Origin of the sequence: Salinivibrio sp. MA440, assembly GCF_001996265.1 — a bacterium.
Classification (GTDB): Bacteria; Pseudomonadota; Gammaproteobacteria; order Enterobacterales; family Vibrionaceae; genus Salinivibrio; species Salinivibrio costicola.
Genome location: NZ_MUFI01000002.1, coordinates 57672 through 115342 on the forward strand (window position 1 = coordinate 57672; position 57671 = coordinate 115342).

Annotated in this window: 48 protein-coding genes and 5 tRNA genes (1 of these 53 only partly in view); 30 read left to right on the forward strand and 23 right to left on the reverse strand. The window is 50.3% G+C overall.

The features are described 5' to 3' along the window. Window positions 1-448: the 5' portion of a prepilin-type N-terminal cleavage/methylation domain-containing protein gene (locus BZG80_RS00910; protein WP_077669168.1), read on the reverse strand. Its footprint begins 5 nt before the window's first position; the window shows 448 of its 453 coding nt (coding positions 1-448); the start codon lies at window positions 446-448; its stop codon lies off the left edge, out of view. A 264-nt stretch (window positions 449-712) separates the two neighbouring features. Beyond that, window positions 713-1615 (reverse strand): carboxylating nicotinate-nucleotide diphosphorylase, encoded by a 903-nt coding sequence (gene nadC / locus BZG80_RS00915; RefSeq protein ID WP_077459851.1) that lies wholly within the window; start codon window positions 1613-1615, stop codon window positions 713-715. Between the two features lie 186 nt (window positions 1616-1801). Here nadC and BZG80_RS00920 point away from each other — a divergent pair, with 186 nt between their 5' ends. From BZG80_RS00920 to lpdA, 7 genes are all read left to right on the forward strand, one after another. After that, window positions 1802-2797 (forward strand): ABC transporter substrate-binding protein, encoded by a 996-nt coding sequence (locus BZG80_RS00920; protein ID WP_021022601.1) that lies wholly within the window; start codon window positions 1802-1804, stop codon window positions 2795-2797. Further along, window positions 2794-4098 (forward strand): diguanylate cyclase domain-containing protein, encoded by a 1305-nt coding sequence (locus tag BZG80_RS00925; protein WP_077459850.1) that lies wholly within the window; start codon window positions 2794-2796, stop codon window positions 4096-4098. Before BZG80_RS00920 ends, BZG80_RS00925 begins: the two co-directional genes overlap by 4 nt. Before the next feature lie 26 nt (window positions 4099-4124). After that, window positions 4125-4682: a 1,6-anhydro-N-acetylmuramyl-L-alanine amidase AmpD gene (ampD, locus tag BZG80_RS00930; RefSeq protein ID WP_077678564.1), complete on the forward strand. Its 558-nt coding sequence runs from the start codon at window positions 4125-4127 to the stop codon at window positions 4680-4682. A gap of 229 nt (window positions 4683-4911) precedes the next feature. Further along, entirely contained in the window at window positions 4912-5685 is a 774-nt protein-coding gene (gene pdhR, locus BZG80_RS00935; RefSeq protein ID WP_021022598.1) for a pyruvate dehydrogenase complex transcriptional repressor PdhR, read from the forward strand. A 92-nt stretch (window positions 5686-5777) separates the two neighbouring features. Further along, window positions 5778-8444, forward strand: coding sequence for a pyruvate dehydrogenase (acetyl-transferring), homodimeric type (aceE, locus tag BZG80_RS00940; RefSeq protein ID WP_077660111.1), 2667 nt, complete (start codon window positions 5778-5780; stop codon window positions 8442-8444). 12 nt (window positions 8445-8456) lie between these two features. Continuing rightward, window positions 8457-10337: a pyruvate dehydrogenase complex dihydrolipoyllysine-residue acetyltransferase gene (gene aceF, locus BZG80_RS00945; RefSeq protein ID WP_077678565.1), complete on the forward strand. Its 1881-nt coding sequence runs from the start codon at window positions 8457-8459 to the stop codon at window positions 10335-10337. A 183-nt stretch (window positions 10338-10520) separates the two neighbouring features. Next, window positions 10521-11945, forward strand: coding sequence for a dihydrolipoyl dehydrogenase (lpdA, locus tag BZG80_RS00950; RefSeq protein ID WP_077660109.1), 1425 nt, complete (start codon window positions 10521-10523; stop codon window positions 11943-11945). A gap of 128 nt (window positions 11946-12073) precedes the next feature. Here lpdA and BZG80_RS00955 read toward each other — a convergent pair whose 3' ends face one another. Next, on the reverse strand, window positions 12074-13987 hold the full coding sequence (locus tag BZG80_RS00955) for a methyl-accepting chemotaxis protein (RefSeq protein ID WP_077678566.1): 1914 nt from the start codon (window positions 13985-13987) through the stop codon (window positions 12074-12076). Window positions 13988-14562: 575 nt separating this feature from the next. Here BZG80_RS00955 and acnB point away from each other — a divergent pair. Next, window positions 14563-17160: a bifunctional aconitate hydratase 2/2-methylisocitrate dehydratase gene (gene acnB / locus BZG80_RS00960; protein ID WP_021024174.1), complete on the forward strand. Its 2598-nt coding sequence runs from the start codon at window positions 14563-14565 to the stop codon at window positions 17158-17160. Window positions 17161-17287: 127 nt separating this feature from the next. On the opposite strand, the gene BZG80_RS00965 is transcribed toward acnB, so the two are convergent. Continuing rightward, on the reverse strand, window positions 17288-18424 hold the full coding sequence (locus BZG80_RS00965; protein ID WP_077678567.1) for a glycerate kinase: 1137 nt from the start codon (window positions 18422-18424) through the stop codon (window positions 17288-17290). Window positions 18425-18566: 142 nt separating this feature from the next. Between BZG80_RS00965 and BZG80_RS00970 the strand changes: the two genes are divergently transcribed. The 6 genes from BZG80_RS00970 to BZG80_RS00995 all read left to right on the forward strand — a co-directional run bounded on the left by BZG80_RS00970 (window position 18567) and on the right by BZG80_RS00995 (window position 24692). Then, window positions 18567-18950, forward strand: coding sequence for a YacL family protein (locus BZG80_RS00970; RefSeq protein WP_158011515.1), 384 nt, complete (start codon window positions 18567-18569; stop codon window positions 18948-18950). A 238-nt stretch (window positions 18951-19188) separates the two neighbouring features. Continuing rightward, a complete protein-coding gene (locus BZG80_RS00975; RefSeq protein ID WP_025673127.1) occupies window positions 19189-19527 on the forward strand; it encodes a P-II family nitrogen regulator in 339 nt (112 codons plus the stop codon). Between the two features lie 17 nt (window positions 19528-19544). Next, window positions 19545-20774: an ammonium transporter gene (locus BZG80_RS00980; RefSeq protein WP_077669150.1), complete on the forward strand. Its 1230-nt coding sequence runs from the start codon at window positions 19545-19547 to the stop codon at window positions 20772-20774. Window positions 20775-20937: 163 nt separating this feature from the next. Beyond that, entirely contained in the window at window positions 20938-21954 is a 1017-nt protein-coding gene (locus BZG80_RS00985) for a Fe(3+) ABC transporter substrate-binding protein (RefSeq protein WP_021024179.1), read from the forward strand. 63 nt (window positions 21955-22017) lie between these two features. Further along, window positions 22018-23649 carry an ABC transporter permease gene (locus BZG80_RS00990; protein WP_077459840.1) on the forward strand — a complete coding sequence of 544 codons (1632 nt, stop codon included), beginning with the start codon at window positions 22018-22020 and terminating at the stop codon, window positions 23647-23649. Continuing rightward, on the forward strand, window positions 23646-24692 hold the full coding sequence (locus BZG80_RS00995; protein WP_077676614.1) for an ABC transporter ATP-binding protein: 1047 nt from the start codon (window positions 23646-23648) through the stop codon (window positions 24690-24692). Before BZG80_RS00990 ends, BZG80_RS00995 begins: the two co-directional genes overlap by 4 nt. Before the next feature lie 61 nt (window positions 24693-24753). On the opposite strand, the gene BZG80_RS01000 is transcribed toward BZG80_RS00995, so the two are convergent. After that, a complete protein-coding gene (locus BZG80_RS01000; RefSeq protein WP_077459838.1) occupies window positions 24754-25359 on the reverse strand; it encodes a TetR/AcrR family transcriptional regulator in 606 nt (201 codons plus the stop codon). Between the two features lie 347 nt (window positions 25360-25706). Between BZG80_RS01000 and hpt the strand changes: the two genes are divergently transcribed. Continuing rightward, window positions 25707-26237, forward strand: a complete 531-nt coding sequence (gene hpt / locus BZG80_RS01005; RefSeq protein ID WP_021024183.1) for a hypoxanthine phosphoribosyltransferase — start codon at window positions 25707-25709, stop codon at window positions 26235-26237. 141 nt (window positions 26238-26378) lie between these two features. Here hpt and secF read toward each other — a convergent pair whose 3' ends face one another. The 4 genes from secF to can form a co-directional block, all read right to left on the reverse strand. Continuing rightward, window positions 26379-27269, reverse strand: a complete 891-nt coding sequence (gene secF / locus BZG80_RS01010) for a protein translocase subunit SecF (RefSeq protein WP_021024184.1) — start codon at window positions 27267-27269, stop codon at window positions 26379-26381. 12 nt (window positions 27270-27281) lie between these two features. Further along, window positions 27282-29060, reverse strand: coding sequence for a protein translocase subunit SecD (secD, locus tag BZG80_RS01015; protein ID WP_108744091.1), 1779 nt, complete (start codon window positions 29058-29060; stop codon window positions 27282-27284). Between the two features lie 106 nt (window positions 29061-29166). Then, window positions 29167-29574, reverse strand: coding sequence for a hypothetical protein (locus BZG80_RS01020; RefSeq protein WP_131826061.1), 408 nt, complete (start codon window positions 29572-29574; stop codon window positions 29167-29169). 57 nt (window positions 29575-29631) lie between these two features. Then, window positions 29632-30306, reverse strand: coding sequence for a carbonate dehydratase (can, locus tag BZG80_RS01025; protein WP_077459835.1), 675 nt, complete (start codon window positions 30304-30306; stop codon window positions 29632-29634). 212 nt (window positions 30307-30518) lie between these two features. Between can and BZG80_RS01030 the strand changes: the two genes are divergently transcribed. From BZG80_RS01030 to BZG80_RS01040, 3 genes are all read left to right on the forward strand, one after another. Beyond that, window positions 30519-32177 (forward strand): SulP family inorganic anion transporter, encoded by a 1659-nt coding sequence (locus BZG80_RS01030; RefSeq protein ID WP_077678570.1) that lies wholly within the window; start codon window positions 30519-30521, stop codon window positions 32175-32177. Window positions 32178-32382: 205 nt separating this feature from the next. Beyond that, window positions 32383-33306 carry an ABC transporter ATP-binding protein gene (locus BZG80_RS01035; protein WP_077645810.1) on the forward strand — a complete coding sequence of 308 codons (924 nt, stop codon included), beginning with the start codon at window positions 32383-32385 and terminating at the stop codon, window positions 33304-33306. Beyond that, a complete protein-coding gene (locus BZG80_RS01040; protein ID WP_021024190.1) occupies window positions 33303-34073 on the forward strand; it encodes an ABC transporter permease in 771 nt (256 codons plus the stop codon). Before BZG80_RS01035 ends, BZG80_RS01040 begins: the two co-directional genes overlap by 4 nt. 84 nt (window positions 34074-34157) lie before the next feature. Here BZG80_RS01040 and mrcB read toward each other — a convergent pair whose 3' ends face one another. Further along, complete coding sequence (gene mrcB, locus BZG80_RS01045) at window positions 34158-36500, reverse strand: penicillin-binding protein 1B (protein WP_021024191.1); 2343 nt, start codon at window positions 36498-36500, stop codon at window positions 34158-34160. Window positions 36501-36508: 8 nt separating this feature from the next. Continuing rightward, complete coding sequence (hrpB, locus tag BZG80_RS01050; protein WP_077678571.1) at window positions 36509-38962, reverse strand: ATP-dependent helicase HrpB; 2454 nt, start codon at window positions 38960-38962, stop codon at window positions 36509-36511. 65 nt (window positions 38963-39027) lie between these two features. Here hrpB and thpR point away from each other — a divergent pair, with 65 nt between their 5' ends. From thpR to panC, 8 genes are all read left to right on the forward strand, one after another. Then, the gene (gene thpR, locus BZG80_RS01055) at window positions 39028-39579 is read left to right on the forward strand and encodes an RNA 2',3'-cyclic phosphodiesterase (protein ID WP_077678572.1); all 552 of its coding nucleotides are present in this window, start codon (window positions 39028-39030) and stop codon (window positions 39577-39579) included. Between the two features lie 19 nt (window positions 39580-39598). After that, window positions 39599-40321, forward strand: coding sequence for a DNA/RNA nuclease SfsA (gene sfsA / locus BZG80_RS01060; protein WP_077678573.1), 723 nt, complete (start codon window positions 39599-39601; stop codon window positions 40319-40321). 123 nt (window positions 40322-40444) lie between these two features. Beyond that, window positions 40445-40894, forward strand: a complete 450-nt coding sequence (gene dksA / locus BZG80_RS01065) for an RNA polymerase-binding protein DksA (protein ID WP_021024195.1) — start codon at window positions 40445-40447, stop codon at window positions 40892-40894. 197 nt (window positions 40895-41091) lie between these two features. Continuing rightward, window positions 41092-41976, forward strand: a complete 885-nt coding sequence (gene gluQRS / locus BZG80_RS01070; protein ID WP_077678574.1) for a tRNA glutamyl-Q(34) synthetase GluQRS — start codon at window positions 41092-41094, stop codon at window positions 41974-41976. A 79-nt stretch (window positions 41977-42055) separates the two neighbouring features. After that, entirely contained in the window at window positions 42056-43453 is a 1398-nt protein-coding gene (gene pcnB, locus BZG80_RS01075; protein ID WP_077576185.1) for a polynucleotide adenylyltransferase PcnB, read from the forward strand. Further along, window positions 43450-43941, forward strand: a complete 492-nt coding sequence (folK, locus tag BZG80_RS01080; RefSeq protein WP_077459828.1) for a 2-amino-4-hydroxy-6-hydroxymethyldihydropteridine diphosphokinase — start codon at window positions 43450-43452, stop codon at window positions 43939-43941. The genes pcnB and folK overlap by 4 nt, the downstream gene beginning before the upstream one ends. A 35-nt stretch (window positions 43942-43976) precedes the next feature. Then, on the forward strand, window positions 43977-44771 hold the full coding sequence (gene panB, locus BZG80_RS01085; RefSeq protein ID WP_021024199.1) for a 3-methyl-2-oxobutanoate hydroxymethyltransferase: 795 nt from the start codon (window positions 43977-43979) through the stop codon (window positions 44769-44771). 11 nt (window positions 44772-44782) lie between these two features. Beyond that, a complete protein-coding gene (gene panC, locus BZG80_RS01090; protein WP_077678575.1) occupies window positions 44783-45676 on the forward strand; it encodes a pantoate--beta-alanine ligase in 894 nt (297 codons plus the stop codon). Here panC and BZG80_RS01095 read toward each other — a convergent pair. The 9 genes from BZG80_RS01095 to mutY all read right to left on the reverse strand — a co-directional run bounded on the left by BZG80_RS01095 (window position 45673) and on the right by mutY (window position 50277). Beyond that, window positions 45673-46932 carry an HD-GYP domain-containing protein gene (locus BZG80_RS01095; protein ID WP_077678576.1) on the reverse strand — a complete coding sequence of 420 codons (1260 nt, stop codon included), beginning with the start codon at window positions 46930-46932 and terminating at the stop codon, window positions 45673-45675. The genes panC and BZG80_RS01095 overlap by 4 nt on opposite strands. 108 nt (window positions 46933-47040) lie before the next feature. Further along, window positions 47041-47116 (reverse strand) — tRNA-Phe (locus BZG80_RS01100). Between the two features lie 68 nt (window positions 47117-47184). Then, a tRNA-Asn gene (locus BZG80_RS01105) sits at window positions 47185-47260 on the reverse strand. A gap of 4 nt (window positions 47261-47264) precedes the next feature. Then, window positions 47265-47340: transfer RNA gene (locus BZG80_RS01110), tRNA-Phe, on the reverse strand. A 2-nt stretch (window positions 47341-47342) separates the two neighbouring features. Further along, window positions 47343-47418, reverse strand: a tRNA-Thr gene (locus tag BZG80_RS01115). A 45-nt stretch (window positions 47419-47463) separates the two neighbouring features. Then, a tRNA-Phe gene (locus tag BZG80_RS01120) sits at window positions 47464-47539 on the reverse strand. Window positions 47540-47675: 136 nt separating this feature from the next. Further along, entirely contained in the window at window positions 47676-48818 is a 1143-nt protein-coding gene (mltC, locus tag BZG80_RS01125; RefSeq protein WP_028569759.1) for a membrane-bound lytic murein transglycosylase MltC, read from the reverse strand. A 101-nt stretch (window positions 48819-48919) separates the two neighbouring features. Beyond that, window positions 48920-49192, reverse strand: a complete 273-nt coding sequence (locus tag BZG80_RS01130) for an oxidative damage protection protein (protein ID WP_021024203.1) — start codon at window positions 49190-49192, stop codon at window positions 48920-48922. Next, window positions 49189-50277, reverse strand: a complete 1089-nt coding sequence (gene mutY / locus BZG80_RS01135) for an A/G-specific adenine glycosylase (RefSeq protein WP_077678577.1) — start codon at window positions 50275-50277, stop codon at window positions 49189-49191. The genes BZG80_RS01130 and mutY overlap by 4 nt, the downstream gene beginning before the upstream one ends. 201 nt (window positions 50278-50478) lie before the next feature. On the opposite strand from mutY, the gene trmB reads away from it, so the two are divergent. Both trmB and glsB read left to right on the forward strand, forming a co-directional pair. Next, window positions 50479-51195: a tRNA (guanosine(46)-N7)-methyltransferase TrmB gene (gene trmB / locus BZG80_RS01140; protein WP_021024205.1), complete on the forward strand. Its 717-nt coding sequence runs from the start codon at window positions 50479-50481 to the stop codon at window positions 51193-51195. A 90-nt stretch (window positions 51196-51285) separates the two neighbouring features. Then, window positions 51286-52206 carry a glutaminase B gene (gene glsB / locus BZG80_RS01145; protein WP_077669344.1) on the forward strand — a complete coding sequence of 307 codons (921 nt, stop codon included), beginning with the start codon at window positions 51286-51288 and terminating at the stop codon, window positions 52204-52206. A gap of 101 nt (window positions 52207-52307) precedes the next feature. On the opposite strand, the gene hemL is transcribed toward glsB, so the two are convergent. Continuing rightward, window positions 52308-53600 carry a glutamate-1-semialdehyde 2,1-aminomutase gene (gene hemL, locus BZG80_RS01150; protein WP_021022146.1) on the reverse strand — a complete coding sequence of 431 codons (1293 nt, stop codon included), beginning with the start codon at window positions 53598-53600 and terminating at the stop codon, window positions 52308-52310. 213 nt (window positions 53601-53813) lie between these two features. Between hemL and erpA the strand changes: the two genes are divergently transcribed. After that, the gene (gene erpA, locus BZG80_RS01155; protein ID WP_021022145.1) at window positions 53814-54155 is read left to right on the forward strand and encodes an iron-sulfur cluster insertion protein ErpA; all 342 of its coding nucleotides are present in this window, start codon (window positions 53814-53816) and stop codon (window positions 54153-54155) included. A gap of 86 nt (window positions 54156-54241) precedes the next feature. Here erpA and BZG80_RS01160 read toward each other — a convergent pair whose 3' ends face one another. Continuing rightward, on the reverse strand, window positions 54242-55564 hold the full coding sequence (locus BZG80_RS01160) for a peptidoglycan DD-metalloendopeptidase family protein (RefSeq protein WP_021022144.1): 1323 nt from the start codon (window positions 55562-55564) through the stop codon (window positions 54242-54244). 244 nt (window positions 55565-55808) lie between these two features. On the opposite strand from BZG80_RS01160, the gene tyrS reads away from it, so the two are divergent. Beyond that, window positions 55809-56996 (forward strand): tyrosine--tRNA ligase, encoded by a 1188-nt coding sequence (tyrS, locus tag BZG80_RS01165; RefSeq protein WP_077678578.1) that lies wholly within the window; start codon window positions 55809-55811, stop codon window positions 56994-56996. A 102-nt stretch (window positions 56997-57098) separates the two neighbouring features. On the opposite strand, the gene BZG80_RS01170 is transcribed toward tyrS, so the two are convergent. Beyond that, entirely contained in the window at window positions 57099-57662 is a 564-nt protein-coding gene (locus BZG80_RS01170) for a flavodoxin family protein (protein WP_021022142.1), read from the reverse strand. Window positions 57663-57671 lie beyond the last annotated feature (9 nt).

Genomic DNA, 57671 nt, shown 5'->3' on the forward strand with positions numbered 1-57671 from the left:
CGTTTCCGCCGCTGCCTTCTTCTTTTTCGCAACCATTGACATCGAGTTTAGCGGGGTGCGTGCAAGACCATCCACCGAACTCATTACGTTTTAGAACAACTTTATCGCTGCCATCGTCACCCGGGAGCCCCTCAACGCTGATGGATAGTTTGCCCTCGACTTCACTATCTCTTTCGAGTTTGACATTGTCGGGGATGCCTAGGGCCTCTTCGATCGTTTTTGATTCGCCATTTATCTCGATCGTGTCTGAGTTCTCAGGGAACTTGCCTTCTTCCATTATCGACGCTTCGATGACCGAGCGCATATTGGTTAATGTGGCAATTGCGGCAGTAACTTTGGCTTTATCTTGATACTTTTGGTATTGCGGAATGGCGATGGCAGTCAGGGCGCCAATAATGCCAATGACCACGAGTAACTCAATCAAACTAAACCCTTGTTGCTTTTGCATCCTATGTCTCTCCTCTCAATGATGGTCGGCCGCCAACTCGGTGGCCGCGAGTGCAGCGACTTTACGCTTGTGAGCGTGGCACAAAAAAGAGGGGCAACATGAGTTTGAGAGTGAAGGGTAAAAGCTGGATGTAAGATTTTGTTTTTTCTGTTGTAGTGTTCGACTCACCACAAATTTTTTGTCACGAAAGCGCGATAAAAAGGCCGCCCATCGTGGGCGGCCTGGTCGACTCTGGGTGAGCGTACGTGTTATTGAAAGTACGTGTTATTGAAAACGCATGGATAAATCGAGCGCGGTCACGTGCTTGGTAAGCGCGCCCACGGAAATATAATCTACGCCTGTGGACGCGTATTCAGACAGAGTATCCAAGGTGACATTGCCCGAGACTTCAAGCGCCACACGGCCTTGGTTGAGTGCAACCGCTTCGCGCATCATCGGCACGCTAAAATTATCTAACATCACAATGTCGGCGCCGGCCTCAATGGCTTGTTTTAGCTCATCCAGATTTTCTGTCTCTACTTCCACCGGTTTATCTGGATTCAGACGACGAGCCTCTTGCACCGCATTGGCAATCCCGTCGCAGGCAAGAATGTGGTTTTCTTTAATGAGATACGCATCGAACACACCAATACGGTGATTGTGTCCGCCGCCACAAGCGACTGCATATTTGAGTGCACTACGCAGGCCTGGCACGGTTTTGCGGGTGTCCAATAGCTTGGTCTCCGTCCCTTGTAACTGTGCCACATAAGTTGCCGTTTTACTGGCGCAGCCTGACAAGGTCTGGATAAAGTTCATCGCATTGCGCTCACCCGTTAATAACACGCGTGACGGTCCTTTTAAGGTGCACAAGGTTTGATTGGCAGTGATCGCGTCGCCATCGGTCACATGCCAGGTTAAGGAGACCTCGCCACCCAGTTGTTTGAATACTTCGTTAGCATAATCTTGGCCACAAAATACGCCATCTTCACGCGTAATCAGTACCGCGGTCGACACCGAATCGGCCGGAATCAGGCTGGCGGTAATATCTTTACGCGCGTCAAGATCGCCCCCTAAATCTTCACGCAATGCGTCGCTGACGGCACGGGGCACATCCGTTTTTAGATGAGAGGTGAGATAGGCAAGACGGCTTTTGCTGTCATGAACAGCATGAAAAGGAGTCGATGTCATTATGGCTTACCGCGGTGATGAAAAAACGTGGCGAAATGATAACGCTGGTTGGGGGGAAATGCAGCTTTTCTCTCCGGTTTCCGCGTCGGCGTCCATTTTATTATCGACACCCTGACTAGAAAATTACCCATGCATTGCCTGCTCATTTGTCTACACTTTGATCAGTTCTAGTAAAGAGGTAGCGTCATGAAACGCGGATTGGCACTGATGACGATGATATTCGCTGCACTGGCAGGTTTTAGTGTCTGGCAGCACCTACGTTTACCCGCGTCTACCTCATTGTCACCATTGACGATTGCGGTTTCATTAACGCCGTTGTCAGCGCCTATCATCGTTGCCAAAGAACAAGGTTTATTTAAAAAACATGGCATAGACATGACGCTAAAACCGGTTCATGGCGGAGTGAAAAGTTTTCAAGCACTGGTTGCGGGAGAGGCGGACTTAGCCACGACGTCAGAAACAGTGGCGATGTTTAATAGCTTTGAAAGAGAGGATTTTAACATTCTGACTAGCTTTGTTGAGTCAGACAATGATGTGAAACTGTGGTCTATCCATCGTGCAATTGGTCACTCGCTCCCTGATGCGCTTCGGAGCGCACGTGTTGGAGTGGTCGCGTCAAGCGCGAGTGAGTACTTCTTCGACTCATTGCTCCAGCTGTATGATATGCCAACTGAGACAATAGAGAAGGTTTATTACTCGCCTGAGGCGTTGCCGTCGGCACTGCTCGACAATGAAGTTGATGCGATTGCTATTTGGGAACCTTACGGCTATCAACTAGTAAAACGAGCCCATGAGTCAGTACAAGCACTCGATAGTAAAGGCTTACATAGCTTATCTTTTTTATTGGTAAGTGATCGTTTAGTTGCGAAAAAGCAGCACCAAGATATGCGTCGCGTCATTCGAGCCTTGGATGAAGCGGTAGATGTTATTCATCAACGGCCTGAGCAAGCGAAAGCCCAGGTCGCTGCGTATCTTTCAATGTCCGACGACAAGCTCGGCTGGCTTTGGCAGGACTATTTATTTCGCCTGTCGTTAAACGACTCTTTACTGTTGCGTTTAAAAAACCAAGCTCGGTGGGCGCAACGCGCGGGATTGGTTACGGGACCAACACCATCGTATCGTCATTTACTTAACCCTGGCCCCTTGGTTGAAGCAACTCAAAAAGTGAGTCTATTAGAATGAAAATCGGTCAGCAGTTAAACATCGTTGTTTACGCATGTGCGGCATTGACGCTGGTAACACTATTGATCACGGTAGAGCTTTTTCAGAAACAAAGTCAGACGCAAGTACGCTTAGATAGAATTGTTGCGGTGCATTCTCAAATTGACAGTTTACGCGGTCGTTTGTGGCTATATCGTCAATACCCCAGTGCGCAAACCCGCCAAGATGTATATCAATCAACCAATGCGTTGCGGGCTCAGCTATCCAGTGACCAGCATGCGATTCCTCCCCAGTCAGTGCAGTCTATGACGCAAGCGGCGGACAGTATTGACCGTTTGCTGGATACCACAACAGGCCAATTTGGTCGGGAGCAGAGCGTTGATGAAGGGCGGCTGATGCTTTTTTCACGATTTAATATTTTACTACAAGCCATGAGCGAGGCGGCATTTTCTGTGCGTCAGCAAGCGATGCATGATGCATCTAAACAGCAGAAAATGTTGCTTGTTGTCCATGGTGGTATTTTGGTGCTGTTGGCCTTATTAGTAACGATTTTTGCGACCCGTTTACGACGACGTTTAAGACAACGCTTAAAAACATTACACAGCACGGTTACTCAGATTAAAAAAGGTGATTTAACCACTGAATTAATCATGACCGATAAAGATGAACTGACCGAACTGGCGGATCATGTCAATGAAATGAAGCATGCGCTTAGCCATACCATGGTGGATAAAAACCAACTGAGTGAAGAAGTCGCACGGCAAACACAACAGCTTCGCGAGCAACAACACCAGCTTAAATTTTTAGCGGAGCATGATGAATTAACAGGTTTATTTAACCGACGTGCGTTTGAATCGCATGTCGATGTGGCTTTGATGCGGGCCAACCGAGCACAAACGAATGCTGCGTTACTGTTTATCGACTTGAATAACTTTAAACAAGTCAATGATACCTACGGCCACGGGGTCGGGGATGAGTTGCTCAGGGTTGTGAGCCAACGTCTAAAGCACGCCGTCCGTCGTTCTGATTTAGTCGGGCGTTTAGGCGGTGACGAATTTATCGTGTGGTTGGATCTTTTGACAGATAAAGATGCATTGAATGAAGTTATTCGCCGTATTCAAGATGATGTCCATGCACCTATATTAACCGAGAAAGCAGAGTTATCACTGGTGAGTAGTATTGGCGTCAGTTGCTTTCCTACCGACGGATTGGAGTTGCAACAAATGATGAATCAAGCCGATGCGGCCATGTATTACGCGAAAACACATGCTAACGAGCGGCACTGCTTATATTCCAATCTGCCTGCCGAGCGGATACAGTAACGAATTTTGCGACACGAGTAGCTTGCATGTCTTTTTCCCGCATCGACGATCATTGGCTAGCGGGCGCGCGCGCCTGTCCTTCTCCCCATTATAACTCACGCCCGGATAGCGAGGATATTTCCTTGCTGGTGGTTCACAATATCAGCCTGCCCCCCGGCCAGTTCGACGGTCCCTATATTGAGCAATTTTTTCAGGGCAACCTCGACGCTGACGCGCACCCTTATTTTGCCCAGATCCGTGATCTTCGCGTGTCCGCTCACCTACTGATCCGACGAGATGGAAGTGTGATCCAGTTTGTACCATTCAACGAACGCGCATGGCATGCTGGCATCTCGTGTTTTGACGGTCGGCAGCAATGTAACGATTTTTCTATCGGTATTGAGCTTGAGGGCACGGACACACTTCCATACACCGACCAGCAGTATCAATCGTTAGCGGCGATCACGCAGACGCTGATGCAGTACTATCCAGCCATCACTCGTGATCGGATCACAGGACATCAACATATTGCGCCCGGACGGAAGACCGATCCTGGCCATGTGTTTGACTGGGAAAGATTACACCTACTGCTCAATGCTGCCTAACAAAGTAGTTATACTTTTTTGGTCTGACCAATTTTAGAGCGCCGTGAAAAAACAACTGTCAGGTGACGAATACAGGGGTTTCCATGATGTCAATCAAAGTTCAGGTGGACAGAATATCCGCTGTCTGGTAACTTTAGAGAATAATAAAGTAATTGGTCTTACCAATTTACAATCAGTCAGTTTCTGCAGCTAAGCGCCAAGCTTGAGGGGCAGATGGTCAATAAATACAATGGCATATCAGCGAATTCGTCAACCCAAACTCTCAGATGTTATCGAGAAAGAGCTCGAAGGTTTAATTCTGGAAGGGACCTTGTCTCCAGGCCAGAAGCTACCGCCTGAGCGAGAGTTAGCGGTCCAGTTTGATGTGTCTCGTCCATCAGTCCGTGAGGCGATTCAGCGACTTGAAGTAAAAAAGCTGCTCACTCGCAAACAAGGTGGCGGCACCTTTGTCAGTCAACGACTGTGGCAGCGATTTTCTGAACCCCTGCTAGAGTTATTGGCGGACCATCCGGAAACCCAGCTTGATTTGTTGGAATCACGGCATGCGCTCGAAGGTATTTCTTCTTATTTCGCCGCTTTACGGGGCACGGAAGAGGATTTTTCTCGGATTGAAGATTGCCATGATGCGATTCGACAAGCGCAGAAAGATGGGGACTTAAAGGCAGAAGCTTCCGCCGTCATGCAATATCTCGTTGCCGTAACGGAAGCGGCGCACAATGTGGTACTACTGCATATCATGCGTAGCCTCGCACCGTTACTGGAACAGAATATTTATCAAAACTTTGAGCTACTTTATCGCCGTCAAGAGACGGTGGAAAATGTCAGCCGACACCGAGCTGAGATCGTGGATGCAATCACCGCTGGCGAGCCAGAAAAAGCGAGACAGGCGTCGCATGCACACTTAGCTTACATTGAGGAAACTCTGTTGGATCTTGGCCGAGAAGAAAGCCGTCGAGAACGGTCTCTACGTCGAATTCAACAACGCAAGGACGAGCTGGAGTAATCCCTATTCGCCGCCAAAATAAAGGCGAGGGGCCACTGCAGCTGCGACAACGTTTGTTTTGTACGAGTCAATCAACGAAAGGATAGATCGCCATGTCTGAAGTCATGAAAAATGACGTGGACGCACTTGAGACCCAAGAGTGGTTGCAAGCTCTTGAGTCAGTCGTTCGTGAAGAAGGTGTAGAACGTGCCCAGTTCCTTCTGGAGCAAGTCTTAGGGCAAGCACGTTTAGACGGTGTTGACATGCCAACTGGCGTGACCACCAACTATGTAAATACCATCCCTGCAGATCAAGAACCTGCTTATCCAGGTGATGTGAACTTGGAGCGTCGTATCCGTTCTATCATTCGTTGGAACGCAATCATGATCGTGTTGCGCGCGTCCAAGAAAGATTTAGAGCTGGGTGGCCACATGGCTTCATTCCAGTCATCGGCTGCGTTCTATGAAACTTGCTTTAACCACTTCTTCCGTGCGCCAAACGAGAAAGATGGTGGCGATCTGGTTTATTATCAAGGTCATATCTCTCCAGGCATCTACGCGCGTGCGTTTGTGGAAGGTCGTCTCACTGCTGAGCAGCTCGACAACTTCCGCCAAGAAGTTGACGGTAACGGTATTTCCTCTTACCCGCACCCAAAACTGATGCCTGAGTTCTGGCAGTTCCCAACCGTTTCTATGGGTCTGGGGCCTATTGCGTCTATCTACCAAGCGCGTTTCCTTAAGTATCTGAACGGTCGTGGCTTGAAAGACACCTCAGAGCAACGTGTTTACGCGTTCTTAGGCGACGGTGAGATGGATGAGCCAGAATCACGTGGTGCGCTGTCGTTTGCCGCCCGTGAAAAACTGGATAACCTGTGCTTTTTGATCAACTGTAACCTGCAGCGCCTTGATGGTCCTGTAATGGGTAACGGTAAAATCGTTCAAGAGCTAGAAGGCCTATTTAAAGGCGCTGGCTGGAACGTGATCAAAGTGGTTTGGGGCTCTGGCTGGGATAAACTGCTGGCCAAAGACACCTCCGGTAAACTGCTGCAGTTGATGAACGAAACCATCGACGGCGATTACCAAACCTTCAAATCAAAAGACGGCGCCTACGTGCGTGAACACTTCTTCGGTAAATATCCTGAAACTGCAGCCCTGGTTGCCGATATGACCGACGAAGAAATCTTTGCGCTCAAACGTGGTGGTCATGAACCATCAAAACTGTTTGCTGCGTTCAAAGCGGCACAAGAGTGCAACGACCGTCCAACCGTGATCCTGGCGAAAACCGTTAAAGGTTACGGCATGGGTGAAGCGGCTGAAGGTAAAAACATCGCGCACCAAGTGAAGAAAATGGACATGACCCATGTTCACGCTATGCGTGATCGTCTTGGCCTACAAGACTTGCTGTCTGACGATGATGTGCAAAACCTGACTTACCTAAAACTGGAAGAAGGATCTGCGGAACACGAATACCTGCATGCGCGCCGTAAAGCCCTGCACGGTTACACTCCGCAGCGCTTACCTAAGTTCACTGAAGAACTGACGCTACCAAAACTGGATGATTTCTCTGCTCTGCTGTCTGAGCAGAAGCGTGATATCTCTACCACCATGGCGTTTGTACGCTCATTGAACGTATTGCTGAAAGACAAGAGCATTGGCAAGAACGTAGTGCCAATCATTGCTGACGAAGCCCGTACTTTCGGTATGGAAGGTCTGTTCCGTCAGGTGGGTATCTATAACCCGCAAGGACAAACCTATACCCCAGAAGATCGTGGCGTGGTGTCTTACTACAAAGAAGACCAAGGCGGCCAAGTACTGCAAGAAGGGATCAACGAGCTAGGCGCGATGTCATCGTGGGTAGCGGCGGCGACCTCTTACAGCACCAATGATCTGCCAATGATCCCATTCTACATCTACTACTCCATGTTCGGCTTCCAACGTGTTGGCGACATGGCGTGGATGGCGGGTGACCAACAAGCACGTGGTTTCCTATTGGGTGCCACCGCAGGTCGTACTACCCTGAACGGTGAAGGTCTGCAACACGAAGACGGTCACAGCCATATTCTGGCAAGCACTGTACCTAACTGTGTGTCTTACGACCCAACCTTCGCGTACGAAGTGGCGGTGATCATGCAAGACGGTATCCGTCGTATGTACGGTCCTGACCAAGAAAACATCTACTACTACCTGACGCTGATGAACGAAAACTATCATCAGCCAGCCATGCCTGAGGGCGCGGAAGACGGTATCCGTAAAGGTATCTATAAACTAGAAACCTACACGGGCGACAAAGCGAAAGTTCAGTTAATGGGCTCGGGCACTATCATGACCGAAGTGCGCAAGGCAGCGAAACTGCTCAGCGATGAATTCGGCGTGGCGTCTGACGTTTACAGCGTGACCTCGTTCAACGAACTGGCACGTGACGGTCAGGATGTGGATCGTTTCAACATGCTGAACCCAGATGCAGAAAGCAAAGTGCCTTATATCCAAACAGTCATGGGATCTGAGCCTGCGATTGCTGCGACTGATTACATGAAAAACTACGCTGACCAAGTTCGTGCGTTTATCCCAGCTGAGTCTTATAAAGTGCTGGGTACAGACGGCTTTGGTCGTTCTGACAGCCGCGAAAACCTACGTCGTCACTTTGAAGTGAACGCAGGCTATGTGGTGGTTGCGGCACTGAACGAGCTGGCTAAGCGTGGTGATGTTGATAAGAAAGTCGTGTCAGAAGCGATTAAGAAATTCGACATCGATACCAACAAAGTAAACCCGCTGTTCGCGTAAGAGGCTGAAACAATGTCAATCGAGATTAATGTACCTGACATCGGTGCGGATGAAGTAGAAGTGACTGAGATCCTTGTTAGCGTTGGCGACAAGGTAGAAGAAGAACAGTCGTTAATCACCGTTGAAGGTGATAAAGCATCCATGGAAGTCCCTGCGTCACAAGCGGGTGTGGTCAAGGAAATCAAAATTGCCGAGGGTGATAAAGTCACCACTGGCTCTTTGATTATGATCTTCGAAGCCGATGCGCCAGCGCAAAGCGCCCCAGCTCAAGAGGCGGCGCCAGCCGCCCCTGCTGCAGCACCAGCGGCCGCATCAGAAACCAAAGAAGTGCACGTCCCTGATATCGGTGGGGATGAAGTTGAAGTCACCGAGATCATGGTTGCGGTTGGCGATACCATTGAAGAAGAGCAGTCACTGATCACTGTTGAAGGCGATAAAGCCTCAATGGAAGTGCCTGCACCGTTTGCGGGTACCGTTAAAGAAATCAAGATCGCGGCGGGTGACAAAGTGTCAACTGGCTCACTGATCATGATGTTCGAAGTGGGTGGCAGTGCTCCTGCTGCAGACGCCCCAGCAGCAGCCGAAGCACCAGCAGCAGCAGCACAAGCCAAAGACGTTCACGTCCCTGATATTGGTGGCGATGAAGTTGAAGTGACTGACATTATGGTTGCCGTTGGCGATACCATTGAAGAAGAGCAGTCACTGCTCACCGTTGAAGGCGACAAAGCGTCAATGGAAGTACCGGCACCGTTTGCGGGTACGGTCAAAGAGATCAAAATTGCGGCGGGCGATAAAGTGTCCACCGGCTCGCACATCATGGTGTTCGAGGTTGCTGGTAGCGCACCAGCAGCGCCTGCACCAGCAGCGGCACCTGCTGCTGAAAAGGCGGCACCCGCTCCTGCGGCTAAGGCAGACGCCCCAGCGGCTAAAGCTGACGCCGGCAAAGACGAGTTTGTAGAGAACAAAGAATACGCGCATGCGTCGCCTGTTGTTCGTCGTCTTGCCCGCGAATTTGGCGTGAACCTTGCGAAGGTGAAAGGTAGCGGTCGTAAAGGACGTGTACTGAAAGAAGACGTTCAGAGCTTTGTCAAAGACGCGCTAAAACGCCTTGAATCGGGTGCAGCATCTGGCTCAGGCGACGGCAGTGCACTTGGCTTGCTCCCTTGGCCTAAAGTGGACTTCAGCAAATTCGGTGAAACCGAAGTCAAACCCCTGTCACGCATTAAGAAGATCTCGGGTGCGAACCTGGCACGTAACTGGGTGATGATCCCGCACGTGACGCAGTGGGATAACGCTGATATCACTGAAGTGGAAGCGTTCCGTAAAGAGCAAAACGCGATTGAGAAGAAGAAAGAGTCTGGCATGAAGATCACCCCATTGGTGTTCATCATGAAAGCCGCTGCTAAAGCGCTGGAAGCTTTCCCTTCATTCAACGCATCACTGTCGGAAGACGGTGAAAGCCTGATCATGAAAAAATATGTCAACATCGGCATTGCGGTTGATACGCCAAATGGTCTGGTTGTGCCTGTCTTTAAGGACGTGAACAAAAAAGGCATCTACGAGTTATCTGAAGAGCTGATGGCAGTCTCGAAGAAAGCGCGTGCGGGCAAGCTCACTGCTTCTGATATGCAGGGCGGTTGCTTTACCATCTCAAGCCTCGGTGGTTTGGGCGGTACCGCGTTTACGCCAATCGTTAATGCACCAGAAGTCTCAATCTTGGGTGTCTCTAAGTCAGAAATGAAGCCAGTATGGAACGGTAAGGACTTTGAACCTCGCCTGATGCTGCCACTGTCTCTGTCTTATGACCACCGTGTGATTGACGGTGCTGAGGGTGCGCGCTTTATCAGCTACCTCAACGGTCTAATGTCCGATATCCGCCGTTTGGTACTGTAATCGCAACATCGACAACCCAACCGGCCCGTGAAGGGTCGGTTGGGAATTGTTGTGCAGCTCACAGGCTATGGGTTTTTATTTTTCAGCCCATTAACATGGCTGTAAACTGTGGCACCAAACACCCACAACAATAAAAACTACCGCTCTTAGCCTGTCAGGGAATAAGACTACAACGAGGTCAGAATGAGTAAAGAAATCAAAGCGCAAGTCGTCGTTCTTGGCGCTGGTCCTGCTGGATACTCCGCCGCTTTCCGCTGTGCCGACCTAGGTTTGGAAACAGTGCTGGTTGAACGTTACAACACCCTAGGGGGTGTGTGTCTAAACGTTGGCTGTATCCCTTCTAAAGCCCTACTACACGTTGCCAAAGTGATCGAAGAAGCCAAAGCGATGGCTGATCATGGCGTGGTTTTCGGCGAGCCACAAACCGATATCGACAAAATCCGCTCTTGGAAAGACAAGGTGATCGGTCAGTTGACCGGTGGCTTAGGTGGCATGGCCAAGCAGCGTAAAGTGACAGTGGTTAACGGTACCGGCCGTTTCACTGGCGCCAACACCCTGTTGGTCGAGGGTGAAGAAAGCACCACCATTAATTTTGATAACGCGATCATCGCAGCCGGCTCTCGTCCTATCGAGCTGCCATTTATCCCGCATGATGATCCACGTATCTGGGACTCTACTGACGCGCTCGAGCTCAAAGAAGTACCAGAGAAAATGCTGCTGATGGGCGGTGGTATCATTGGTCTAGAAATGGGTACTGTCTATCACGCATTAGGCTCACAGGTCGATGTGGTCGAAATGTGTGATCAGGTGATCCCGGCGGCCGATAAAGACGTGATTAAAGTCTTTACCAAGCGTATCAGCAAGAAAATGAACCTGATGCTGGAAACCAAAGTCACCGCAGTAGAAGCCAAAGAAGATGGTATTTACGTGACGATGGAAGGCAAAAAAGCGCCAGCAGAGCCAGTACGTTATGATGCTGTATTGGTTGCGATTGGCCGTAGCCCGAATGGCAAACTGCTTGACGCCGGCCAAGCCGGGGTTGAAGTTGACGATCGCGGCTTCATCAATGTTGATAAGCAAATGCGCACTAACGTGCCACACATCTATGCGATCGGCGATATTGTTGGTCAGCCAATGCTTGCGCATAAAGGTGTGCATGAAGGCCATGTGGCTGCGGAAGTCATTTCTGGTAAGAAACATTACTTTGATCCGAAAGTGATCCCATCGATTGCTTATACTGAGCCAGAAGTAGCATGGGTCGGTAAAACCGAGAAAGAATGTAAGGAAGAGGGCATCAACTACGAAGCCTCTACCTTCCCATGGGCGGCTTCTGGTCGTGCGATTGCGTCTGACTGCGCTGACGGTATGACCAAGCTTATCTTCGATAAAGATACGCACCGTGTCATCGGGGGTGCCGTTGTCGGTACCAACGGTGGTGAGCTGTTGGGCGAAATCGGTCTTGCGATTGAAATGGGCTGTGATGCCGAAGACATCGCGTTGACTGTTCACGCTCACCCAACACTCCATGAGTCTGTTGGCTTGGCCGCTGAAGTGTTTGAAGGCTCAATCACGGATATGCCGAATCCAAAAGCGAAGAAAAAGAAATAAACTGCGCGTTTATATGTTTCTTCTTAAGCCCTGCATTGCGGGGCTTTTTTATATCGGTGATATATCGATTGAGAAGAAAAAAGCGGGCCTCGGCCCGCTTAGTCAGTATGATGGTCAAGCGTTAACGCTTAAAGCTTAAAGCTGCCCACCAAGGTATCGAGACGTTTAGACAGATCACGCAGTGACTCGCTGGCTTCAGCCATGGTATTGGCGGTATCCGCGGTCTGTTGCGAGCTGTGATTAATCTCTTCAATATTCTGATTGATGTCATTGACCACCGTTGATTGCTCTTCTGTCGCGGTCGCTACTTGTGTATTCATGTCTGAGATTTGGATAATCTGCTCATTAATCGCGTTCAGTGACAGCGACGCCTCATCCGATGCGTTGACCCCTTCGGCTGTCATGGTGCGGCTTTGCTCCATTGCGTTGACAGCATTATGGGCCTCTTGCTGCAGGCGGTTGATCATGGTCTGGATTTCATCGGTTGAATCGGAGGTACGGCTAGCCAGGTTACGCACCTCGTCGGCAACGACCGCAAAGCCTCGTCCTTGTTCGCCCGCACGTGCCGCTTCAATGGCGGCGTTCAATGCGAGCAGGTTGGTTTGCTCTGAAATACCACGAATTACATCCAAAATGCCGCCAATTGCGTCGGTGTTTTCAGCCAGCGCACTGATCACTTTCGACATATTCTCCATATCGTCGGCAAGGCTGGCGATGGTGTCTCGCGCTTGGGTGACCACACCTTGGCCATTGGCTGCATCATCGGACGCTTGGTTAGCGGCACTGGCGGCATTAGCGGCATTGCCGGCAATTTCATTCACCGTCGCGCCCATTTCATTAATCGCCGTCACCACTTGTACGGTGCGATCACGCTGATACTCACTCTGAGATTGCGTGGCGCTAGCTTGTGACGAGACTTGCTCTGCAGCATGACGAAGCTCACCACCGGTACTGGCAACGTCTGAGACTAAGCGATGAATCTTCTCGACAAAGCTATTAAACCCAGACGCTAACTGACCAATTTCGTCTTGGCTATCGATATCGACTCGTTGGCGTAAATCGCCTTCACCCTCGCCGATCTCACGGAACACATTCGCCACGTATTGAATCGGTTTGGTAATGGTCGTCGCAAGCCAAACGGCCACCACAATAAACACTAACCCAACGACCACAGACACCATTAGGATCTGATTGCGGGTTTGATTGAGTGGTGCAAAGACTTCTTCTGCTGGAACATCTGCGATGACATACCAGTCCATGGAGGGAACATAACTTGAGGCGAGCAGGACTTCCTTGCCATTAATGTGTGTATCGAGGAGGTTAAAGTCACCTTTTTGGAGCAAGCTCCGTGCCTGTGCTCCATACACATCACTCAATGTTTTTTCGCCCATGAGATCGGTGTCACGGTGCAATTGGACCATGCCATCGGCATTGACTAAGAAAACAAAGCCCGACTGTTCGATTTTGAATTGATTCAAAAAGCGGGTCATGTCTTCGAGTGAACGCGAAAACCCAGCCAAGCCTTTGCCGTTAAGCTGTTGAAAGTTGACGAACAGTTTGAGCTCGCCATTATCCTCTTGGAATACCTGCGCCATGGTGGCATTGCCACTGTCGAGAAAGTTATAAAACCAACTGTCTTTTTCACGCGTTAACACCCGTAAAAATCCGTTTTGATTCCAATATTGGCCGGTCTCTCGGTTAGCGATAGAGGCATCATTGAGATCGTATTGGTCACGTAACACGTTAAGCTGCTTGACCACGCGGGCTTCTTCGCTCGGGGTGATCCCTTGGTTGAGAATATCGAGTGTCACCGGGTTTGACGCGAGCTGACGCGCAGCAGATTGCAGCTGGTTAACTTCACTATCAATGGTATCTCTAAACTGGGTGAGGGTGGTCGGAAGCTCATTCTCTAACAGGCGCTTTTCCATAATATCGCGCGCTTGGCTTAGGCTCATATAGCTGACGATCGCGGTCGATGCGATCACGGCTGAGACAAATGCCAACACGAGCTTTTGTTTAATCGTGAGTTGTTTTAGCTTCATGCCTTTCTCTCTATGTGGTCTATCACGCGCTATTTTGTAATCATCGATAAGTTGACAAGTTAGCGTGACAAAAAAGTGACGATGTGTATGGCACCAACGTCTAAGTTAGCAGAATTACATTTACCGTTTCTAATGTATCGGCGATGAAATGATAAAATTGAAGCCCTTGCCCATAATTATTGATGAAAATGACACTTATCTCGCGCTTTCAACACAAACCGATAAAAAGGGGCGGAGAGCGCACCGCCTGATCGATATCGCGTTATCTTTTGTGGCTAACTGTATCGTGATAAAAAACAGTATAGAATCAAACAGAACGCGACAATCACGGTTAATTGGATCGTGAGAATGAGGAAATAGAGGGCTGCGTCACTAAGACCTTGGTCGTATGTTTCATAAAACGGGTAGATTTTAATTTTAAGTTAAAAATGCTATCCTCACGCAGCGGTTACGTGCTCGAACCCTCGTCTTGCTGGAAAATTTTAATAAACTTCGCCGGATAAGCGTGATACGAGTACTAACACTTTCCAAGGATGTTGGGCCACAGGGCCTGACCGAGATAAGAGGAAATAGTCGTGCTTGAAGCCTACCGTAAACACGTCGAAGAACGTGCCGCTCAGGGTATTGTGCCTAAACCGCTGAACGCTGAGCAAACCGCCAGTCTGATAGAACTGTTGAAAAACCCGCCCGCTGGCGAAGAAGAAACCCTTGTTTATTTGCTGGAAAACCGAATTCCACCCGGCGTGGATGAAGCCGCCTATGTAAAAGCAGGCTTTTTAGCTGCGTTGGCAAATGGTGAGGCGCAATCGCCGTTAATCAGCCCTGAGCGCGCCACAGAGCTACTCGGTACCATGCAAGGCGGTTATAACATCCAGCCTCTGATCGCGTTGTTAGAGGATGAAAAACTGGCGCCAATTGCAGCCAAAGCCCTGTCACATACCCTGCTCATGTTTGATGCTTTCTATGACGTGGAAGACAAAATGAAAGCAGGGAATGCTTACGCTAAACAAGTGATGGAATCGTGGGCCAACGCAGATTGGTACCTGGAAAAACCGCAGATTCCTGAAAAAGTGACACTGACAGTGTTCAAAGTATCGGGTGAAACCAACACCGATGACTTGTCTCCCGCCCCTGATGCATGGTCACGTCCAGATATTCCCTTACATGCCCTTGCGATGCTTAAAAACGAGCGCGAAGGTATTCAACCGGATAAACCCGGTGACATTGGCCCCATTGAGCAAATGAAGGCGCTGGAAGAAAAAGGCCACCCACTGGTTTATGTCGGTGATGTGGTTGGCACTGGCTCGTCACGTAAATCAGCGACCAACTCGGTGTTGTGGTTTATGGGCCAAGACATTCCGAATGTGCCGAACAAGCGCTTCGGCGGTTTCTGTTTAGGCGGGAAAATTGCCCCTATTTTCTTTAATACCATGGAAGACGCGGGCGCATTGCCGATTGAGCTCGATGTGACTTCGCTCAATATGGGCGATGTGATTGACCTGTACCCCGCTGACGGTAAAGTGTGCAAGCATGGCACCGATGACGTGCTGTCGACCTTCCAGCTCAAAACCGACATTTTGTATGATGAAGTACGTGCCGGTGGCCGCATCCCATTGATTATCGGTCGCGGCTTGACCGATCGAGCCCGTGAATGTCTCGGCCTTGAGCCATCTGACGTCTTCCGCCGTCCCCGTCCAGTGGCTGAATCCACCAAAGGCTTTACGCTGGCACAAAAAATGGTCGGTAAAGCCTGTGGCGTCGAAGGTGTGCGTCCGAATACCTATTGTGAGCCTAAGATGACCACGGTAGGGTCACAAGACACCACCGGACCCATGACCCGTGATGAGCTTAAAGACTTGGCGTGTCTTGGTTTTACCGCCGATTTGACCATGCAGTCTTTCTGTCATACGTCAGCATATCCAAAGCCGGTTGACGTGGAAACACACCATACCTTGCCCGATTTCATCATGAATCGTGGTGGCGTGGCACTGCGTCCAGGCGATGGGGTAATTCACTCTTGGCTCAATCGTATGCTGCTGCCTGATACCGTGGGTACCGGTGGCGACTCACATACGCGTTTCCCGCTGGGGATTTCTTTCCCTGCCGGCTCGGGTCTGGTGGCCTTTGCTGCAGCAACCGGGGTGATGCCGCTGGATATGCCTGAGTCGGTCTTGGTGCGCTTTAAAGGCGAAATGCAGCCCGGTGTTACCTTGCGTGACTTAGTCCATGCCATTCCGTATTTCGGCATCAAACAAGGTCTGTTAACGGTTGAGAAATCAGGAAAAATCAACGAATTTTCCGGTCGTGTTCTCGAAATCGAAGGGGTTGAACACCTCACGGTTGAACAGGCGTTTGAGTTATCAGATGCATCCGCAGAGCGCTCTGCGGCTGGTTGTACCGTGAAGCTGTCACAAGACTCAGTGGCCGAATACCTTGAGTCCAACATTGTGATGCTCAAGTGGATGATTGCCGAAGGTTATGGCGACCGCCGTACCATTGAGCGCCGTATTCAAGCGATGCAGCAATGGCTAGACAGCCCAAGTTTGATGGAAGCGGACAAAGATGCCGAGTATGCCCACGTACTTGAAATCGATCTGGCCGAGATCAAAGAGCCTATCTTGTGTGCACCGAACGATCCGGATGATGCGCGTACCTTGTCGGACGTGGCAGGCGACAGTGTCGATGAAGTCTTTATCGGAAGCTGTATGACCAACATTGGTCACTTCCGAGCAGCCGGTAAATTGCTGGATAAATTCGGTGGCAGCTTATCGACTCGGATGTGGGTGGCACCACCGACGAAGATGGATAGAGATCAGCTGACCGCTGAAGGTTATTACGGTATCTACGGTCGTGCTGGGGTGCGGATCGAAACGCCGGGATGTTCCTTGTGCATGGGTAACCAAGCGCGTGTGGCGGAAAAATCGACTGTGTTGTCGACCTCGACACGTAATTTCCCAAACCGTCTCGGTACGGGCGCGAATGTGTATCTGGCGTCGGCTGAGCTGTCGGCAGTCGGTGCGATTCTCGGCCGGATCCCGACTCAAAAGGAATATCTAGAGTACGCTGAGCAAATCAATGCGACGGCAAGTGATACTTATCGTTATCTTAACTTCCATCAAATGGATGCCTACACCAACATCGCCAATGATGTGATTGTTAAAACCGCAGTGTAGGACGCGCTGATGGCCGATAGCGTTCGGCATGGCGCCAAGAAAAGCGCCTTCCATCTTTATGGGAGGCGCTTTTTTTCGTGTGCGTGACCGAGTGAGAGAGCGCCAACTGGCTTCGTGTTATGGTTGATTAATTAATCGGGTTATCCATTAATCGCGCAATATTCTCAGCCGTGCGCGTGACGTTGCTTGCCGTGTTGACCAGCGCCTCAGACAATGAGCAGGGCCCTGGCTGAATAGGGAAAATCGCTTTGACGCCGTGTTGATAAAGCGTATCACAGTTGTCACCGACACTGCCGGCGATCACCACCACGGGAATGTGATGTGATTGGCCAATCCGGGCGAGCGCCATGGGGACTTTTCCGTGCTGAGTTTGACCATCGACCCGTCCCTCACCGGTAATAATCCAATCTGCTTGTGCCAGGGTCGAATACGCGTGGGTCCGTGTTAGTAGCAACTCCACCCCGGGGACGAGCTGGGCATTGAGTAAACCGCCTAAAGCGGCACCGATTCCACCTGCTGCGCCTGCGCCTGGAAAGTGCGCAATGGCATGGCCAAGTTGATAGTGACAAATACGGGCAAAACGGTGAAGGTGTTGCTCTAAACTGCGAATGTGGCTGACCGTAGCGCCTTTTTGCGGACCAAATACGGTAGCAGCGCCATCGGGTCCACATAGCGGGTTATCGACATCACAGGCCGCGGTGAGTGTGACAGCACGCAGGCGTGAATCGAGCGTGCTGAGATCCAGTGTCATCAATGCACCTAATCCGTGTCCAGTCGGAATAATTGGTTTGCCTGCACCGTCAAGCAGGCGCGCGCCTAAGGCGGTCAGGATCCCGGCGCCCGCGTCATTGGTGGCACTGCCACCTAAACCAATAATGATTTCATCGATGTCATGATCAAGAGCTGCACGGATCAGCTCACCGGTGCCTAAGCTGGTGGTATGAAGCGGATTTCTTGCGGTGCTTGGCATTAATGGCAAACCTGAGGCACTGGCGACATCCAACACGGCCAGTCGTTGTTCACGATTAATCACAAAACTGGCCGTCACCGGGCGAAAATCTGGCCCCGTGACGTCACAGTGAAAACGTTCTCCACCCAGTCGTTCGAGCATACTTTGTGCAAATCCCTCACCACCATCTGCCATGGGCAACAGTGAAAACGTGGCATTAGGCAGTGCGGCTGCCATGCCTGTTTGAATAGCGTTAGCGACTTGTGGGGCGCTGAGGCTTTCTTTGAATGAGTCCGGTGCGATCACAATATGCATGGCTTGTCCTTGGCAATATGACGGTCGTCCATTAAGTCGAACTGAAGTAAACAGTATGAGCGAAGTGCTACCTTGATAACAGCTTGTGCTTGGCAATTCGTGGCAAAAGCCGGACAATGCCGCGCGAAGATTGGAGGTGGATGTGGATTACGAATTTTCTCGCAATAGTTTTGATGACAGTTATCGCATTGTGTTCTCAATGGGCCATGAAGCGATTGGTCGCTGGTTGTTCGATGAAGTAGGCACTGAGCTTAGCCACGTTGAGCAATATGTCGAGGCCCTCGCTCAGCTGGAAAACGAACAGCAATGGCGCGGGCATACTTTTACCTTAACAGCCAATAAAGATGAAGTGGTGGTGATGGCGAATGCCATGCTACAAACACCATCGGATGAGGCGCAAGCAACCCTCAGTGCGCAGGCATTGACGTTTTATGATCAAGAAAGCTGTGCCGTGTGTGGCTATGATGACTTTATGGAAATGTTATCGGCCTATCGCGACTTTATTATCCGTTATGGTCGACGATAACTCGAGATAAACGCGGAGCGGGAATCGGCCCGCGTTTTTTCGATGATCGCTGATGGTGCAGTTGAGCAATAACACATTGCCGATGCGCTGTCTTGGTGAATACCTCGCACTTTTATAGTGCAAACTCCTCGAATTACCCCTCCTTGTTTTCTAACTACATGATTTTAAAGCCATCAAATATTGGCACGGCTCTTGATACCTACAGTGTGAAGCAAACACAAGGACTCAGGAGAAGGATATGAAACTGATTAGCGCCATTATCAAGCCATTTAAGCTTGATGACGTTCGTGAAGCGTTGGCGGATGCCGGTATTGATGGCATGACGGTCTCGGAAGTCAAAGGCTTTGGCCGCCAAAAAGGGCACACAGAATTATATCGTGGCGCCGAATACCAAGTCGATTTTTTACCCAAAGTGAAACTTGAAATCGCGGTACAGAGCGAGAATGTGGATTCTGTCGTTGAAGCGATTTCTAATGCTGCACAGACCGGAAAAATCGGCGATGGCAAAATCTTTGTCTTCGATCTTCAGCAGGCGGTGCGTATTCGTACCGGTGAAATGGATTTGGAAGCAATTTAATACAGGGAGTATAGACAATGGAACTGGTTAATACGGTGACAGAATTGCGCTACGCGCTCGACACCTTTTTCTTTCTTTTATCCGGCGCGTTGGTGATGTGGATGGCCGCGGGCTTTGCGATGTTAGAAGCCGGCTTGGTGCGATCTAAAAATACCACGGAGATCCTGACCAAAAATATCTGCTTATATGCCATTGCGTGCACCATGTATTTACTGGTCGGTTACAACATCATGTATGTCGACAATGCGGGTGGGGGGTTTATACCTTCATTTGGCACCTTGATTGGCACACAGGGCGCAGAGGCTGATCATTCATTGGAATCAGACTTCTTCTTCCAAGTCGTGTTTGTTGCTACCGCTATGTCAGTGGTGTCTGGTGCCGTCGCGGAACGAATGAAGCTGTGGGCGTTCCTGGTTTTCTCTGTCATCTTGACGGCGGTGATCTATCCAGTTGAAGGATATTGGACTTGGGGCGGCGGCTTCCTATCTGAGGCCGGTTTCAGTGACTTTGCCGGCTCAGGAATTGTTCACATGGCCGGTGCTTCCGCGGCATTAGCCGGTGTGCTCTTGTTAGGTGCGCGTAAAGGCAAGTACAGCAAAAACGGTAAAATCAACCCGATTCCTGGCTCTAACTTGCCGTTAGCGACCTTGGGGACGTTTATCCTTTGGTTCGGCTGGTTTGGTTTCAATGGCGGCTCGCAGTTGATGGTCTCAGATTTTGAGAATGCGACAGCGGTGGGACAAATCTTCCTCAACACGAATGCGGCGGCGGCGGCCGGTGCCATTGCAGCCTTACTGGTATGCAAAACCCTATGGGGGAAAGCGGATTTGACCATGGTCTTAAATGGCGCGTTGGCTGGCTTGGTGGCAATTACCGCCGATCCGCTGTCACCCTCACCAGTGGCGGCACTGATCATTGGTGTGGTATCTGGGGCCATCGTCGTGTTCAGTATTATCGGTCTCGACAAGATAAAAATTGACGATCCTGTCGGTGCGATTTCCGTCCACGGTGTGTGTGGTTTCTTTGGCCTCATGGTTGTGCCTTTAAGTAACACAGCAGCGACCTTTGGTGCCCAGCTTCTGGGAGCGGCCGTTATTTTTGCCTGGGTATTCGGTGCAAGCTGCGTGGTTTGGTGGATATTGAAGAAAACCATGGGTATTCGCGTGACCGAAGAAGAAGAGATGTCGGGTATGGACCTACACGATTGCGGTATTGATGCGTATCCCGAATTTGTCAGCGTAAAATAGCCACGCGTATAAGACATCGTTAAACTCTGAAACGAAACCTTACATTTTTACAGTAGGGTTTCGTTTTTTTTGATCCTATCGATATTGAGCATTCAGTCATTCTCTGTATACTAACGAAAGTGAGATTCGTTATCATTTATCATCATATTTAAGGACTGTTACGATGAAAAAACTGCTGATTGCCTCGGCTGTGACGGCTAGCCTGCTAGGAACAAGTACTGCGTTCGCGGCTGAAGAAGTGAATGTCTACTCGTATCGCCAACCGTTTTTGATTGAACCCATGTTTGATGCGTTTACTGAAGAGACTGGCATCAAGGTAAACGTTAAGTTTGCTAAAAAAGGCATGGCAGAAAAGGTCAAGCAGGAAGGCGAATATAGCCCAGCAGATGTCCTTCTTACGGTTGATATTTCACGCCTTAAAGAGCTGTTAAACCAAGATGTGGTGCAAGCGGTTCAAAGCGATGTGATTGATAGCAATGTGCCTGAACAGTTTCGTGATAGTGAAGATAAGTGGGTAGCGCTGACAACGCGTGCACGTGCGGTATACTCTTCTCGGGAGCGAGTTGGCGAGTTAGGTGACGATTTTGACTATCTTGACTTGGCAAAACCCGAATGGAAAGGCAAGATTTGTACCCGTTCAGGCAAACACCCTTATAATGTCTCTCTTGTGTCCGCTATCATTGAAAACCATGGTGAAGCGAAAGCCAAAGAATGGCTAGAAGGGGTTAAAGACAACCTCGCGCGTAAACCACAAGGTAACGATCGCGCGCAAGTAAAAGCGATTAAAGAAGGGCTCTGTGATGTGTCGCTAGGGAATAGCTATTACCTAGGTAAGATGCTAAACGATGAAGAGCAAACAGCGTGGGCGGAAGCGGTTTATCTAAATTATCCGGGCCAGAATACTCATGGGACACATGTCAATGTGAGTGGTATGGCGATGGCGAAGTACGCACCGAACCAAGAAAACGCGCTTAAACTTATGGAATTTTTAACGTCAGACAAAGCGCAGCACATGTATGCTGAGGTTAACTTCGAAGAGCCGGTGAAAGCGGGTGTCGAGAAGTCTGAGCTAGTGGCATCTTGGGGGGATTATAAGCACGACCCAATGCCGTTAGAGGCGATTGCTGATAACTATGCCCAATCAGTGAAGCTGTTGGATGAAGTTCAGTTCGACCTGTAAACCATCGCATAGGGGCGACGACCGCCCCTGTTGTCTTTCTCTGACGCCTTAATGTAGTAGGCCATGCGAGATAGATTACCCATTATAAAAACCAGCAGCTGGGGCCTAGCCCTGTTGCTGGTTTTGCCGATCTTAGCGATCTTTTACACCGCGGTTGGTGATACAGGTGATATTTTTCCTCACCTGTTCCAGACCGTGCTCCCTACCTATACCCTAAATACCAGTCTGTTAGTGGTTGGTGTGGTCGCGATTGCGATGATACTGGGTGTCCCGACAGCGTGGATGCTGGCGATGTATCAGGTACCTGGCAGCCGACAATTGCAATGGGCGATGGTCCTACCGCTGGCGATGCCCGGGTATATTATCGGTTATATCTATACGGACTGGTTTGATTATGCTGGGCCGTTGCAGCGCGCTTTACGGTATGCCTTTGAATGGCAAAGCGTGACCGATTATTGGTTCCCCGATATGCGCACGCTAACGGGGGCTTGCTTTGTCTTAGCGCTGGTGCTGTACCCTTATATTTACTTATTAACACGCGCTGCTTTTATGGAGCAAAGTGTGACCTTGACCCATTCTGCCCGCCTGTTGGGTTGCTCGCCACTTCAGAGTTTTCGCCGAATTTCTTTGCCGCTAGCCCGGCCCGCTATTGCCGTTGGCGCGTCGCTGGTGGCGATGGAGGCGTTGGGCGACTTTGGTACGGTCAATTATTTTGCCGTTAGCACACTGACCACGGCGGTCTATGATACTTGGTTGAGTTATTCAAGCTTAACGGCAGCAGCTAAAATATCCGCGATAATGCTGGTGGCGATTTTTCTTTTAATCAGTGCCGAGCGTTATGGACGACGTAAACAAGCCCAATTTAGTCCAAGCTCAAGCAGTGACGCAATCGAGAAAACGCCTTTGCGAGGCTGGCGTAAAGTAGGCGTAGTAGTCTGGTGCTGGAGCCTATTATCATTGGCTTTTATCTTACCGCTTTTACAGTTGGTGATGTACGCATGGCACTACTATGAAAAAAATGCCATCAGTGATTTCGCCGCGTTTAGCTATAACAGCTTTTATACCTCGACGTTGGCAGCTGTTATTGCGGTGGCTATTGCGTGGACGGTGAATGTCTATCGTCGCTTACGTGGTGATGGTATTAGTGTTGCGCCAATGCGTCTGGCATCTATGGGCTATGCGGTACCCGGCACCGTGCTCGCTATCGGGGTAATGCTGGTGCTTACGCGCGGTGATCATGTCATTAATGATGTTGCCACCGCCTATGGATGGGGCCGGCCAGGGCTGGTACTGTCAGGGACCATGGTCGCTTTGCTGGCAGCATTTGTAGTGCGCTTTAGTGCCGTTGCCATTGGTAGTATCGAATCAAGCATGGCCAAAATCCCCCCTTCGCTCGATATGGCGGCGCGAACCATGGGCTGCACAACCACAGGGGTCATTCGCCGCGTGCACCTGCCTTTAATTCGTCGTGGTACGCTTATTGCGATGTTGCTGGTGTTTATTGAGTCGATGAAAGAGCTTAATGCGGCTATTTTACTGCGTCCATTTAACTTTGAAACACTGGCCACCTATGTGTACAACTTTACCTCTGATGAACACTTAGAGTACGCCGCATTACCGGCAATTTTACTGGTAGTGGTTGGCTTAATTCCGCTTATCTTGATTAACCGGTCATTGGAGCAGAAATATCAATGAAGTGCGCCTTGTCGATTAAAAACCTGACCTGCAGCTATAACGGCACGCCTGTCTTAAAAGATTTATCGCTGCAAGTGGCACCTGGAGAGATTGTTTGCCTACTCGGTGCCAGTGGCTGCGGAAAAACCACCTTGTTAAAAGCAATGGCAGGTTTAATGCCGCTATCGGCAGGGACGCTATCGATTGGCTGTAAAGTCATGGATAATGAGCATCACTCTGTGCCACCTGAGCAGCGTAATATCGGTATGATCTTTCAAGATTATGCGCTTTTTCCGCACCTAACCGTTGCAGAGAATATCGGGTTTGGACTTTCACAGTTGGCCGCTCAAGCGCGAGCGGGCAAAGTGGCTGACATGCTTAAATTGGTCCATTTAACTGACCTTGGGGATCGTTATCCGCATCAATTATCCGGTGGTCAACAGCAACGGGTAGCGATTGCCCGTGCGCTTGCCTATGAACCCGATCTGTTATTACTGGATGAGCCTTTTTCTAACATTGACACCCAGGTACGCCACGACTTGATTGAAGAGATCCGGCGTATTTTTAAATCACAGGGTGTGACAGCGATTTTGGTGACCCACAGTCGCGAAGAAGCCTTTGCCTTTGCCGATAAATTGGCCGTAATGAATCAAGGTCTTATTGAACAGTTCGGTGATACCACAGAGGTCTATTATCAGCCTGCAAGCCGCTTTGTGGCAGATTTTCTTGGTCAAGGGTCTTATGTTCCTGTAACCGTGTCTGAGCAAGAGCAAATGCAGACGCCACTTGGCCCTTGGCCGCGTCCTGTACATTGTCATCCCGGCCCGCATTGGTGGTTACTCCGGCCACAATTTTTAAGTATTCGGGCAGACGATCAGGGCGAGGGACAGGTCTTGTCACAGCAGTTTATGGGAGATAGCAGCCGCTACACCATTGATATTCATGGGCAGAAGTTGTCGGTTCACGCTCGAGAGCCGCTGTCGGTCGGAGAAAAAGTGCGTTTAAATATTCGTTCTCATGAGCCCGTTTTGTTCAATGATGGACCGAGCTTTATCGATCCCTAACGCGCATGGATGACGCATTAAAAAGCCAACGTGACGTTGGCTTTCTATCGTGCCATGGCGTTTAGCCATGCTGGCATAATACATCAATGTAATGCTGGGCCATGGCGTTAAGCGCCGCTTTATCGGGCTGTTGGTGGGCTTGTAAAAATAGCACATAGCAGACCCCTGCTAGCATGCTGGCGAGCTCTCTGGGTTGATGACGATCTGTCATTTCGCCTTTTTCGATGCCACGTTTAAATACGTTCTCGAACTGATCAACCGCATCTCGACTGCCTTTGACAAAACGTGGCCAAATATCCTCGCGAATCGACGTACTCCACTCAAACCAGACTTTCATCCACGCTTTATCCGCGAGTGCGGTATCAATTATCTGTGATGTGATACAGTTTAATGCGCCGCGCATCGATTGATCTTGCTCGGTACACTCATTAATCAACGCAATAAAGTGCTTTTCGGTTTGTGCAAGGATTTCTTCCACAAGGTCTTCGCGCGTGGGAAAGTAGTTAAAGACGGTCGCGACGGAAACGTCCGCCATGTCTGCGATATCCGCGTGCCCAGCGCGGCCAATACCGCGTTTCGCAAAAACATCTAAACCACAAGTTAATAACTGCTCTTTACGTCTTTCCGGCGACAGTCGCGTCCTTGTTCTTTCATTTGATTGAGCCATCCTAAAACCTGCCAACTTATTTTTGGTTTGTACAAATTAATTATTGTTTGTGCTAACAATTTTCTTATTAGCGATATTGAGTTTATACCAGCTATTTATCGTCTGACAACGGGCGTAAAGCTGATCTGGGCCGTAAAACGGTAATTTTGTCTGCAAAAAAAGTCATTCATTATTAAAAAGACAGGCATGGATTATTTTTTCTTATCAATCAGTGTGATAGTTAACTAGTGTGCGGGTGCAAATGGCTGACAACCGGCGTGACTGGGATCCGCAATCGATTTAGTGCTAGACTATGCCACCTTTGTTAGTGACCCCCGCGATCGTGGGGACAAACCATCGGGGCAGATATGAAACACACCGTTGAAGTGATGATTTCAGAACAGGACGTACAGGCGCGAGTAAAAGCCCTGGGCGCCGAGATCAATGAGCATTATAAAGACTCAAACGACCTTGTTTTGGTCGGGTTGCTGCGTGGCTCGTTCGTCTTTATGGCTGATTTATGTCGCGCGATTGACTTGCCACATTCGGTCGACTTTATGACCGCATCAAGCTATGGCAATAGCATGGAAAGCACGCGTGACGTGCGCATTCTTAAAGATTTGGATGATGACATCAAAGGAAAAGACATTCTTTTGGTTGAAGATATCATTGATACTGGCAACACGCTCAGTAAAGTCTGCGAAATCTTATCGCTGCGTGAGCCAAACTCGGTACGTATTTGTACCCTGCTCGATAAACCCGAGCGCCGCGAAGTGAATGTGACAGTCGATTGGCTTGGCTTTACCATCCCGGATGAATTTGTTGTCGGGGTTGGGATTGATTACGCTCAGAAATATCGCCATTTGCCGTATATCGGTAAAGTGATCCCATTGGATTAATCTCCGCAGCGACGCGTAACGCCTGTCATCACAGAGTGGCCGGTGGTTATTACGATAAATGAAAAAACCGAGCGCTTGCTCGGTTTTTTTGTAGGCACTTTTTGTAGCGACTTTTGTAGGAAACATAGCGGGTTCGGTGGGTTAGCACGTCCCCTCATGCTCTGGCGCACGCTGATAATGCGAAGCCGATAGCCCCAGTATTTCTTGTAGGCAAGATGCGACGGCGACCGATGACCAAGTTCCAGTGAGCACCCCCACAAACAGCGTTAGGGCAAAGCCATATAGCGCATCGCCACCCAGTATCAACAAGCATCCGATGGTAAACAGCGTCGTCCCGGCAGTGATCAAGGTACGCGAGAAGGTCTCGCAGACCGCAATATTGGTGCTGATATAAACACATTGGTTCGGTTTGGCCCTTAGGACATCGCGCAGCCGGTCACCGATCACAATCGAGTCATTGAGCGAGTAACCGATTACCGCTAGCAACCCGGCAATCACATTGAGATCCATGGGCACGGCGAGAATGGCGAGTAGCCCCAAGGTGAGGGTGACATCGTGTACCAGCGCGCCTATGGCTGCGAGGGCGAGTCGCCACTCAAAGCGAATCGCCAAATAAAGCATGATCGCCAACGAGGCAACTAGCAGGGCTAAGCCACCTTGTTCAAACAGGACCTGACCGACCTGAGGGCCGACTACGTCAGCTTGAATCAAACTCACTGGCATCGATAACGCAGTACTGATTTGTACCATCACCTGCTGAGGATCTTGCCATTGAGAGGTGTGGGGCAACACTAACTGCCACTGTCCCTGCGTGGTACTTGCCTTGAGCGTGGCCAGATCGCCAAACTGACTATGCAGGGCTGGGATCAGCGTATCACTGCCAGCCAAGCTTGGTAGCGCGAAGTCAATCACGATACCGCCGGTAAAGTCGATGCCTAGGTTCAGGCCATAATAAGTAATCGCCCAGATGCTCATGGTCATTAGCAGCGCGGAGAGAGCGAAGCTGGTATAGCGGGCTTGGGTTAAGTTCATGGTATTCATTCCTTAAATGGTCACCGCGCGGCGGCGATCACGCCCCCAAATCGGATTGATGATGGCTCGGGTGCCAATAATGCCGGTTATCATGCTGGCGCACAGCCCCAGAATCAGAGTGGTGGCAAACCCTTGTAAGGGGCCAGAGCCGACGGCGTACAAACAGGCCGCAGAAATCAAGGTGGTGATATTGGCGTCAAAAATTGTGCTAAACGCCGCGCGATAGCCGGTATCAATGGCATTGGCTAGGCTTGCGCCCGCTCGCAAGCGATCGCGAATACGCTCAAAGATAAGCACATTGGTATCGACCGCCATGCCTACCGTGAGTACAAGGCCCGCGATGCCTGGCAACGTCAGCACAGCACCGGGCAGTAGCGCGAGAAGACCGACTTGCATCATGAGGTTGGCAGTAAGCGACACAATCGCCACCCAGCCAAAACGGCGATACCAAAGCACCATAAAGATAGCCATGCCGATCATGCCGACAGCCAGTGCGGAAAAGCCTGCTTTAATATTCTCAGCACCTAAGGTGGGACCAATCGCGCGCTCTTCGACGATTTTAATGGGGGCGGTTAATGCGCCGGCACGCAATAGCATCGAGAGGTTACGCGCTTCTTCTGGGCTCGATAGCCCCGTGATCCGAAAGCGATCACTGAGCGCACTTTGGATGGTCGCTACGTTGATCACGCGCTCGTGAGCCACCAGATCGCCCTGCGCATTGGTTTGGTACTCGCGATAAACGGTCGCCATTGGATCGCCCAAGTGCCGACGAGTAAACGCAAGCATGGTCTCGCCACCTTGTTTATCCAGGCGAATGTCGACTTGAGGACGCCGCATCTCATCGACACTGGTGCGCGCATCAATAATATGTTCACCGCCTAAAATGGCGTGGCGCGCGAGCGGGACGGCATTGTGCTGCGCATCGTATAGTGGTTTAGGGCTGGTAGGATCGAGGGCATAGAATGCGAGTGAGGCGGTGGCACCAATCACGCTTTTGGCTTGCTTAGGATCATGCACGCCAGGTAGTTCGATACGAATATAGTCTTTGCCTTGACGCTGCACACTGGCTTCTGCCACGCCTAACGCGTCGATACGCTTGCGCAGAATATCGATATTCTGACGTACGGCTTGATGACGCATGGCCTCACGCTCGGTATCTGTCATTTGCCAGCGATGGGTGGCACTGGTAAAGCGCCATTGAGGATAATGCTCAGTAAACCAACCGCTCACTTTGGTACGATCAGCGGCATTTAACATCGGCAATTGCACCGTGGTTTTATCCTGCTGGTTGAGGCTCGCGGTCGGCGGCAAGCGCTGACTGCCTAACCAAAGATTGAGGCTTTGGAGCAAGGCGTCTGCTTGATGGGTCAGTGCTTGGTCGGTGTCGACCCACAGTAATAATTGGACGCCACCGCGCAGATCTAGCCCTAGCTTAACCGGCTCGGCGCCTAGGCGTGATAGCCACGCGGGCGCTGCGGATAAATAATCGAGAGTGATCTCCGCATCGGCACCTAGGGCGCCTTTTAATTGCTGTTGTACGTTCTGTTGCTGGCTAATATCGGGCGTGATTAAGGTGACATTCCCTTGCGAGTCATAACGTACCTCACTGACGGCCTCTGGATGGGCGTTTAGCCAGCCTTGCAGCGCGTGGTGAGAGTGATGAGACACGCTCACTACAGGATGATCGCCAAAAAAGCTCGGTAATGCCTGCATGGTGAGTACGATTAGCATCAGCACCAATACAGCATAGTGCCACAACGCATACCGATTAACGGGAGTTGCTTTATTCATTTTTTCTCCTTGGCTGTGCATCGTGCACAGCAAACCTCACATCGAGTGTGAACTCGATGTCGCTACTGGGGGATTAAGGCGCACAGGCCTTCAGGAAAGCGAACGATTAACGCGAATGAATAAAGCGATATTGCAGATTGTGTTCTCGCCAGCCTCCGAGGCGGGGGAACGAAAATGCAAGATATTGGCGGGAGAGATACACCCCAAGCACGCACAAAAAGGCGATGAGGTGCCAAGCAAGGCTAACGTGCGTGGGAGGAAAAAGGGTGGCTAAATGTGGCGGTTGGGGATCGTCATCCAATAAAGGGGCTGGCAGTGCAACGCTGGCTCTTGCGGTCGACAGTAGGGCCGGTGTGTGTTGTAGCGTATGAATTTGCTGATTTGGCTGCCACGGTGAAACATGAGATTTCGCCACGGCATTAGCGATCACCGCAAACAGCATCAGGCTCGCCATCAGCCACAAGAGTAGCGGAGAGCGATGCGTAGCGTGGGATGAAGGTGTGATCGGAGTCATGGTCGTGTTGTACGACGATTCATCACCGCGCACAAGCATTATAGCGTCAGCATTGTGTTAATTTTCATAGAGAGGATGTGTGGCGGCGCCGGGGACCAAATGGCTCATCGCCGCTTGATAGTGTATCTCTAACGATTCACGGCTGTTCGCTGTCATACCGAGATCGCGTAAGATCCCGTCAGTAGTGTCGTAAAACCAGCCATGGATATTGACATCTTGGCCTCGTTCCCAGGCGGCGCGTAAAATGGTGGAGTTGCCTAAATGATAAACCTGCTCAGCGACATTGATTTCACATAAACGATTACCACGCGCTTGGGGCGGCAATTGGCTCAGATAGCTTTTATGCTTAAGGTAAAGGTCGCGAATATGTAATAGCCAATTATTGATAAGACCCAGCTCGGGATTTTCAATCGCGGCATGCACCCCGCCACATCCGTAATGACCACAGACAATAATATGCTTGATTTGCAGCACATCAACGGCATATTGCACTACCGACAAGCAGTTTAAATCCGTGTGGATCACTTGGTTGGCGACATTGCGATGCACAAACAGCTCGCCAGAGTCTAATCCTGTTAGTCGCTCAGCAGGCACACGGCTATCGGCACAACCAATCCACAAATATTCCGGATGCTGCTCTTTCGCTAGGTCGGCAAAAAACTGGGGATCCGTATCACGAATGTCTTTTGACCAGGCTTTATTGTTGGCAAATAACGCTTTTATCTGGGCCATGCTCACTCAGTCTGTTGGCAAAGTTATCAATCGTCACTATACCGCACTCTTGAGGTGTGAAATATACTGAGATCAATATTCACATTTTTTTACATCGGTCGCGTCCAGCGGATCACGCTGTGACGCTTTCAACCACTGCTCGGATAGGTTAATACGAGAAAATTCGTATACTGTTCGCTCTATCATAATCTTAACGGCAGTCGAGGTAGTGCGTGTTTGATAAAGGACGATTTGCGCAGTTGTCATTAAAGGGGGATTTATTCGGCGGGGTGACCACCGCGATTATCTCATTACCACTGGCGCTCGCCTTTGGTGTTGCCTCCGGTGCTGGCGCTGAGGCCGGGTTATGGGGAGCGATTTTGGTGGGGCTGTTCGCGTCGCTATTTGGTGGCTCTTCGACGCTGATATCAGAGCCCACGGGGCCGATGACAGTCATTATGACCGCGGTACTCACCGCCATGATGTCGCGTTACCCCGAAGGTGGCCTTGCCATGGGCTTTACTGTGGTGATGATGGCGGGCGCGTTTCAAGTGCTGATTGGCAGTTTGCGGCTGGGCAAATACGTAACCTTGATGCCGTATAGCGTGGTATCCGGTTTTATGTCGGGGATTGGCGTGATCTTGATTTTGCTCCAACTCGCGCCATTATTAGGGCAAGCGGCACCGTCCGGCGGCGTCTTAGGCACCCTGACAGCGATACCGGATTTAGTGATCAATGCCGATATTAAAGAAGTTTTTCTTGGTGCGCTCACCTTGGGTATTTTGTTTTACTTTCCTGCCAAATATCGTCGTTTTATCCCGGCTCAACTTGTCGCCTTAGTCAGTATTACCTTGGTGTCGGTACTGCTTTTTGATGCCGAGAGCATCCGCCGTATTGGTGAGATCCCGACCGGTTTACCCTCGCTGGTAGTGCCTCATATCACCGCCGAGCATTTTACCACCATGGTCATTGATGCTTTGGTGCTGGGGACGTTAGGATGCATAGACACCTTACTGACCGCAGTGATTGCCGACTCGCTGACTCGCCAAGAACATAATTCTGACCGTGAATTGCGCGGCCAGGGCGTCGCCAATATGATTGCAGGCCTGTTTGGCGCACTGCCGGGGGCCGGTGCTACCATGGGCACTGTGGTCAATGTACAAGTCGGGGCGCGTTCACCGTTATCGGGGATATTCCGTGCCGCTATTTTAGCCGCAGTCGTGTTAGTGGCGGGGGCATTAACGGCGCCGATCCCAATGGCTGTGCTAGCCGGTATTGCGCTTTATGTCGGTTTTAATATTCTCGATTGGAGCTTTCTACATCGCGCGCACAAAATCAGCTTGCAGCAAACCGGTATCATGTACGGTGTGATGGCGTTGACTGTATTTGTTGATCTGATTGTCGCGGTGGGCCTGGGTGTCTTTATTGCTAACTTACTGGTGATCGAGCGATTAAGTCGCGAGCAGGCAAAACAGGTACGGGCCATCAGTGATGCGGAAGACGATGAAGTGCCGTTAAATGATGAAGAGCGTGCGCTTTTAGATGCCAGTAATGGCCACGTACTCTTTTTCTACTTGTCTGGCCCGATGATTTTCAGTGTCTCAAAGGCCATTGCCCGTCAGCACGCTCATATCAATGAGTTTCGGGTGATGATCCTCGACTTAAGTGATGTGCCTATGCTGGACATGACGGTAGGGCTGGCATTGGAAAACGCAATCAAAGATGCGCGTGAAGCGAATTGCACGGTATTTTTACTTTGCCCGCATGATGAAACGCGAGAGCAACTTCAGCGCCTGCATATTGGCGATTGGGTGCGTGACGCGCACATYTTCACTTCGCGTAAGCCTGCACTCGAAGCGGCCAATCGATTAGTCGAAGTCATGCCTGCGTAAGCGTATTGACTGTCAAAGCGTATTTATTCTCAATGCGCATTTATTTCCAAAAGGCAAAGTCGCGATAGCATGGATCGTGGTTAATCGCCGCCCTCGGTGCGATTAACCCTTTTTTTGTGGCGGTGTTTCTCAGACCAATACCGGTTACCATAGCAACATTGATGCGTCAGACAGCATGATGCTGATTTTATCTTAACGGGAGCTTATGAAAGCAATTGAAATCAAGGATCTCGTCAAAACGTACGGGTCCAATGTGAAGGCATTGAAAGGCGTATCGCTCTCGGTCGAGGAGGGCGATTTTTATGCGCTACTCGGGCCAAATGGCGCGGGGAAATCCACGACTATTGGCATACTGAGTTCGCTGGTCAATAAAACCCAAGGGCAGGTCAGTATTTTTGGCTATGACTTAGACACCCAAAAGGTGGAGGCGAAAAAGCAAATTGGTCTGGTGCCACAAGAGTTCAACTTTAATCAGTTTGAGAAAGTGCAGCAGATTGTGGTGAACCAAGCTGGCTACTATGGGGTGCCGCGAGCGCAAGCCAAAGCGCGTGCAAAGAAATATCTCTCACAACTGGATTTGTGGGACAAGCGCCATGAGCCCGCGCGTAATTTATCGGGTGGAATGAAACGGCGGTTGATGATAGCCCGTGCCTTGATGCACGAGCCGCGTTTGCTGATTCTGGACGAGCCAACCGCAGGCGTCGATATTGAGCTGCGCCGTTCTATGTGGGACTTTTTAAGCCAGATTAATCGTCAAGGGATCACCATTATTCTCACCACCCATTATCTGGAAGAAGCCGAAACCCTGTGCCGTAATATTGGCATTATCAATCGGGGGCAGCTGGTCGAAGATACCTCGATGAAGGCGTTGTTATCGAAGTTAGATGCTGAGACCTTTATTCTCGACCTCCAACCAGGGCATCAGCTCAATGCGCTTGAGGGCGTGAACTGGCAGACCACTGACACCAATACCTTGGAGGTGGAAGTCAGCAAGTCAATGGGATTAACCCCGGTCTTTGAGCAGTTGTCACAACAGGGAGTGCAAGTATTATCCATGCGTAATAAGGCCAACCGTTTAGAGGAGTTGTTTGTCACCTTAATTCAGAAAAATGGGGAGGAGCACGCATGAATGCCTTGTATTGGATTGCATTTCGTACCCTCATTCACAAAGAAGTGGCGCGTTTTACTCGGATCTGGGTGCAAACCTTGGTCCCGCCCGCGATTACCATGAGCTTGTACTTTGTCATTTTCGGTAATTTGATTGGGTCGCGTATCGGCCAGATGGAAGGCTTCAGTTACATGGAGTATATCGTTCCTGGCTTAATCATGATGTCAGTGATCACTAACTCCTACTCCAATGTGGCGTCTTCTTTTTTTAGTGCCAAGTTTCAGCATAATATCGAGGAGCTGTTAGTCGCGCCTATCCCTAACTATGTGATTATTGCCGGTTATATTGGCGGAGGCATGTGTCGTGGCTTAGCGGTGGGGGCTTTAGTGACGATGACGTCCTTGTTCTTCGTGGATTTGCAAATCGCGCATCCATTTATCGTGGTCACCACGGTGACGCTGACCTCTGCCGTGTTTGCGTTAGGAGGCCTGATTAACGCCATCTTTGCTAAAACGTTTGACGATATCAGCCTGATCCCGACCTTTATACTGACCCCGCTAACGTATCTCGGTGGCGTGTTTTATTCGCTGTCGCTGTTGCCTGAGTTTTGGCAAGGGGTGTCTAAGCTGAACCCTATCGTGTATATGGTTAACGCGTTTCGCTATGGCTTTTTAGGGGTATCCGATGTGGGGATCATGACATCATTTGGGGTGCTGTTACTGTTTATTATCGGCTTATACGCGCTGGCTTGGCGCTTGATTTCTAAAGGCACCGGCTTGCGTAGCTAAATACCACACCGCCCCAGTCAGTATGGCTGGGGCGTTTTTTTGCTCGCTGTTTGGTATACAAACGCGTATCGAGTGGACAAGGTGTCAATTAAATAAACCTTTAAGCCAACCGACGGGATCCGGCTGGCGACATCGCTTGGCAAACTGGCCATTTATGTCCCATACGGGGAGCGACGTCTCACCGCGACAATTTAGCGCGTATTGGCTACCTTGTTGGCTGACCGCCACGGTGGTGATGTCGGCAGGCCAAGGGAGTGCCAAGGGTGTCGCGCCTCGACGGTTTAAATAATCATCATAAACACGTAAAGCACCAGAGGCCCCGGTGAGCCCTGTCGATTGATTATCATCGCGGCCCAACCACACCGTGGTAACTTCTTTGTCGTCGATACCGACGAACCAGCTATCACGGTTATCATCTGTTGTTCCCGTTTTGCCTGCGAGTGCTGCATGGCGATGACGTTGCTGCAAGAAACGCCCTGTTCCCTGTTTCACCACTTGCTTCATCGCATACAAGGTCAGCCAACCGGCTTGCTCAGGCACAACACGTTCCGCTTTGGGCCAGTTTTGATACAAACCTTGACCTTCTTTGGTAGTAACGGCCCTCAGAGCCGTTAATGGGGCCCTTTGCCCTGCATTGCCCAGTGTTTGGTAGACTTGAGTGACCTCAAATGGACTCATGCTAAATGCCCCCAGAAGCAGAGAGGGAACGCGTGGAATGGTGTCAGTTTTTGCCCCCAATTGACCAAAGGTGTTAACCACACTTTCTAACCCCAGTTGCATGCCGAGGTTGACCGTTGGCACGTTATAGGATTTTGCCAAGGCGGTCAGTAACGACACGGTGCCGCGGTATTGGCGATCATAGTTGCGAGGTTGCCAACTACTCCCTTGACTGCCTTCTAAACGAATGGGCTTATCGTCAATATTACTGGTGAGCTGAAAGCGTTCAGGCTGATTTAATGCAGTCAAATAAACCGCAGGTTTGGCGAGTGAACCGATAGCACGTTTCGCATTTAAGGCACGGTTAAAGCCTGCAAAGCCCGGGCGAGCGCCACCCACCATGGCACGGACCTCGCCACTTCGTCTGTCTGCGATCACGGCGGCGGCTTCTAGTTGATTTCCTGCGCGATGTTTAAGCGCCTTCACCTTTTCGGTCACCGCACGCTCAATCGCTTGCTGTGACACAGGATCAAGGGTGGTGAAAATACGTAACCCAGCGCCAGCGGCATATTTATCACCGACTTTGTGACGGATTTCTTCTTTGAGTTGATCAAAGTAAGCCGGTTGAGGACGCGATAGGGTAGGCGTTTTTTGAATATCAAGCGGACGGCTGGCTGCCGCTTGGTAATCGGTGCTTGACAGTCGATTTTGCTCTAGCATCAGTCGTAGCACCAGATCGCGACGACTTTTCGCGCGTTCAGGGTGGCGGAACGGGTTGTAGTAGGAAGGCCCTTTTACCATCCCCACGAGCAGCGCCAGTTGGTCTACCCGTAACTCGCTAATCGGACGTCCAAAATAGAGTCGCGCGCCTAACGGAAAACCATGTACGGGTTCGCCGCGATTTTGTCCCAGATAGACTTCGTTAAAGTAGGCTTCTAACAGTTTATCCTTGCTGTAGCGAAAATCGAGGATCAATGCCATGTAGGCTTCTTGCGCTTTTCGCCACAAGGTGCGATCGCGGGTGAGAAAGAGGTTTTTAGCCAGCTGTTGCGTTAAGGTAGAGCCGCCTTGTACGGTACGACCGGCGCGAATGTTAGCCACGAGTGCGCGTAAGATCCCCGTGGGTGAAACGCCTTCATGGTGATAAAAATCTCGATCTTCTGTGGTGAGTAACGCCTCGACTAAAAACTCTGGGAAACGCTCTCGGGGTAAAAATAGGCGTTGCTCATTGATGCCAGACTCCATCATGCCCAGTAATTTCGGCTCGATGCGTAAAAGCCCTAGCGATTGGTTAGCGTTAACGTCAGTAATCTGGTTGACTTGATTATCGCCAAAGCTCAGCATCGCATGTCGTGCGGGCGCCGGGCCATCTTCAAAATCAAACGGACGACGAATGATTTCAAGCCGTGTTTGTGAGGCCGAATACTCACCAGGGCGCTTCGGCGTGCGTACTTTTTGGTAATTCAGCGCATCCAATTGCTGACGCAGTTGAAGGAGTGATACATCGCTACCTGGTGAGAGGTTAATCACTCGGCCATATACCACGCCCGGAAGCTGCCAAATTTGGCCGCTACTAAAACGGTCTTGTATCTTACCATCCAGATAAATACCGAGCATGACAACGGCAGCGATCCCCACCAGGCTGCACTTCAATCCGAAGCTTAACAAGCGTTTGCTCCAGCTCGGTTTAGCGGCGGCTTTGTTCGGCTGACGCTTCGGTGATGAACGTTTTTTATTGCTCGCGTGTGAACGTGTTTTTTTATCGGCCATACAATCGATTAACTCTGGTTAAAACGGCGTTTGGTTTGACGAGTTGGCGCATGGTTAGCCGGATCATCTGGCCAAAGGTGCTTAGGGTAGCGCCCTTTCATTTCCTTTTGCACCTCTTTATAACTCCCTTGCCAAAAGCCGGCGAGATCTTGGGTAATTTGTAATGGACGTCCGGCGGGTGAGAGCAGCTCAACTTGCACGGCAACGTGGCCGTTGGCGAGCATTGGAGTTTGTGCCTGTCCATACATTTCTTGCATTTTCACGGCCAGTACCGGTGCACTGTCCGGGGTATAACGCAGTGGATAACGCGACCCGGTTGGCACTGTTATATGTGTGGGCAGTGCCGCATTTAATTGCTTGGTCACCGCAAAGCCGAACCAGGCTTCCAACACGGGTTTGAGATCCAATTGCTGGAGCGCTTGCCAGCGTGACATGTCATGAATAAAAGGGGCCAGCCAGGTATCGAGCGAAGCGAGTAAGTCTGCATCGCTGAGTGACGGCAGCGCAATATCCAATCCCCATGCTTGGGCGCAGCGTGCACGCGTCAGCAAGGACTGGCTGGCGCTTTGCCAATTCAATGCATCAATGCCTTTTTGGCGAACGGCATCCAATAGCCCTTGCGTTTGCTGCTCGGCACTCAGCGTGTCGAGCGGTTCGCAAGCGAGGACTAATTCGCCCAAACATTGCTGCTTTTCTGCTTTCAGCGTGCCACGTTTATCATCCCATGCGACCACATCGCGATGGCTAAATAAATCGGGACGCGCATCTTGAAGCGCAGTCAGTGAGATAGCAATCGCACTATAGGCCCGACTGTCCCCCTGATCACCGGCCATTACATCACAGATGACGATGGCGTCGGCGCGGCTGAGTGGGTCTTGGCTGTCCAAGATGACGCCGTGGCCATTGGCCATCATAAAGCGGCCCGATTTTCCGCGTGCCAGTGCGATTCTATCTGGCCAAATGTTAGCGGCCAGTAGCGGCAGCAGGGTATCATCGAACTGAGGTTGCAAGGCAATGCCAACACTACGGGCTAGTGACTGTGCGCGGTGCTGATAGTCTTTGTAGGACATCGCTACGCGCAATTGGTCGATAAGTGCCAGTGAGGCCCGCGAGGTCATGGGTTTTTCGGCCCACGCCGCCAGCCAGCACGCGGTGGATAGCGTCGAGGTATCGGCTTTTTCAACGCGTGCCAACATGGCGGCAGTACGAGGGCTGGCTGCCAAGTGGCTTGCGCGTTGCCCCAAGGTGGTTAATCCGTGGCGTGCATCAATCAGCCCTAATTGTGTCAGTCTTAGACAGGCGGCTTGCCAATGTTTGGTGGGCGGTACGTCAAGCCAATGTAAATCTTTGACGTCGCAGCCCCACTGGATCACATTGAGGGCAAGATCGGTTAAATCTTCACGCAAAATAGGTGCAGTCGGTGCAACTGGTAAGCGCTGAAATTGCTCTTCACTATAAAGCCGTAAGCAGTGTCCATGTGCGAGGCGACCTGCGCGGCCCGCTCGTTGGATCGCAGCACTGCGCGTGACTTGTCTTGTCACCAGCTTATCAAGACCTGTTTGCGCTTGATGCATGATCATGCGCTCAAGCCCCGCATCAATCACCAGCTGGATCCCTTCAATGGTTAAGCTGGTCTCAGCAATGTTGGTGGTGAGTACTAACTTGCGCATGCCAGCCGGTGCGGGATAAATAGCCGCTTGCTGGGCTGAAATATCAAGGCTGCCGTGGAGTAAGTGGAGATCCATGTCATTAGCAAGGCGCCCTTTAATGGCCTCATGAACCTGTCGAATTGCGCTCATACCGGGAAGAAAAAGCAGTGCCGAGCCGCTGTGCTGAGCCATAAAATCCAAGCTCGCACTGGCAACAGCACTTGCCCACGATGTGTGCCGTGAAAGCGGGTGATATTGATAATGAATCGGGAAACTGCGCCCCTCAGTGGCGAGTGTGAGTGCGTTGGGCAAATACTGACATAAGGCTTGATTATCTAAGGTGGCGGACATGACGACCAAGCGCAGATCGTCACGTAATCCTGCTTGGCAATCTAAGCTTAATGCGAGGGCAAGATCAGCATGTAAACTGCGTTCGTGAAACTCGTCGAATAAAATCAGGTTCACACCGTCGAGCATGGGGTCAGTTTGCAGTAAGCGGGTCATCACCCCCTCGGTCACGACTTCTAATCGTGTGTTAGCACTGACTTTTGTCTCGCCACGCATTCTTAACCCGACCGTTTGGCCGATAGGCTCATTCAAATGATGGGCGAGGAAGCGGGCAATATTGCGCGCCGCAAGCCGACGCGGCTCCAGCAACACGATTTTTCCCTCTCGCGTTGTCTGCTCAAGCAGCGCGAGTGGCAAGCGTGTTGACTTCCCGGCCCCCGGTGGCGCGGAGACGATGATCTGTGGATGCGTTGATAGCCCGGCGATAAGGTCAGGAATCACGGTATCAATCGGAAGCTGAGACAAGAATTTGCCCTTTGTGTCAGAATCAAAGCCGCTATTTTAACGGACTGAGTGTAAAAGGAGAGCCCATGCGACTATTTTTCGCATTAGGTTTGGACGAGAAAACCAATCAAGCCGCTCGGGAGCAACTTGTTCGCTACAACCATCATCTTTGTGGTGAGGCGCGCGCGGTGCCCGATCAGAACTTACATCTCACCTTGGCGTTTTTGGGTGAGGTCCCTGATACTAAGCTCCCTGCGCTCCAAACCGCGGCAAGTAACCTGGCTCTGCCTGCGTTTTCTCTCACTACCTCAGATGTTGAAGTATGGGAGCAGCCGAAAATTGCGTGTGTGACGTTCAACCAACCCCCGCCGGAATTGTTTGATCTAGCCCATCACTTACAAACCTTGCCTGTTTGGCACGCTAAAGCGGACAGTCATGCGTTTACTCCGCATATTACCTTGCGTCGTGGCGTTAAGCATCAACAAGCCTTACACCTGCCACCTTTGCCAACACAGATATTTGCCTGTCAACGCTTTGGCTTATATGCTTCGTCTTCCTCCGCGTCGGATGAATCGATACCGCGAGACAATGAGGGGCGGGCGTTATACCAATGCCTGCATCAATTCAGCCTTTGTTAATCATCAGCAGGAACGGCAGATGCAGTTTTCCCCACCACTAGCGTCGGCAACCTTAGTACGTCGTTATAAACGGTTTTTGACCGATGTGACCTTAGACAATGGCGAGCGCCTGACCATCCATTGTGCCAATACTGGCGCAATGACCGGGTGTGCAACGCCCGGAGATACTGTGTGGTACTCGACGTCAAATAATCCGAAGCGTAAGTATCCACACAGTTGGGAGCTCAATCATACTCAGCAGGGAGATTGGATTTGCGTGAACACCACGCGTGCCAATACCTTGGCCGTTGAAGCGGTGCAAGCTGACCGTATTCCTGAACTAGCCGGTTATGCACAATTACAGACAGAAGTACGCTATGGCAGCGAAAATAGCCGTATTGATTTGCTGTTACGTGACGATGACAAATCCGACTGCTATATAGAAGTGAAGAGTGTCACTTTATTAGAGGGTGATGGTTGGGGCGCATTCCCTGATGCTGTATCGACGCGAGGACAAAAACACCTCCGTGAGCTTATTGCGATGGTCGAACAAGGACACCGCGCGGTTTTATTGTTTGTTGTTTTGCACTCGGGGATTGAAAAAGTCACAGGAGCCCCCCATATCGACCCGGATTATAACCAGCTGCTCAATCATGCGCTGGCCTCGGGGGTTGAAGTCATTTGCTATCAAGCTCAGGTGTCAGCGAGTGAGCTAAATCTGGTTAATTCCGTACCTTTTGTTGCTCACACAACAAAAGTGTAAGCATGTTCACATTGGGCGTTGCGGGGCGTAAATCAAAGATTGCCACCCTAAAGGCTTTCTGCTATAGATAGCGCCCTCATTTGACAGACACGTGTCATGTCAAGGTTTTTTAGGAGAAGCTGAATGCCAGAAAGCAAAGAAAAGAAATCGCTGGGCATCCTGGCCTTAGCTGGATTAGAGCCATACCAGGAGAAACCTGGAGAGGAATATATGGGCGAGCCACAGCTCGAGCATTTCCGTAAAATCCTCAATGCATGGCGTAATCAGCTCAGGGAAGAAGTCGACCGCACCATGAATCATATGAAAGATGAGGCGGCAAATTTCCCCGATCCTGTCGATCGTGCAGCGCAGGAAGAGGAATTTAACCTAGAGTTACGTAACCGAGATCGTGAGCGTAAGCTGATCAAGAAAATTGATAAGACACTCCAGCGTATCGAAGACGATGATTTTGGCTTTTGCGACTCATGTGGCATCGAGATTGGCGTTCGTCGCTTAGAAGCGCGTCCAACCGCCGAGCTATGTATTGATTGTAAAACACTCGCTGAGCTGAAAGAAAAGCAAATGGCGGGATAATCATCACTGAGGGAGTCGCGCGCAAAAATATCGCGGGCGGCTATCATCCCACAAAATAGTAATCACCCCATAAAACAAAAGGGAGCTTCGGCTCCCTTTTTGTGTTTGTAGACGCTTGTGTTCATGCAAGATCCCCGTACAATTTGCGCTATTCATTATCCGCCCATGGCGCTGAGACCCGAGTTCATTCGTTTATCATGACATCGCACGCTGCTTATATCGGTCGTTTTGCGCCGTCGCCATCAGGACCTTTACACTTTGGCTCATTGGTGGCTGCGCTGGGCTCTTATTTAGATGCTCGTGCCCATCATGGCCGATGGCTGGTACGGATTGAAGATATCGATCCGCCACGAGAAAAGCCGGGCGCGGCCAGTGAGATTCTGCGCACGCTTGAGGCGTACGGCCTATATTGGGATGGTGCGGTTCGTTATCAAAGCCAGCATCTAGGTGACTATCAGGCGCAAATTGATGCTTGGCTCGCGTCAGGGCGCGCGTATTATTGCACGTGTACACGGCGTCAAATTAAACAGGCAGGTGGCGTCTATCCAGGTTGGTGCCGAGATAAAAACAAAGCGGCTGAACACGCTGCGGTGAGGCTAAAAAGTCCGGTTGAAGTGTTAGCGTTTAACGATCGACTGCATGGTTCGTTGCCTCTTGATCAGCAATTGGCTAACGAAGACTTTATCATTAAGCGCCGAGATGGGCTCTATGCGTATAATCTTGCCGTCGTGTTAGACGATATTGACCAAGGGGTCACAGACATTGTCCGAGGGGCGGATTTAATTGTTCCAACGGGACGCCATATTGGATTATATCGTCTGTTAGGCGCGCGACTGCCGTACTACCTGCACCTCCCGTTGGCATTAAATGCGGAGGGGCAAAAACTATCGAAACAAAATCGTGCGCCAGCTATTGATAATCAAGCCCCGCTGCCTGCGTTACGTGCAGCGATGCGGTTTCTTGGTTTACACGCAGTCGCAGAGGAAAAGGTGGCAACGCCTACTGAATTACTAAATCTTGCGGTCAATACGTGGTCGTTGACGCACTTACCCAAACAAACGGAAGTGACGACAGCATTCTAAAATGGCCCACCCTGATATATTATATGCCGCTGTTTCATGGCCCGAACAATCAAATATGAGGTGAGCTATCTTTAATCGAGTGACCAGCTTTTGCCGTAAGGTTCTGAATCGTGATGGTAAAACACGAGCAATTGAGGATCTTAAGTTGGAAGTTATCCCCCGCAAAGCACACGGCATTTCGCGCAAAGGTATCAGCGAAAATGCGCTGAAAGTGCTCTATCGCCTGCATAAAGCGGGCTATGAAGCGTACCTCGTTGGCGGAGGGGTGCGCGATCTGCTATTGGATCGCGAACCCAAAGACTTTGATATCGCCACCAATGCCACACCGGATGAGGTGCGAAAGTTATTCCGTAATTGTCGTCTGATTGGCCGCCGTTTTCGCCTTGCCCATATTTTGTTTGGACGAGATGTGATTGAAGTGGCAACCTTTCGAGGTCATCACGGTAAAAGCGAGCCAGACAAAAAAGACAAGCAAACAGCACGTTCTGAAGACGGTATGCTGCTGCGCGATAATGTCTACGGCACCATTGATGAAGATGCGCAGCGCCGCGACTTCACCATTAATGGACTGTATTACAACATTGCTGACTTCTCTATTCGTGATTATGCCGGTGGACTGGACGATCTAAACAATCGCATTGTTCGCCTGATCGGGGACCCAGAAACGCGCTATCGAGAAGATCCGGTACGTATGCTTCGAGCCGTGCGTTTTGCGGTGAAGCTGGACATGACCATTAATGATGCAACCGCGGCACCGATGGTTGAGTTGGCGCCCTTATTACAAGACATTCCCGCGGCACGTATGTTTGAAGAAAGCTTAAAGCTGCTGCAAGCGGGGCAGGGGCTTGCAACCTACCAAATGCTGCGTGAGTACAACTTATTTCAGCAGCTTTTCCCTGCGGTCGCGGCCCACTTTACTGAAGCGCAAACCAGTCAAACTGAACAAATGCTTGAGCAGGTGTTACGTTCAACGGATAAACGCGTTGCTAACGATCAGCGCATCAATCCCGCTTTCTTATTTGCGGCGATGCTTTGGTATCCCTTGGTGACACGTGCTGAAGAAATGGCGTTTGAAAGTGGTTTAAGTTACTACGATGCTTTTATGGTAGCGGCGAGTGATATTGTTGACGAACAAGTAAAAACCGTTGCCATCCCTCGCCGTTTTACCGCGATGGTGCGAGAAGTCTGGCAATTACAAATGCGCATGACCCGTCGTACGGGAGCGCGCGCATTCAAAACGTTGGAAGAGAAAAAATTCCGCGCGGCGTTTGATTTGCTAGAAATGCGCGGTGCGGTAGAAGGTGATGACACGGAAGCATTGTGTGCGTGGTGGCGAGACTTTCAACGCGCCGATCAGGGTGGGCGTCAAAAAATGGTGCGTGCGATCAATAAGGTTAGCAACACGCGCTCTCCTAAATCACGCCGTCGTAAAGGGCCGCCGCGTCGGCGCAAACCGCAGTCGAACTCAGACGCATGAACCGAGTGTATATAGCGATTGGCAGCAACCTAGGTGAGCCGATAAAAAAAGCACAACAGGCGATTGCGGCACTAAAAACACTGCCGCAAAGTTCTTGGGTGGCCGTGTCTTCTCTTTATACCAGTCGGCCAATGGGGCCAGCGGATCAGCCTGATTATGTCAATGCAGTGGCTGCGCTGGACACCTACCTTGACCCTCTGACACTATTGGATGCCACGCAAGCGATTGAGCTTGATTATGGCAGGGAACGCAAAGCAGAACGTTGGGGCCCAAGAACCTTAGATCTCGACATTTTGCTTTATGGTGACCGTGTTATCGAGCATCCACGACTGACGGTGCCACATTACGGCATGAAAGTACGTGAGTTCGTGCTTTATCCACTTGCCGACATCGCCCCCGACTTGTGCTTGCCGGATGGCAGTACGCTCGCCGCGTGCCTGACGCGCGTGGATCGTAACGGTTTAACCCGTATCTGCGATCACGCTTAATCGGTGGGCCCCAGTTTCAGGCTTTGGGAGACACAATGAAAAAAATCACAATTACTGATCTGATCACATGGAAGCAACAAGGACAAAAGTTTGCATCCCTTACCGCCTATGATGCGAGCTTTGCTCAGCTGTTCGAGCAACAGGATGTCCCTGTTTTGCTGGTGGGCGACTCCTTAGGTATGGTGCTACAAGGGAAAAGCGATACCTTATCCGTATCCGTTGCCGATTTGGCCTATCATACGCGTTGCGTGCGTGCAGGCAGCCCGAATAGCTTGTTAATGGCCGATATGCCATTTATGAGCTGTACAACCCCCGAGCAGGCGTGTACGAATGCCGCTGAATTGATGAAAGCGGGCGCCAACATGGTCAAAATTGAGGGCGGTGCCTGGTTAGCACCAACCGTAAAAATGTTGACTGAACGTGCGGTGCCGGTTTGCGCGCACCTGGGCCTGACACCGCAATCGGTGAATATCTTCGGCGGCTTTCGCGTGCAAGGGCGTGACGATGAAAAAGCCGAACAGATGGTGGCCGACGCCGTTGCACTAGAGCAGGCAGGTGCACAAATCATCCTACTTGAGTGCGTACCAGCGTCACTCGCCAAGCGGATTACCGACACCGTCTCGGTACCTGTCATCGGTATTGGAGCCGGCAGTGACACCGATGGTCAGATTTTGGTCATGCACGATATGCTTGGCGTATCGGCTAACTATATGCCCAAATTCTCGAAAAACTATTTGGCAGAAACAGGTGATGCCCGCGAAGCGGTGGCCAAGTACGTGCAAGAAGTGGCGAGCGGCGAATTTCCCGGTCCCGCCCACACGTTTAAATAGAGAGACCGAGTATGCAGATAATTTCTGAGGTTGCGCCACTGCGCGATCACGTCGGCCAGTGGCAAAAAGCGGCCAAGCGTATTGCGTTTGTGCCCACCATGGGAAACTTACATCAAGGCCACTTAACCTTAGTCCGCAAAGCCCGAGAGCAGGGAGATGTGGTGGTGGTTAGTATATTTGTTAATCCCATGCAATTTGATCGCGCTGACGATCTGGCTAACTACCCGCGCACCTTGGATGATGACTTAACCAAGTTGCGTGAAGAAGGCGTCGATCTTGTCTTTACGCCAAGCGCGGATACCCTCTATCCTCACGGCCTTGAGGCACATACAGCGGTTGAGGTACCAAAACTCTCATCCATGCTAGAGGGCGCGTCTCGTCCGGGCCATTTTCGTGGTGTCGCGACCGTGGTGACTAAGTTATTCAACCTCGTGCAGCCTAATGTAGCGTGTTTTGGGGAAAAAGATTTCCAGCAGCTTGCTGTCATCCGCAAAATGGTTACAGATATGGCGATGCCGATTGATATTATTGGTGTGCCAACCGTGCGTGAAAGCGATGGCTTAGCCATGAGCTCTCGCAATAACAATTTAACCGTGGATGAGCGCCAGCGTGCCCCTGTGCTCGCAAAAACGATGCGTTGGATGAGTGCGCAAATGCGTAATGGACGGCGTGATCTGGATGATCTGATTGAGGATGCGCACGATCAGCTGCGTGCTGCGGGTCTTCAGCCCGACGAGTTCTACATCCGCGATGCTGACTCGCTAGGGACGATCACTGATAATAGCCGCCAAGCGGTTATTTTGGTGGCGGCCTACCTCGGTACCACACGCTTGATTGATAACTTCATGGTCGATTTACAGCGTGCGACGGAAAAAGCGGACAAGACAGAGACCGCGAATCACTAACTGTCTGCATCCATAAAGTACGAAATACGTGTCCTTGGTTTTAAGTACGCTTTCACCTCCTCAGGGAGTTTAGAGATAGGCACGGCCGTGTCTATCTCTAGTTCACTATCACGCATGTCAATAATGGTCGCTTGATCCGACGGAATGTCGGGATCATAAATCATCACATTTGGTTTGAGCAGTGCGGTGCTGTTAACCGAAATAATAATACCGACTTCCTCATTAGAGAGTTTAACCACTGTACCGGGTGGGTAGACGCCCATCATCTTGACGAATAACGCTAGCAGACGCGGGTTAAACTTCGCTTTATTCTCTTTAAACAAGTGAGACAAAGCCGCAAAGGGCATACGAGCTGGCGCACCAAACTGTGGGCGGCATAAGCGATCGAAAAAGTTAACCATGCCAACAATCTGCGCAGGCTCCTCAATCTCATCACCATTCAGACCTTTTGGAAACCCACTACCATCGGCAAATTCATGATGTTGAGCAATGATAGCCTCGACTTCGGGCGTGCATTCGTCCATGTCTGCTACTAATTCCGCGCCATAGTTCACGTGCTGACGGTAGTAGTTCATTTCAGGGTCGGTTAAACGCTCTTTTTTACGGACAATCGCAGAGGGGACTTTTTTGGTCCTAATGTCATGCAATATCGCGCCTGTCATAAGGGAGCGAATCTGATCGTTGTTATAGCCATGACTGCGTGCCACCATTAAAGCTAAGACGGCAACGTTTAGCGAGTGCGCATACATATCTTCCGCCAATGTCGGATCATCCATCAGATGCAAGGTGACATTCGATTCACTGCCAAATAGCATCATACTATCAACCAGCATACGAACATCCTCGTTGGCTGCCTGAGGGCGGTTTGAGGCTTTCATATTGATAGCACGTAGTTGTGCCATTGAACGCTGATAGTGTTTCTGCACTTTTTGGATCCGAGCATGAAAGCGACGCTGTTCTTCTATGCGCTGTTGTTTTTCTCGCTCCATTGCCTCTTTGTCTCGGCTGACCGCGTTTGGGTCGATTTCATCTGGATTTTCTTTTTTTTCTACCAGCGCAGGCAAGGGCACGGCGGTACTTTTATCTGGATAGTAATAAACAAAGCTCGTGGGTAGAGAGCGTATCAGCTTAGCTTGGGCGTCACTCTCGATTTGAAAGCGGTTGAGCATAAAAGGGTGCTCACGCCATTTTAAGGGGAGTTTGATATAAAGACCGGCTTGAAGTCTGTCTGTAGACAGTTTGATGCTAGCTGACATGTGGATACGGCACTCGTTCCATGAGATGAGAAATCATGAGAAGAAAGAATTAGCACATAGATTAGCATAAAAAAAGCCCCACTCGAGAGAGTAGGGCTATTTCTAATATGGTGCCCGGAGGCGGAATCGAACCACCGACACGGGGATTTTCAATCCCCTGCTCTACCGACTGAGCTATCCGGGCGTTTTACATGTTATAACATGTAAACTTCAAAAAAGCGCTAGCCTTCGGACTAGCGCTTTCTTTAAAAGTGGCTCCCCCAACTGGACTCGAACCAGTGACATACGGATTAACAGTCCGCCGTTCTACCAACTGAACTATGGGGGAATAATGGTGCCTCGAGGCGGAATCGAACCACCGACACGGGGATTTTCAATCCCCTGCTCTACCAACTGAGCTATCGAGGCAATGGTGCCGGCTGCCGGAGTCGAACTGGCGACCTACTGATTACAAGTCAGTTGCTCTACCAACTGAGCTAAGCCGGCACACAAATCGCGAAATACTGTGTGTCACACCATTATTTCATTATATGGTGCCCGGAGGCGGAATCGAACCACCGACACGGGGATTTTCAATCCCCTGCTCTACCGACTGAGCTATCCGGGCTAACGGGGCGCTATTAAACGGATTTTCGGTCTCACCGTCAACTGTTTTTTTGAAAAAAGTCCGGATATCGCATTGTTTGGATAAAAAGACAGCGAAGTGCGATAAAAACACGCAAAAATTCGACCCTTATCGCGGTTTACTGGGGAAGTTGCGCGAAGTCTTTTTGATAGCGTGTGACCTTTTGTAAGTAGCGTCTTGACTCCGAAGAGGGGTGGCGATGGGTTAGCGCCCAGTAGACTTGGTTAGGTTTTAAACGGTTCAGGTCTTGCATTGCACGCTCGCGGTTATTATCAAAGGTCAGTAGCACATTACCGGTGCCGCCGTTATAAGCGGAAATCATACTGTAGTGTAAAGAAAGTGGGTCTCGCACCGCTTTGAGATAGCGATTTTTGAGAATATAGAAATAGGCGGTTCCCATATCAATGTTCTTTTCTGGATCAAAAAGGTACTCAGGTGTGGGCTGGCCACGACGTTTTTTTACCAGTTTGAATACATCGCGTCCCGCCGTTTTCGGGACCACTTGCATCAATCCATAGGCGTTGGCCCAGCTCACAGCATACGGGTTAAAGCTACTCTCGGTTTTAATAATGGCATAAATCAGCTTTTCAGAGATGCCGTAACGTTCAGAGGCACGACGGACAATATCCGCATATTGATAGCTGCGTTGTGCGGCGTGATCCGTCACCATAGGAATAGTGACAAAATACATGTTTTGAAAACGGACCTGTTTTTTCTTTAGCCGCCGGTCAATAAGATAGTCAGCAAAGCGATTGGCGCGCCATTGCCAGGTGATGGCTTTACCTTCGTGATCAACCACTTGCCCTTCGAGAAATGGGCGTCCCGTCAGCGGAACTTTTGCTGCAGAGTAAAGATCCACAGAAGCAGGATCGCGCGGGGTTAATAGGGTGGTGACAATGGCTTGTCTGAGGTGATCTTTCGGATCGTCAGTTGCGACGGTTTCCACTTGGATCACACCGCGTTCAAAGTCGATTCGTGCGCGACTTTTGTAATTATCCGTGTATTTGACGTAGTCACGTTTTCCGGAAACAAAGACTTGATCTTCGCCCCAGCGGACTTCGATTTTGCCAGTAAATTGGCTGATAAGCTGATTCAGGGCGTCGATATCTTTTTCGAATTGCCCTGGAATAGGCGCTAGATTTTTCGCAAACCGGTTAGTCGTTTGGTAATCCACGCCCACATATTTTTCGACGCTCTCTCGGCTGCAGCCGGAAAGCAACGCGCCATAACAGCACACTAACAAACAGAGTATTCGTGTCATTTTTGATTGCATTAGGATAAAAAAACACCCGCATTGAGCGTAACACAATGCGGGTGCGTTGCTGTGGTCAAGCCGCCTAGCTGTGGGCGACACCACGGAATTTACGCTTCGGGTGGCACATAGCCATCGATTTGCACGTCTTTTCCTTCAAACAAAAAATTGACCATTTCTTGTTCAATGATCTTACGATGTTCAGGATCCATCATATTGAGCTTCTTTTCATTGATAAGCATGGTTTGCTTTTTTTGCCATTCCGCCCAGGCTTCTTTGCAAATATTGTCATAAATGCGTTTGCCCAACTCTCCCGGGTAGAGTTGAAAATCGAGTCCATCGGCTTCTTTTTGGAGACGTTGGCAAAATACGGTACGGCTCATAATCTAGGCTCCTTGTCATCGCCGGTTAGAGATTGTTGGCGCTCATGTTCAAGCAAGGTTAACAGCTTTTTCACTGGGGCCGCTAATCCTACTTTTGCAGGTTGTGATAAGTTATACCAAAGCCCTTGGTTGGCTTCCATGATGATCTGCGGTCGCTCAGCCACCGAGACTTTAATCGGTACAATATCTAAGTGAAAGTGACTGAAGGTATGTCTAAACGCGGTTAAGACCTCAGTTTTGACCGGTTTGATATTATRTAGCTTATCGGCAATATCGGCCTCGAGCGTGTGCTCAGCCGCTTCAGGCAAGCACCATAACCCGCCCCAAAGACCGCTTGGTGGTCGTTGCTCTAACCAGATTTCATCTTGATACTGGATCAGCAAAAAACTGGTTTGTTTGACCGGTAAGGTTTTTTTCGGTTTTTTGCCAGGAAAATCCATTTGCCGACCTTGTGCACGTGCCTCGCAGCGGTCGGCAACAGGGCAAAGTTCACACTTAGGCTTGCTTCGCGTACAAACCATCGCGCCCATATCCATCATGGCTTGGTTGTACTTGTCGGTATCTGTGGTGGGCGTGAGTGTTTCGGCAATCTCCCATAGCTTGTTTTCTACCGGCTTTTTACCCGGCCAACCTTCGACGGCAAAACAGCGCGCTAAGGTGCGTTTGACGTTGCCGTCTAAAATGGGGTGCGGTTGACTGAGCGACAAAGAAAGCACGGCGCCGGCGGTTGAGCGGCCGACACCTGGGAGCGCCATGACCTCATCGAGCGTGGTAGGAAATACGCCATCATGGTGGTTGGCAATCACTTGTGCCGCTTTGTGAAGGTTGCGGGCACGGGCGTAATACCCTAACCCCGTCCATAAATGAAGAACTTCATCCTGATCGGCATTCGCTAAGTCGATAACGGTCGGAAACCGTGCCATAAACCGTTCAAAATAAGGGATTACTGTGCTTACTTGGGTCTGTTGCAGCATAATCTCACTGAGCCAGACTTTATATGGCGTTTTGTTTTGCTGCCACGGTAAGGTTTTACGGCCATATTGCTCATACCAGTTTAAGATGGCATCGGAAAATGATTGACTCACTGTGTTCTCTCTTATTGTTTTGCTCACACGTGCACAAAGGCAGGCCACAGGGTACACTAACGACAGGGCGTACTAATAGGATCAGCGCGTCCACCTTGCGCTATCGCAAAAACTTTGCATAATGCGCAGTCCGTTTAGATTTCCAACAATCGATGGTGACGGCTACCGGCATCATTACTACTGCATCACAGGCACCCAATCATGACTGAAGTCACTAAAACCGAACTCACCGAGGATGGCAAAGTTATTCGTAAAGTACGCAGTTTTGTGCGTCGCGAAGGCCGTTTAACGAAAGGGCAAGAGCAAGCGCTAAACGAATCCTGGCCTACCATGGGGATTGACTTTGACGCCACCGAGCTTGATTGGCAGCAGGTGTTTGGTAATGATAATCCTGTGGTGTTAGAAATCGGTTTTGGCATGGGCGCCTCTTTGGTTGAAATGGCAAAAAATGCCCCTGAGAAGAACTTTGTGGGTATTGAAGTGCATACCCCTGGTGTAGGCGCCTGTTTAATGGCAGCGCGTGAAGCCGGTGTCACCAATCTGCGTGTGATGTGCCACGATGCGGTCGAAGTGTTTGAGCAAATGTTGCCGAAAGAAAGTTTGGACACGGTGCAACTTTTCTTCCCTGACCCATGGCATAAAAAACGTCACCACAAACGCCGTATTGTGCAGTTACCGTTCGCTGAAATGGTAAGAGACAAGCTAAAAATGGGTGGCGTATTCCACATGGCGACGGACTGGGAAAACTATGCTGAGCACATGATCGAAGTGATGGAAGCGGCGCCTCACTATCAAAATATCGCAAAAGAGGGCTATTATGTTCCTCGTCCTGAAGAGCGCCCGCTGACTAAATTTGAGCAGCGCGGTCAGCGCCTGGGTCATGGTGTATGGGATATCAAATACACACGCACAGCCTAATGTGCTAAGGCGCGACGGCGCAGATAAGTGAAAGCGGAAAGCCAACCTCAGGTTGGCTTTTTTGTCCCCTGTTGTAAAAGGATCCTGTTGGTGAAACCAAGCTCTCAACTGTTAGCGCAAATCCTGGAGGATGTCCGTCCTTTAATGGGGCGCGGTAAGGTGGCTGATTACATTCCAGCCCTTGCGGATGTGCCGAATCATAAACTCGGTATTGCGGTTTGCTACAACGATGGCGACCTGATCACCGCCGGTGACGCGGACGAAGCCTTTTCTATCCAGTCGATTTCTAAAGCGTTAAGCCTGACATTGGCAATGCAAAATTATCGCGCGGAAGAAATATGGACACGGGTTGGTAAAGAGCCCTCTGGCCAGGCTTTTAACTCATTAATCCAGCTTGAGATGGAGCAGGGGATCCCGCGTAATCCGTTTATCAACGCTGGCGCCTTAGTCGTCAGTGATATGCTGCATACGCGTCAATCAGCCCCTCGCCAGCGGATGTTAGAGTTTGTGCGTCAGTTAGCGGACAACCCCCATCTTTGTTATGACAAGGTGGTTGCGGATTCAGAAATGCAGCACAGTGATCGCAATGCGGCAATTGCTTATCTGATGCGTGCGTTTGGCAATTTTGACAATGAGGTGGTGCCGGTTTTAACTAATTATTTCCACTATTGTGCATTAGAAATGAGTTGTGTTGATTTGGCCAAAGCCTTTTTCTACCTGGCGAATCAAGGAACGCCTTTATCGGGAAAAACGCGGATTTTAACGCCGACGCAAAGCAAGCAAATGAATGCGCTCTTAGCGACGTGTGGCTTGTATGATGGTGCGGGTGAGTTTGCCTACCGTGTTGGTATGCCTGGCAAGTCTGGCGTTGGTGGTGGGATTATTGCAATTGTGCCAGGCGAAATGTCGATTGCCGTTTGGTCGCCAGAACTGGATCCATCGGGTAACTCGTTAGCAGGCACCGCCGCTTTAGAGCTGTTATCTGCTCGGATTGGGCGGTCTATTTTCTGATCCTAGCCCACGATTCCGGTGAATAAAAAGCCCCGCATGCACGATGAGCGGGGCTTTTTGTTATTAGGCGCAACCGCTATGACTGGGCTATACGCCCTTGGTTAGCCTTGTGCCGCGAGCGTAGCGAAGGCGTGGTCAGCAGCTGCCAGTGTCGCATCAATTTCCTTTTGGCCGTGCGCCAAGCAGGTAAAGCAGGCTTCAAACGCAGACGGTGCGAGATAGATACCTTGCTCGAGCATTAAGTGGAAGAAACGCTTAAAGCGCTCAGTATCGCACTGCTGCACGTCTTTGAAGCAAGTGACTGTGTCTTGGTCCGTAAAGAAAAAACCAAACATTGCACCGGCTCGGTTGGTCGCTAATGGAATACCGTGTTTGTCGGCCAAGGCTTTAAAGCCCTCAGCAAGTTGTTTGGTGACACTATTGAGGTAATCATGATTGCCTGGTTGACGTAGTTCACTAAGACACGCGAAACCAGCTGCCATGGCGACCGGGTTACCGGCCAAGGTGCCCGCCTGATAAACCGGACCGGTCGGTGCTAAGTATTCCATCACATCGCGACGACCACCAAATGCACCTACAGGCATGCCACCACCGACGATTTTACCTAGGGTAGTCAAGTCAGGTTTGACGTCGTAATAGGCTTGTGCGCCGCCAAGTGCCACGCGAAAGCCCGTCATCACCTCATCAAAAATTAGCAGGGCACCAAATTCATCGCATAGCGCGCGTAAACCTTGTAAGAAACCTGGCTGTGGTGGCACACAGTTCATGTTACCGGACACTGGCTCGACAATAATACAAGCCACCTCGTCAGGGTAAGTCTCGAACGTTTGGCGTACCGAGTCTAGATCGTTATAGGTGCAGGTCAGCGTGTGTTTGGCAAAATCTGCCGGTACCCCGGGGGAGTTTGGCTCGCCGAGCGTGAGTGCGCCTGAGCCTGCTTTCACGAGTAAGCAGTCACCATGGCCATGATAGTTGCCTTCAAATTTGATGAACTTATCGCGTTTGCTATAGCCGCGCGCGAGACGAATGGCACTCATGGTCGCTTCGGTGCCAGAGTTCACCATACGCACCATTTCCATGGATGGAACAAGCTCAGCAACCAGTTCTGATAAAGTGGTTTCACTTTCGGTGGGTGCACCAAAGCTCAGTCCACGCTGGGCGGCATCAACCACAGCTTCTCGAATGGAGGCGTGGTTATGGCCGAGAATCATTGGGCCCCACGAGCCAACGTAGTCGATGTAAGCTTTGCCGTCGGCATCAAAGATGTACGCGCCGTCAGCACGCTCCATAAAGACAGGGTCACCGCCGACACCGGCAAATGCACGCACGGGAGAATTCACGCCACCGGGAATGGTGCGTCTAGCTTGTTGAAAAAGTTGTGCTGATTTGGTCATGACATATCCTGTTAGGTAAGGCTTCGCCTAAATTGCGTCGGTGTATTTTAACCAAAGATACAGAACACTGGCGAGGTAGAGTATGATTTCATTGCAACAAGTTTGGCAATTAATACGTACTGATCACAATTGCGATCAAGCGCGCAATACTTGAACACTTTACTCAGGTATTAGATAATCCAATACTAAGCACCAAGAGCATGTGAGGTAACAATGAGCGAAGCACCTTTGCCGTTAGAGTTTTCTGAGGCCGCGGCGACCAAGGTAAAGACGCTGATTCAGGAAGAAGAAAACCCAAACCTGAAACTACGCGTCTACATTACCGGTGGTGGCTGTAGCGGCTTCCAGTATGGTTTTACCTTTGACGAAAACGTCAATGAAGGCGATATGGAGATCGAAAAAAGCGGCGTGATGTTGGTAGTGGACCCCATGAGTTTACAGTATTTAATGGGTGGGAAAGTCGACTATACCGAGGGGCTGGAAGGATCGCGCTTTTTCATTGATAACCCGAATGCCACCACCACGTGTGGCTGTGGCGCATCATTTAGCGTCTAATTTTTCGGCTGCGATAAAACGTACGACTTTTCGTTCCATCACAAAAACGGCGCCCTGTAGCGCCGTTTTTTGTCGCAATAGCCTGTTTAACCGCCACGGTTATAATGGTTTAAGTTGCCTACTGTCGCCAGTAGCTGGTTAAATTTGCTCAACTGTGCCATACGAGATTCAGCCAAGCGAACGAATTCTCGCTTGTCTTTACCTTGCAGGGATTTCGCTTCTGGCAATGCGACGGTGCGTGGGTTCTTATGCACACCATTGACCAAGAACTCGTAATGTAAGTGCGCCCCCGTAACACGCCCTGTTGATCCAAGCGTGCCGACGATATCGCCTTGTTTGACGCGCTGGCCGGTTTTCACTTTGCGTTTGGTCAAGTGCAAATACTTAGTGATGTATGTCGAGCTATGGCGGATAAAGACATAATTGCCGTTAAAGCGATTATAAGACGCTTTCATCACGATACCGTCACCAGCCGCTTTGATAGGCGTACCAACCGGTGCGACATAATCGGTGCCGCGATGCGGTTTGACCCGACCCGTCACTGGGTGCAGACGGCGTGGATTAAAGTTTGAACTGACATATCTAAAGTTCACCGGCGAGCGCAAGAAGGCTTTTTTCATCGCTTTACCGGTTGGTGTGTAGTATTTGCCACTCTCTGCTCGCACGGCGGTAAAGGTTTCACCACGGTTGGTGAACGTGGCTGCCAGAATATTACCGCTGCCAATATGTTCACCTTCGACAAACTCCTCTTCATACAAGACGGAAAAACTGTCTCCGTTACGAATATCGAGGGCAAAATCGACATCCCAGCCGAAAATCCCCGCCAGTTGCATGATTTGGTTTGGAGTGAGGCCTGCGCCTGACGCGGCTTGCCAAAAGCTCGATTGAATGGTCGCTCGGGCAAAATTTATCTGGGTATCAACGTGTTTGGTTTCAATACGAGATTGATAGGTGTCATCGATCTTATTGACGATGAGGGTTTCATTGCTACCGCGTGGCTGAATCAGTTGCACCAGCTCGCCGCTGTCATCAACGCCTAAACGTACTTCATCACCAGGATTCAGATACGCCAAACGCTGGGTATGCTCATCGGCATTCACGAGGCGATAGAGATCGGTTGGGCTCAGGCCCGCGCGGTTAAACAGCAACGCCATACTTTCACCCGGTTGCACCTCATAGGTGGACCAATGGATAGTGCGGCTAAACTGTGCGGGCATTTCATCTTGTGGTGGCAGTAACGAGACGGCATCCACAGGGACAGGGTAGTGCTTACCCGGTTCAAAATTGGGTTGAGGGCGCGGGGTGCTTGGGCCATCAGGCACCAACATTAATAAGACCACGAATGCACTTAATGCACCGATAATGAGTTTATGTAACTTGGGTAAGGCTGCGAGTTTATTTAACGGCATGAAGACTATGTTGAATCACTACGAATAAAGTTATGACAGTCAGACACCCAATCGGTTTTATTGGGGATGATGCCCTGAAGTAGATTTGACACGGCTGACACAAAGACCACACACATTTTTTGATGGCAGCCACTGCGCACACCCTGTATACACTCTATCAGTTTAACTGGTTTCAAAAACTGTCGCTATTCGAGTAATATGTCTGTTTATCACATTTTTGCCTATTAGGTAGGAGCAACAGACTATGGCGAGCCTTGAAGCCGCGCTAGCAGAACTAAAACGTGGCGTTGATGAAGTAATCCCGGAAGACGAGCTGGTGGCAAAGCTGAAAGAGGATCGTCCTCTTCGCATTAAGCTCGGTGCGGATCCTACTGCACCGGATATCCACCTCGGTCACACAGTGATCTTAAATAAGCTCCGAGCTTTTCAAGCGCTTGGCCATGAAGTGATTTTTTTGATTGGCGATTATACCGGCATGGTTGGCGACCCGAGTGGTAAAAACACGACGCGCCCGCCATTGACACGTGAGCAGGTACTGGCAAACGCAGAAACCTACAAAGAGCAGGTCTATAAAATTTTAGACCCTGCTAAAACACGTATTGAGTTTAACTCTAAATGGCTGGGCGAATTAGGCACCGATGGCATGATTCGTCTCGCGGCGAGCTCAACCGTGGCGCGTATGCTCGAGCGTGATGACTTTAAAAAGCGTTATACCAGCAACCAAGCGATAGCTATTCATGAGTTTATCTACCCACTCTTGCAAGGCTACGATTCAGTCGCGTTGGAAGCGGACGTTGAGCTGGGCGGGACCGACCAAAAGTTTAACTTGTTAATGGGGCGTGAGCTGCAAAAGCAAGCGGGACAAAAGCCGCAAGTCGTGATGACGATGCCGCTACTAGTCGGGCTTGATGGTGTTAAAAAGATGTCTAAATCGGCCCATAACTACATCGGTGTCAGCGAACGTCCAGATGATATGTTTGGTAAAATCATGTCGATTTCTGACGATCTCATGTGGGATTACTATGAGCTGTTGTCATTCCGCCCTCTCGAGGAAGTGGCTCAGTTTAAGCAAGATATTCAAGCGGGTAAAAACCCTCGTGATATTAAGATCTTGCTGGCGAAAGAAATCATTGCCCGTTTCCATTCAGACGCCGATGCTGACGCGGCCGAGCAAACTTTTATCAATCGTTTCCAAAAAGGGGCGATGCCAGATGAGATGCCAAGCTTTACCTTTGAGCAAGGTATTGCGATTGGTAATTTGCTAAAAGAGGCGGGACTGGTAAATTCCACCTCAGACGCGCTGCGTATGATCCGCCAAGGTGCGGTGAAAATTGACGGCGAAAAAGTGGAAGACACTAAGCTGGTGCCAGCAGCGGGTGAAGCCGTATATCAAGTGGGTAAGCGTAAGTTTGCGCGTGTGACGTTAAGCTAGAGATCCCCTAAAAGGGGACTCTACGTAACGTATAAAGGCATGACTAGCTGATAACGAAAAGCCCTCGCGTAATTCGCGAGGGCTTTTCTCATGATTTACTGACTAGGTATGCCAAACGCCTTTTAGTGCACGTACCATGTGTTGACCAAGGTAAAACGCCGTTTGTAGGCAGGCTTCGCTAAGTTGGGCATCGTCTGGAGTGTGTGCAGTCACCCCAAGGCTTGTGCCACTTGGGTTAATGTTTTCTACCCCGATATTGGCACGGCCTAGGCTTAGCCACAGCATGTCATGCTGGCTGGCTAAGGTTTGGAAATACTGCAGTGTCTGGGGCTGATCGCCACCTGGGTAGGTGCCTACGGTAAAGCCTGCCGCGTACTTTCCTCGCCAATCTTGTGTTTCCCAGCTTGGGCTGGACGCATCGGCAAAGGCTTTAAATTGTGCGCTTGGCCCACCCATGTAGGTGGGAGCACCAAAGATGATCGCGTCGACCTCTTTGAGTTTTTCAAACAGCTTATCATCGATAAAGCGTCCGTTTTCTATCATTTCTGATGTAATGCGATACACCACTGGCTCGGCATCGCCGGCATGAATGCCTTCTGCGATGGTGGTGGCGAGTGCATGCGTGTGTTCATCTTCAGAGTGATAAATGATGGCAATGCTGATCATAGAGGCTCC

Excerpts from the sequence above, each read along its gene's own strand:
- BZG80_RS00920 (WP_021022601.1), top strand. The coding sequence starts at position 1,802 with ATGAAACGCGGATTGGCACTGATGACGATGATATTCGCTGCACTGGCA.
- ampD (WP_077678564.1), top strand. The coding sequence starts at position 4,125 with ATGTCTTTTTCCCGCATCGACGATCATTGGCTAGCGGGCGCGCGCGCC.
- BZG80_RS01035 (WP_077645810.1), top strand. The coding sequence starts at position 32,383 with ATGAAAGCAATTGAAATCAAGGATCTCGTCAAAACGTACGGGTCCAAT.
- BZG80_RS01130 (WP_021024203.1), bottom strand. The coding sequence starts at position 49,192 with ATGAGCCGTACCGTATTTTGCCAACGTCTCCAAAAAGAAGCCGATGGA.
- BZG80_RS00990 (WP_077459840.1), top strand. The coding sequence starts at position 22,018 with ATGCGAGATAGATTACCCATTATAAAAACCAGCAGCTGGGGCCTAGCC.
- BZG80_RS00925 (WP_077459850.1), top strand. The coding sequence starts at position 2,794 with ATGAAAATCGGTCAGCAGTTAAACATCGTTGTTTACGCATGTGCGGCA.
- sfsA (WP_077678573.1), top strand. The coding sequence starts at position 39,599 with ATGCAGTTTTCCCCACCACTAGCGTCGGCAACCTTAGTACGTCGTTAT.
- BZG80_RS00995 (WP_077676614.1), top strand. The coding sequence starts at position 23,646 with ATGAAGTGCGCCTTGTCGATTAAAAACCTGACCTGCAGCTATAACGGC.
- mrcB (WP_021024191.1), bottom strand. The coding sequence starts at position 36,500 with ATGGCCGATAAAAAAACACGTTCACACGCGAGCAATAAAAAACGTTCA.
- aceF (WP_077678565.1), top strand. The coding sequence starts at position 8,457 with ATGTCAATCGAGATTAATGTACCTGACATCGGTGCGGATGAAGTAGAA.
- lpdA (WP_077660109.1), top strand. The coding sequence starts at position 10,521 with ATGAGTAAAGAAATCAAAGCGCAAGTCGTCGTTCTTGGCGCTGGTCCT.
- BZG80_RS01040 (WP_021024190.1), top strand. The coding sequence starts at position 33,303 with ATGAATGCCTTGTATTGGATTGCATTTCGTACCCTCATTCACAAAGAA.
- secD (WP_108744091.1), bottom strand. The coding sequence starts at position 29,060 with ATGAATAAAGCAACTCCCGTTAATCGGTATGCGTTGTGGCACTATGCT.
- folK (WP_077459828.1), top strand. The coding sequence starts at position 43,450 with ATGAACCGAGTGTATATAGCGATTGGCAGCAACCTAGGTGAGCCGATA.
- BZG80_RS01170 (WP_021022142.1), bottom strand. The coding sequence starts at position 57,662 with ATGATCAGCATTGCCATCATTTATCACTCTGAAGATGAACACACGCAT.
- BZG80_RS00980 (WP_077669150.1), top strand. The coding sequence starts at position 19,545 with ATGGAACTGGTTAATACGGTGACAGAATTGCGCTACGCGCTCGACACC.
- pdhR (WP_021022598.1), top strand. The coding sequence starts at position 4,912 with ATGGCATATCAGCGAATTCGTCAACCCAAACTCTCAGATGTTATCGAG.
- can (WP_077459835.1), bottom strand. The coding sequence starts at position 30,306 with ATGGCCCAGATAAAAGCGTTATTTGCCAACAATAAAGCCTGGTCAAAA.
- secF (WP_021024184.1), bottom strand. The coding sequence starts at position 27,269 with ATGAACTTAACCCAAGCCCGCTATACCAGCTTCGCTCTCTCCGCGCTG.
- BZG80_RS01000 (WP_077459838.1), bottom strand. The coding sequence starts at position 25,359 with ATGGCTCAATCAAATGAAAGAACAAGGACGCGACTGTCGCCGGAAAGA.
- panC (WP_077678575.1), top strand. The coding sequence starts at position 44,783 with ATGCAGATAATTTCTGAGGTTGCGCCACTGCGCGATCACGTCGGCCAG.
- BZG80_RS01160 (WP_021022144.1), bottom strand. The coding sequence starts at position 55,564 with ATGCCGTTAAATAAACTCGCAGCCTTACCCAAGTTACATAAACTCATT.
- BZG80_RS00985 (WP_021024179.1), top strand. The coding sequence starts at position 20,938 with ATGAAAAAACTGCTGATTGCCTCGGCTGTGACGGCTAGCCTGCTAGGA.
- BZG80_RS00965 (WP_077678567.1), bottom strand. The coding sequence starts at position 18,424 with ATGCATATTGTGATCGCACCGGACTCATTCAAAGAAAGCCTCAGCGCC.
- erpA (WP_021022145.1), top strand. The coding sequence starts at position 53,814 with ATGAGCGAAGCACCTTTGCCGTTAGAGTTTTCTGAGGCCGCGGCGACC.
- thpR (WP_077678572.1), top strand. The coding sequence starts at position 39,028 with ATGCGACTATTTTTCGCATTAGGTTTGGACGAGAAAACCAATCAAGCC.
- BZG80_RS01020 (WP_131826061.1), bottom strand. The coding sequence starts at position 29,574 with ATGACTCCGATCACACCTTCATCCCACGCTACGCATCGCTCTCCGCTA.
- tyrS (WP_077678578.1), top strand. The coding sequence starts at position 55,809 with ATGGCGAGCCTTGAAGCCGCGCTAGCAGAACTAAAACGTGGCGTTGAT.
- mltC (WP_028569759.1), bottom strand. The coding sequence starts at position 48,818 with ATGACACGAATACTCTGTTTGTTAGTGTGCTGTTATGGCGCGTTGCTT.
- trmB (WP_021024205.1), top strand. The coding sequence starts at position 50,479 with ATGACTGAAGTCACTAAAACCGAACTCACCGAGGATGGCAAAGTTATT.
- BZG80_RS00955 (WP_077678566.1), bottom strand. The coding sequence starts at position 13,987 with ATGAAGCTAAAACAACTCACGATTAAACAAAAGCTCGTGTTGGCATTT.
- nadC (WP_077459851.1), bottom strand. The coding sequence starts at position 1,615 with ATGACATCGACTCCTTTTCATGCTGTTCATGACAGCAAAAGCCGTCTT.
- dksA (WP_021024195.1), top strand. The coding sequence starts at position 40,445 with ATGCCAGAAAGCAAAGAAAAGAAATCGCTGGGCATCCTGGCCTTAGCT.
- aceE (WP_077660111.1), top strand. The coding sequence starts at position 5,778 with ATGTCTGAAGTCATGAAAAATGACGTGGACGCACTTGAGACCCAAGAG.
- BZG80_RS01095 (WP_077678576.1), bottom strand. The coding sequence starts at position 46,932 with ATGTCAGCTAGCATCAAACTGTCTACAGACAGACTTCAAGCCGGTCTT.
- BZG80_RS00975 (WP_025673127.1), top strand. The coding sequence starts at position 19,189 with ATGAAACTGATTAGCGCCATTATCAAGCCATTTAAGCTTGATGACGTT.
- hpt (WP_021024183.1), top strand. The coding sequence starts at position 25,707 with ATGAAACACACCGTTGAAGTGATGATTTCAGAACAGGACGTACAGGCG.
- hemL (WP_021022146.1), bottom strand. The coding sequence starts at position 53,600 with ATGACCAAATCAGCACAACTTTTTCAACAAGCTAGACGCACCATTCCC.
- gluQRS (WP_077678574.1), top strand. The coding sequence starts at position 41,092 with ATGACATCGCACGCTGCTTATATCGGTCGTTTTGCGCCGTCGCCATCA.
- panB (WP_021024199.1), top strand. The coding sequence starts at position 43,977 with ATGAAAAAAATCACAATTACTGATCTGATCACATGGAAGCAACAAGGA.